Origin of the sequence: Glutamicibacter sp. (genome assembly GCF_050701915.1) — a bacterium.
In the GTDB taxonomy this organism is placed as follows: Bacteria; Actinomycetota; Actinomycetes; order Actinomycetales; family Micrococcaceae; genus Glutamicibacter.
This window is the reverse complement of sequence record NZ_JBOGEG010000009.1, coordinates 1-57671: the sequence shown is the minus strand read 5'-3', so window position 1 is coordinate 57671 and position 57671 is coordinate 1. Positions and strand designations below refer to the sequence as shown.

Below are 57671 nucleotides of genomic sequence, written 5' to 3'. Positions count from 1 at the left end.
CCCAGTTTCATTCCAATGAGCAACTCGTTGACAACGAACTGGAAAGCGTCGGGAGTCCAGATATTATCGTTGCACCTGTATGGAACGAAAATGCGACGTTACTGCCAAACCCGGTCACTCGTAAAAACGAGTTTACGCGTGCAGTAGAAAAAGCGAGATTGCCACTTTCAACGCAGATAGATTTTGAAATTGATGCCGTTTACACTTGGGTTGATGGAGCAGATAGTATTTGGCAAGCACAGAAAGCTAGTGCGCTACATGTTCTAGACGAAGAACAATTCGTTGATGATGCTGTCTCGGATGCTCGATTCGCGGATCACGACGAGCTTAGATATAGCCTTCGATCAATCGATCAGTTTGCCCCGTGGATTCGGAAGATATGGATAGTAACCGCGGGTCAGACACCGTCGTGGCTCGACACTTCCAATCCTCGCGTGGAAATTGTTTCACATCACGATATTTGGCCCGATGAAACAGGGCTACCGAACTTTAATTCTCACGCCATTGAGTCAAACTTGCATCGAATTAAGGGATTGGCAGATCACTACCTGTACTTTAATGACGATTTCTTTTTGACTCGCCCTTTGGACCCGAGTGCGTTCTTCTTTGGCAACGGTGTTTCAAAAGTGTTCTTCTCACGGGCTATGGTCGAATTCACTGATGTCTCAGTACTAGATAACGCTTCCACAGTGGCCGCTAAAAATGCGCGTACTTTGCTGGAATCAAAGGGTTATCAGTTGTTTTCAAGAAAGTTCTTCCACACGCCGAGTGCTATCAGTCGTAAAATTGTTGAAAAAGCTGAGGCGGAGTTCCCGGAGGCTTTTGAAATTACGAGGTCTGCTCAATTTAGAGACACTACTGATATCGCCGTCTCCGGCTCGTTCTACTTCAATTACTCATTGGCCAAGGGTAATGCGGTGCCAGGGCAAATTAAGTACGACTATATTGATCCCGCCACTAATGACGGTCAAAGTCGAATGAAGAGTCTAATCAGGAGACGCGACAAGGATTGTATCGTCATAAATGATGGTTCGACACCAGAAACTGATAATGAAAGGGTAAAGACGGACAGATTTATTCGAAAATCTCTTGATTTACTATTGCCAGCAAAAAGTGAATTCGAACTATAAATAGTAATAATTCCATAATATATACCTAGCCCGCGAACAAAAACATTCTTCGTGGGCTAGGGTTCTATTAACTAGACAACTAAGGAAAAATGAAAATAGTTTCTATTATGCCTGATATGGGCCCGGGTGGGCTCACAGCTGCGGTACTTAGCCGTTCTTCGTTGATGGTTGAGGCAGGGGAAGATGCATCCGTCGTTCTTTATCAGTTCATGCCATATTTTGAGGAGGCTGTTCGGGAAAGAATCAGAAATGGGCGGTTGAATAGTAAAGTGAGAGTACATAACCCCTACCAGTATTACGATTCTTTATATTCCGATAAAAGCGGCTACGTGCCTGAAATTTATCCTCAAACATATCAGCATTTAACGTTCACCAAAGAAGAAATTTGCGAGTCATATTTCGACGAAGAACTAAATCTCCTAGCACGTGTTATTAGATCAGCAGCATCCAGAAAGTTAATTAGTATTCAGTATTTCGATGAAGCGTCATTGATCAGAAAAGAGGAATTCTTTTATGGTCGTAAAACTCCACGAATTGTACGTTACTATGCGAATGGTTCGCTTGTTAACGAAAGATACTTAAGTGTCAATGGGTTTTGCTATCTGCGCCAAGATGTAAACGGGAAGACTGGGAAATTTACTGGATTCTGGTCTTGGGATTCCAAAAACAAGATTAAATTTTACAAAAGCATATGGGATTGGCGCCGAGACTTTGTGAGTAACGTCGTTTGCATAAATTCCAGTTCAAATTTGTTATTGTGTGATGGGAATAATGTACCACCGCAATTTTTGCGGCTGAAAAGTGATAGATTTAAGGTTTGTCCGGTTATTCATATGAACCATCTTGACGAGCGTGGGCGTGAACGAAAGCACTATGGAATTTACTTCAATAAATTAAGCGACTTTGACGCAGTTATCTGTTTAACCAGTGAGCAAGCAAACGATTTACGCACTTCGTATGGCGTTGAGATCCCTATTTGTGTCATTCCGAACAGAATTGCGGCCTTGCCAGTAAGTGAGATTAATAGTAATCCCCGGAACTTTGACGTGACTATGATCTCGAGGTTGGAGGAAGGCAAAGGACTGGCAGACGCAATAGAAGCGTTTCGACTTATTGCTGATAATTTGCCTGATGCAAAGTTGGAGATCTTCGGATCTGGTTCCATGGAACAGGAGATTACAAACTTAATCAAGGAGCACGGTTTAGAGAGAAACATTACTCTTCGAGGGGTAACACCTACACCTTTGAAAGAAATGGCCAAAACGAAAGTTTTTATTTTTACTTCCGAAAGCGAGGGGTTTGGATTAACAATTGCAGAGGCGTTATCTACAGGAACCCCCGTAGTTTCGTTTGATGTTAAATATGGGCCGAGTTCACTGATTGAAGATGGGGAAACGGGTTATCTAATTGATAACAGAAATTTGAAACGGCTTGCCGATAGCGTCGTTTCATTACTCACGGATGAGGACCTAAGAGCAGCTTTCTCTGAAGCTGCGCGTCGCTGGTTCGATGCAAATCTGTCCGACAAAGCGGTGCTTGCGCGCTGGATGAAGGCCATCGACCTAGTTTCTAAAAACCAATAACCTCTGGCGTTTGGGAGAATCATGATGAATCAAACTGCAATATTTATTGATGCCGGATTTCTACTCTCACTAGGCGGTCATCGTGCCGCCGGAACAACCCTACGTTCAGCCTTCACAACACATTATGAGGCGCTGGTACGCGGGATCGTGCAAACCGTAAAGAAGAACACGGGTCTGAATAATCTCCGCGTTTATTGGTATGACGCCTCGAAAGACGGGCTATTTACTGAACAGCATAAGCGGATCGGGTTGATACCCGGCGTTAAAGTCCGTTTAGGTCGTATCTCCTATAACGGCGAGCAAAAAGGTGTGGACCTGAGGCTGGCACTGGACCTTGTAGGAGTTGCCCGTAACGGTTCGGCTTCAATTGCTTACTTGGTCTCCGGCGATGACGACCTCGCCGAAGCCGTTGAAGAAGCGCAAGACTTGGGCATGAAAGTAGTGTTGCTAGGCGTAGCGAAGTCCGATAGCCGACTTGGCGTAGCCTCGGTGGCTGAGCATCTGGCGTTGACCGCTGACTACATTGAAATCGTTCCAAATCAACTATTGGATAGTGCATTCACCAAGGTTCTTGAATGGGACAAAAATCATTCTGAAAAGACGTCTCTGATTGCTGGTGCTTCTTCAGATACAGAAGCAAAACCAGCCGCCAAACCATTGGTTCCTACTCCTGCCGTCATGGCTCAGAAGCCGGTCATCAGACCAGCCGCTGAACGGGAAGCTGAACCTGTGGTGGTCTACTCCAGTGGTGGTGAAAGTTCTGGCTATCAGGGTTCCGCAGCTTACGAGCAACAAGAGTTGAAGGTTGCAGAAGAGATCGGTGCAAAGGTTGCTGAATCTTGGCTTGCCTTTACTACACAGTCTGACGTAGTAGAACTAATTGCTGACAAACCGCAGCTGCCACCCGAAATTGACAGGACTTTGCTCAAGGATTGCGCTCAAGTACTAGGGGAATGGAAAACTGATCAGCAGACCATCCGCCGTACACTTCGTGGCGCCTTCTGGGAGTATTTGGACAAGATTATGTGACGAGTCAGTAGTATCTGGAAATCCGCTTTCTGACGCTAGCTAAGGTAAATTTATATCGTGACTTCTCAGCAGAAACCTTTTTACATCACCACGGCTATTTCATACCCGAACGGTACCCCGCACATTGGGCATGCCTACGAGGTAGTGGCTACCGACGTTATGGCTCGATTCAAGCGCCTAGATGGTTTTGACGTCTTCTTCTTGACCGGCACCGACGAACATGGCCAGAAGATGATGCAGACCGCAGAGAATCTTGGAGTCACGCCGGCTCAGCTGGCTCAGCGCAACTCTGATGCATTCCAAGCCATGAATGATGAGTTGGGCACAAGCTATGACCGATTCATCCGTACCACTGATGCGGACCATCATGCGGCTGCCCAGGAGCTATGGCGCCGTATGGAAGCCAATGATGACATTTACTTGGATAAGTACGCAGGATGGTACTCGGTTCGTGATGAAGCCTTCTACACCGAAGACCAAACGGAAGTACGCGAAGATGGCATCCGTTATGCCATTGAAACTGATACCGAAGTTACCTGGACTGAAGAAGAATCCTACTTCTTCCGCTTATCCAAGTACCAGGACAAGCTGCTGGAATACTACCAGTACAACCCTGAATTCGGCGCTCCTCGTTCGCGCTTCAATGAAGTAGTACGGTTTGTCGAAGGCGGACTGACCGACCTTTCCATTTCTCGCACAACCTTTGACTGGGGCATCCCGGTACCGGGTAACGAGAAGCATGTCATGTACGTGTGGGTAGACGCCCTGACCAATTACCTGACGGGTGTTGGATTCCCAGACGTTGATTCTGCTTCCTTCCGTAAGTACTGGCCTGCTGATGTTCACGTCATTGGCAAAGACATCTCGCGATTCCACGCGATTTACTGGCCGGCATTCCTGATGTCCGCCAAGTTGCCGCTGCCTAAGCGCGTCATGATCCATGGTTTCCTGCACAATAACGGTGTGAAGATGTCTAAGTCTCTGGGCAATACGGTTTCCCCAGATGATTTTGTGAACCGTTATGGTCTGGACCAGGTACGCTATTTCTTCCTGCGTGAAGTCCCATTTGGCGCCGATGGCAGTTACAACCATGAGACCATCGTTGCCCGTATTAACGGTGACTTGGCGAATAATTTCGGTAACCTTGCACAGCGTTCTCTGTCGATGGTTGCAAAGAACTGTGGGGGAACAGTCCCAACCCCAGGCGAATTGCTGGAAGCTGATCAGAAGATTCTGGATGCAGCTGGCAAGCTGCTGGAAATCAACCGCGATGCTTTCTCACGTCAGGAATTCAGCAAGGCACTTGAAGCCGTTTGGCATGTCCTAGGTGACACCAATGCTTACTTTGCTGAGCAGGAGCCATGGAAGCTGAAGAAGACCGATCCTGAGCGTATGGCTACTGTCTTGTATGTGACCATTGAGATTGTCCGGAAGGTGGCGTTGCTGCTTCAGCCAGTATTGCCCCAGGCAATGACTTCTATGCTCAATGCGTTGGCAGTTGGCGAAGGTTCGGCGCGAACCTTTGAGTCCTTTGAGAGTGCCTTGGTTCCAGGGACTGAGCTCCCAGCTCCTTCGCCTGTATTCCCGCGCTACGAGGAAGAGAAGTAAGAATTCCTTAAAAGAAGTTGAGGTGCTCTGCTCGATTGCAAATTCGAGCGGAACACCTCAATTTTTTCATTCAGTCACGGGGTAGCGACTCCGGTTTGGTAGGCGATGACTACAGCCTGGACCCGGTCACGCGCTTCCAATTTGGCCAGAATATGGCCGACATGGGTTTTGACTGTAGCTTCTGACAGGAATAGTTTTCCTGCGATTTCCGGGTTGGAAAAACCTTCCGCGATCAAGCCAAACACTTCCCGTTCGCGAGGTGTCAGTGATTCAACAGCGGCAATCAGGTGATCATTGTGCTGTGACGAGCTCTTCTTGAGCATTGGCGCCATGTGGTCCAGCAATCGGCGAGTGGTCGAAGGTGCTATGACGGCATCTCCTCGATTGACCGTGCGCACGGATTCCAAGAGTTCTTCTGGGGGAGCATCCTTTAGAAGGAAGCCGCTGGCGCCGGCTTGAATGGCGCTTAGCGCGTATTCATCCATGTCGAAAGTCGTCAGCACGATGATCTTGGGGCCATCCGCGGCCTTCTTATCCGGATCCAGGAGGCGCTCGGTAGCTTCGATGCCGTCCATTTCCGGCATTCGCACGTCCATCAAGATGACGTCCGCCTGAGACATCAGTGGTGCAGCTAGCGCTTCACGGCCATTGCCAGCTTCAACAATGACCTCCATATCCTCTTGGGAATTAATGAGCATTCTGAAGCCACTGCGAACCAAGAGCTGATCATCGACCAAAGCGACCTTGATGGCATCTGTTTTAGGCATTTGGATATTAGTCCTCGGTGTATGGGATCGAAACATTAACGGCGAAACCGCCCCCGGTCCGGGGGAGTGCAGTACAGGTACCTTCATATAAGGCTACGCGTTCTTTCATGCCCTGCAGCCCCTGGCCCACACCTTCGAGGACGATAGAACCGGCACCTCGCCCATCGTCGCTGACGCTCAAATTCAGGCCTCGGGAAGTCCACTCAATATGGACTTGGGTCTGTGTGTCCGGCCCAGCATGCTTGATGACATTCGTGAGTGATTCTTGAATGCATCGATAAATTGTGAGCTCCGCGCCCGCCGGTAATTCTTTCCGCGGGGTTCCAGAAGTTTCGAGCTGGACGTTCAGCCCGGACACGGCAACGCTTTCTACCAGTTCAGGTACATTTGCCAGCGATGGAAGAGGGCGATTTTCCAATTCCTCATCTTTGCGTAAAACGCCCAGGAGTCTGCGCATCTCTTTCAGTGATGCGCGGCCAGTATCTGAAACCGTCTTCAGGGTCTCGATGGCAATCGCCGGGTCTTTCGCCGCCGCATACCGTGCCCCGTTGGCTTGGGTGATGATGACAGAAAGCGAATGGGCCACGATGTCATGCATCTCGCGGGCAATGTGGTTTCTCTCGTCGGAAGCTGCTAGAGCGCGCTCGATGAGACGTTCTTTCTCCAGACGCTCGGCGTGGTCCTTTAGGGACTTCATGGCCAGCCGCCTCGTGCGCGCTAAGTCACCGAAAGCCCACGAAACAGTGACGACCAACGCCAGACCTACGAAGGAGATCATCATGTCGAAGGTAAAGATAGGCGCTGGATCAGGAGCAATCCTTGAAGCGGGGAATATGCTGAACGTTGCCAGCAAGGCGCCAAGTAGACCCAGACCTAGGGTGCTGAATGACTGCCAGCGTTTCCCGTAAACGGCCATGGTGTAGACCATGATCGGAACAGAGACTTGCGAGAACATTATTAGCCCGTCAAAGGCGAGTTGCAGCAGGTGTCCGAAGGCCACGACAAGGGTAACGGACCATGGGTAACGGCGCCGTACCATCAGCGGCGCGGATTGAAGGAGTGAAAGGCTCAGTACGGCTAGAAAGGTAGCAGGAGTCGACATTGAAGAAGCAAGGCTGAGGGCTGCTGGTATGCAAAAGAGCGTGTACAGGAGCCCGTTGATGAAATCAACTCGTCCGGGATTCTCGCGGATCCAACCGTCAATCCGACGGTGGGGATTGGCAAAGATCAAGTGTTCCTGCAATTCAACGTGTTAGTAACTGTCGATCCGTAAAGCGAAGCAAAGGACCTGTTTATCCAAGGTTATCGGTAACAATGACTGCGATGCCTCATGCCCAGGGAGGAAATATCTCGCCGAAAGCTAATCAGATCTCATCATTCGAGATGAACTCTCAAATGGCGGACGCCAGTCGCTAGAATCTGTGCCATGGGAAATGTAATTGATATTGCGGTCATTCCGGGTGACGGTATTGGCCCAGAAGTTGTTGCCGAAGCGGTCAAGGTTCTGAAGTTTGTCACCAATGGTGGCAAAAACGAGATCAAGCTGACTGACTACAAGCTTGGCGCAGAGCATTGGCTGGAGACTGGGGAAACCCTTCCGGAAGAGACGCTGGATGCTATCAAGAAGCACGATGCGATTCTCTTCGGCGCTGTTGGTGCTGCCCCTGGAGATACGCGGATTCCGTCCGGAATTATCGAGCGCGAAATGCTATTGAAGCTCCGCTTCTCGCTGGATCATTTCGTGAACCTGCGCCCGGCTAAGCTCTATCCTGGAATTGAGAGCCCGCTGGCTAACCCCGGTGAAATTGACTTCGTGGTGGTTCGCGAAGGCACCGAAGGCCCGTATGTAGGCAATGGCGGTTCGGTTCGCACGGGTACCGCGCATGAAATCGCTACCGAAGTATCGGTGAATACCGCCTATGGCGTTGAACGTGTTGTCCGCGACGCATTCCGCCGTGCATCAGAGCGCGAACGCAAGCATGTCACCCTGGTTCATAAGCACAATGTGCTGGTGCACGCTGGGCATCTGTGGAAGCGCACTGTCGAAATGGTCGCGCAGGAATTCCCAGAGGTAACCCACGATTACCTGCACGTGGATGCAGCCACCATCTTCCTGACCACGGACCCATCGCGTTTCGATGTGATTGTCACTGACAATCTCTTCGGCGACATCCTCACCGACCAGGCCGGCGCCATTACCGGTGGTATCGGCCTGGCCGCAAGTGGCAACATCAACATGGACCGCACCTACCCATCGATGTTTGAACCGGTTCATGGGTCCGCTCCCGATATTGCCGGGCAGCAGAAGGCGGACCCAACCGCGGCAATCCTGTCGGTGGCACTGATGCTTGAACATCTCGGGTTGGCTGAAGAAGCACGTACAGTTGAGCAAGCTGTTGAAAAAGAGATCACTTCGCGTCAAGAATTGACCGATAATCGCACCACAAGTGAAATTGGCGATGCAATTGTCGCGTTACTGGCATAAGCTGAATGTGACGTTTCCGGTTAGCCGCTAGCCGGTAGCAAATCCACGAACGGATGTTCCGCAGAGGCGTGGAGCATCCGTTCTTTGTTTATTGAACAAGGAAGTCCAGGGTAGATGGAATTCACCGAAAATCTCTCAACGAATCGCAAGAGCGAGCAGGACCGAGCCGGCATCTTGGCCAATCCTGGGTTCGGAGACTTCTTCACTGATCACACCGCAGTTATTGACTGGTCAGCAGACGATAGCGGGCGTAACGGTGAGTGGCACGATGCTCGAATTGAGCCATACGGCCCTATCGCCATGGATCCAGCCGCTTCGGTACTGCACTATGGCCAAGAAATCTTCGAAGGGCTCAAGGCCTACCGCCATGCCGACGGTTCGGTGTGGACTTTCCGCCCGCACGCTAACGCTGCCCGCATGAACAAGTCGGCTCAGCGTCTAGCGCTTCCGCAGCTGGATGAAGACGTATTCGTCGACTCGCTGCGCAAGCTGGTAGCAACTGACATCGATTGGGTCCCCACCGGTGACGGCGAAGCCCTGTACCTGCGTCCATTCATGATTGCTACCGAAGCCTTCTTGGGCGTGCGCGCAGCGCGTGAGGTTTCCTACCGCGTCATCGCATCGCCAGCAGGCAACTACTTCGGTGGCGAGCTCAAGCCCGTTGCCATCTGGGTATCGCAGAACTACGCGCGAGCAGGCCGAGGTGGTACAGGTTCGGCCAAGTGCGGTGGCAACTACGCTGCTTCGCTCGTAGCCCAGCTGGAAGCTGAAGAAAACGGCTGCAAGCAGGTTCTGTTCCTTGACTCCTTCAATGACAATGCCGTTGAAGAGCTCGGGGGCATGAATGTCTTCTTCGTAACCAAGGACAACAAGCTGGTGACCCCAGCGTTGACCGGAACCATCCTTGAAGGCGTGACCCGTTCATCGGTCATCCAGCTCGCGAGGGACCGCGGCATGGAGGTTGAAGAACGCAAGATCACCCTGGATGAATGGCGTGAAGGCATCGCCTCTGGCAACATTGCCGAGGTTTTCGCTTGCGGCACCGCAGCTGTGATCACCCCAATCGGCTTGCTGAAGAACGGCGAAGAGCTCATCGGTGATGAAAACGCTGCAGCTGGCGAAGTGACCATGTCCATTCGCGAAGAACTGTTGGGAATCCAGCGGGGCACCGTGGGAGACCGTCATAGCTGGCTGGAACGTTTGGCGTAGAAACTTCATAAACGACTACGATGGTCTCAGGGTTCAGTGCCCTGAGACCATTGTTTTATGCAAAAAGGAATGAAATGCACGTATTGGTAACGGGTGGTGCCGGATATATCGGATCACACGCGGCTCTGCTTCTGCTGGAGGCCGGGCATAGGGTGTCCGTTTTTGATAATTTGAGCAATTCGTCGCCTGAAGCGCTGAAGCGTGTCCGTCAGATGTCAGGTTCAGCTCCGGAACTATTCGTTGGAGACCTGCTTGATGCTGACCGTGTAACCGAGGTCTTGGAAATTACGAAACCGGACGCAGTCATTCATTTTGGTGGGTTGAAGGCCGTTGGGGAATCGGTTGAAAAGCCAATTACCTATTACCAGAATAACGTCGTCGGGACGCTGAACCTGATTACAGCGATGGAATCCGCCCAAGTCAAGCGGCTGGTTTTTAGCTCTTCTGCCACCGTGTACGCAGAGTCCAAAGAGCTGCCATTGGTTGAGAACGCACAACGCGATGCCTCGAATCCGTATGGCCGTACGAAGCTGCACATCGAACAGATCCTAGAAGACCTCGCGGTGTCCGACCCGCAGTGGTCTATTGCGATATTACGATACTTCAACCCAGTAGGCGCGCACCCATCAGGCAACATCGGTGAAGACCCACAGGGTATCCCTAACAACTTGATGCCTTTTATTGCCCAGGTTGCCGTAGGACGTCGCAACGAGGTCCGCGTCTTCGGCACCGATTATCCTACATATGATGGTACCGGCGTGCGCGACTACATTCACGTTATGGACCTTGCGCAGGGCCACCTCGACGCGTTGGGGTATTTGAACCAAAACAATGGGCAATACGTATGGAATCTCGGTACTGGTAGTGGCACAAGTGTTCTTGACGTTATTGGCGCATTCTCCCGTGCCTGTGGACGTCAGCTTCCGTATGAGTTAGTTGACCGTCGTCCCGGCGACATAGCCGAATATTACGGTGATCCAACTACCGCGCGTCTTGAGCTGGGTTGGAAAGCCGAGCGTGGAATCGAAGAGATGGCTCGTGATATGTGGGAGTGGCAGTCGAATAATCCGTCTGGCTACCCAGATTACGACCTTGAAGGCATTCCCGAAGATGAGCTGAACAAATTCATCCGCGGCGCTCGCGAGTCACTTCCAGAAACAAAGTAGACGAAGGATTTATTTGTATGAAGATTGCTAGGTTTGTTGTCGACGGCGACCCTCTTTACGGAGTCGTTGACGGGAATGACATTCATGTACTTGCAGGAGACCCCTTCTTCCAGGGCATAAAGACCACTGGCGCAACCCATTCCCTGGACGATGTTCGTCTGGTTGCTCCGATTATCCCGCGTTCTAAAGTTGTTGGATTCGGACGGACTTATCGCGAGCATGCCAAAGAACTAGGTAATGAAGTACCTGATGAGCCATTGATGTTCCTGAAGCCAAACACCTCCGTAGTTGGCCACGGCGACCCTGTGACGCTACCGGCTTTTTCCAACGAGGTCTCCTTTGAAGGCGAACTCGCTGTTGTCATTGGGCGTATCTGCAAGGACGTTCCAGCCGACAAGGCGCAGGACGTAATCTTCGGCTACACCGTAGCAAACGACTTAACTGCCCGAGACGCTCAGCGCACTGACCCGCAGTGGGCGCGCGCGAAGGGCTTCGACGGTTCATGCCCGCTTGGGCCGTGGATCGAGACTGATCTTCAAGACCCTGATGATATTGGAATCGTCAGTCGCGTTAACGGTGAGGTGCGTCAGGATGGAGCCACGAATGAATTGATCTGGCCCGTCAACGAATTGGTAGCCCGCGCCTCGCAAGCATTTACTTTGCTTCCCGGTGATGTGATCATGACTGGCACACCAGCTGGCGTTGGTCTTGTAACGGCCGGCGACATCGTGGAAATCGACGTTGAAGGCATTGGAATTCTTCGCACGGTATTCCGGGGCTAGATTAGTACAACGCCACTACTTACTGCTAGAATTTTGTTCACCACCAACTTGCCATCATCAAATTGGTGGAACCGCACTGGCTCTCGATCATTAATGTGATCGGGAGCCTTGCGCTTTAACTGCACGATTCAGTGCAGAAGGCATAGAATGAAAGCATCATGACTGATCTATCGCTGATTCCCGTTGTTACCGAAGAGACCCCGGTACGCGTTCGTTTTTGCCCATCCCCAACTGGTACCCCACACGTAGGTTTGATCCGCACTGCCCTGTTCAACTGGGCCTACGCGCGTCACACCGGCGGCAAAATGGTCTTCCGCATTGAAGACACCGATGCCAAGCGTGACTCCGAAGAAAGCTACAACCAGCTTTTGGATGCCTTGGCATGGTTGGGTATCGATTGGGACGAGGGCGTCAACGCGGGCGGTCCTCATGAACCATACCGCCAGTCGCAGCGTGGTGACATCTACCAGGACGTCATTGCCAAGCTTCGTGCCGCAGGCCATGTTTACGAGTCCTACTCGACCCCAGAAGAAGTTGAAGCACGCCACAAGGCAGCCGGCCGTGATCCGAAGCTGGGCTACGACAACTTCGACCGCGAGCTGACCGAAGAGCAGAAAGCAGCATTCAAAGCTGAAGGCCGTGAACCGGTATTGCGTGTTCGCATGCCAGATCACGACATCACCTTCAACGACTTGGTACGTGGGGAGATCACCTTCAAGGCTGGATCCGTTCCCGACTATGTGGTGGTACGCGCCAACGGCAAGCCGCTGTACACCCTGGTCAACCCAATCGATGATGCGCTGATGGGGATTACCCACGTGCTTCGTGGCGAGGACCTGCTGTCATCGACTCCACGCCAAGTTGTCTTGTACGCGTTGCTGCACGACATCGGCGTTGCCCAGTACATGCCGCGCTTTGGCCACCTGCCATACGTTATGGGACAGGGCAACAAGAAGCTCTCTAAGCGTGATCCGGAATCCAGTGTATTCCTTCACCGCGACAATGGTTTCATCCCGGAAGGCCTGTTGAACTATCTCGCACTGCTTGGCTGGTCGCTGAGTGCAGATGAAGATATCTTCTCGCGCGAACAGCTGGTAGAAGCCTTTGACGTAACTGACGTGCTGTCCAATCCTGCCCGATTCGATGTGAAGAAGGCAGAAGCAATCAACGGCACCCACGTGCGCATGCTTGAGGCACAGGATTTCCGTGATCGTTTGGTTCCTTACCTGAAGGCCGCTGGTCTGGTTGGCGAAGAGCTGACTGAACGCGATAACGACATCTTGGACCAGGCTGCGCCATTGGTGCAGGAGCGTATTGCCCTCTTGGGTGAAGCGACCGACATGCTCGAATTCCTCTTCAAGTCTGATGACGAAATTGTCATCGATGAGAAAGCGCTCAAGGGAATGCCGGCGAACCTGGTTGAGGTTGTCGACGCTACTGTCCAGGGACTCGAGAGCCTTACCGATTGGAACGCTGAAACCATTCAGGCGGCCCTGCGCACGAAGCTTGTAGACGAACTGGAACTGAAGCCTCGCCAGGCATTTGGACCAGCCCGCGTTGCTATCTCCGGCAAGCGCGTATCTCCACCGCTCTTCGAGTCCATGGAAATTCTTGGACGCGAGTCGAGCCTCAAGCGTCTGCGCGCATTTGGTGAGTCCCGCTAGCGATTCGCCGATAACTCGATGAAAAGCACTTTGAACGCCTCGGATGGGTTCAGTCCTGTGACTGTTCCTGTCCGAGGCGTTCTCTTTGATATTGATGACACGCTCGTAGATTTGCGCACGGCCGCAATCCGCGGTTTCTCGTCCGTTTCCGAGCCGCACCTGGCGCATCTGCATCCTGAGCGACTAGCCGAAATTGCAGCAGATTTCGCGGATGATGGTGCTCAAGCCTATGAGAGGTACATGGCAGGCGAGCTCACGTTTATGGGCCAGCGGGAAGTGCGGTTGCAGCGTGCGTACAGGTTGGCAGGAAAAACAGCGCCCAGCGGAGAAGACTATATGCGTTGGGCCGCTGATTACGAGACGAGGGTTCGCAAGGCATGGAAGCCCTTTGGGGACGTTCGGGCGTTCTTGGGCAAGCTGGAAGAATTGGGAATCCCCTACGGTGCGGTTAGCAACAACGTTGAGGCCTATCAGCGTGACAAACTGCTAGCCGCTGGGCTACAAGGTTTCCAATGCGTCATTGGCTCCGATACCGCCGGTGCACCTAAACCTCATTCTGCCCCGTTCCTTGCCGGGTGCGCTGAATTGAAGAGCCTGCCGGCACAGACGCTTTACATAGGGGATAACCCTATTAATGACTATCAAGGTGCCATTGACGCGGGGCTCCAGTCAGTTCTCCTGGACCGTGCTTCACTTCACAAGAATTTCTCTGGTTGGTTAGTGGAAGATTTGGGATCCCTCACATCTGTTCTTTGCTGATTTTCCGCGAATTCTAGGTGGGATACCGGTCGAGGGGCTCGATTTGTGTACTGATCATTAGGCCGGTATAGTTTTATCTCGTGCTACGGCAGTGGCCGGAATGATGCTTAGCTGAATTCCTGAAACGCCAAGTCACAGTGGGATATGGTGTAATTGGCAACACAACGGTTTCTGGTTCCGTCATTCTAGGTTCGAGTCCTGGTATCCCAGCGCTTCACCAAAGGAATTTGGTGAGTTGAAGATTTATCTTCAGCGTACGGCCCCATCGTATAGCGGCCTAGTACTCCGCCCTCTCACGGCGGCAACACGGGTTCGAATCCCGTTGGGGTCACCACTGTAAAACCGCGGAGAATTCCGCGGTTTTTGCGTTTCCCGAACAAAATCTGCATCAAGCTAGCGGGTTTCCCTGTTGGCATGAGGCAAGATAGTTCTCATGGAGTCGAATTCAGATCTGGCTAAGAGCTCAGGGCAGGAAACTGCCTCGCAAACCGAAATTGGCAGTGATTCCGCGGCGCGTCTGAGCGAGCTCAAGGATCTGCTCGAAGAGCTTTCCTTTGTTAATGGTCGGCCACGAGAAGCCTCTGCATTTGAAGAACTGCGCAACAAGGCATTGCACCAAATCTCGGACTACCTGATTCCACGAGTTTCGAATCTAGGCGCACCGCTACTGGTGGTTGTCGGTGGTTCCACAGGCTCAGGCAAATCGACTCTAGTAAATTCCCTTCTGGGGGAACATGTCAGTCTTTCCGGCGCAGTACGCCCGACCACCCGAACTCCGGTCTTGGCGTTCAACCCCGTTGACCAATCATTCTTTGAATCGGAACGGATTCTTCCCGAACTTAAACGCGTAGCCGGTGGTGGGTTCAATACCGACGGCGGAGCAGCTAGTAATCACGCGCTGTTGATGACGCCCCGTGAGCAGGTTCCACGCGGGTTGGCAATTCTTGATGCACCGGATATCGACTCGGTTTCCGACGAGAACAGGGAATTGGCAGGCCAACTTCTGAACGCAGCAGATCTGTGGATTTTTGTAACCACAGCCAATAGATACGCTGACGCTCTTCCTTGGGATATGCTCACCGAAGCCGGTGCGCGGAAAATTACTGTCTGCGTCGTTTTGAACAGGGTGCCGCCTGGAGCCGAGGACGACATTGTTCCGGACTTGAAACGCCTGTTAAGCGAGAAGGAGCTGGATCCCTCGCTGTTGCATGTCCTAAACGAGACGCAACTAGATGACCAGAAATTGATTCCAAGTGAGCACGTGGAGCCCTTGCTCGCATGGCTGAATTCACTGGCAGCAGATTCCGCTAAACGGCAACAGATAGCGGCCCAAACGCTTGATGGCGCGTTGCGGCGCACTACCGCAGATGTCAGCGAGCTAATCGCTGAACTGCAAGAGCAGGAAAAACAGCTCGGTGAATTGCGAGCCCTTACCAATGAGCGCTTCACGCAATCGCTGGCCAGAATTAATGATTCGCTCAATGACGGATCGTTGCTACGTGGCGAAATCCTGGCCCGGTGGCAGGACTTCGTAGGAGCGGGCGAGCTGCTGCGCGGGATCGAAGGCGCCATTGGACGAGTGAGGGATCGTGTTGGCGCATTCCTGACTGGTAAACCGCCAGCTACCCATCGTGTTGAACAAGCCATCGAATCAGGCTTGCATATGGTCTTCATTGCGGAGGTAACCAAGGCTTGCCATGACATTGACAGGTCGTGGAAGAACACGCCATTTGGCCAAGCACTACGATCTAATCTGCAATCGCCGCGGCCGCCGCAGAACCTCAATGAGCAAGCATCAGAAAGCATCCGGCTTTGGCAAAAAGATGTCTTGGACATGATTCGCCAGGAGGGCGCCGGGAAGCGCAAGACTGCCCGCATGGCCGCATTCGGAGTAAACGGGGTAGCGGTCATCCTGATGGTCGTGGTCTTTGCGTCAACAGCGGGTCTCACCGGATTGGAAATCGGCATTGCCGGTGGCTCAGCATTGGTAGGGCAGAAACTGCTGGAAGCAATTTTTGGCGAGGACGCGGTACGTCGCATGGCCACCAAAGCCCGCAAGATGCTTGACTCCCGAGCACGTGATCTACTGGCTAGAACCTCGTCGATCTATCTGGACGAACTAGCCGCAAACTCCCAGCCGGAGCTTGCCGATCGATTGGGCAAGATTACCGCAGCCTTGAGCAGCAAGGGGGCTCACTAATGTCCGAGCGCAAGATCCTCAGAGCCGTCAGCGGTCTCAACTCGCAAATCAATAGCATCGTGGAAGCGATGCAGCTTGCAGAACCTTACCTGGAACCAGAAACCATCGATTTAGCCGCGGACGTCATCACCCGTGCTGAATCTCGGCGCCAGCTTTCAGCCGAACATGTTGTCGTAGGACTTTTCGGTGCCACCGGCAGCGGAAAATCAACGATGTTCAATGCTTTGGTAGGCCAGGAGCTGGCTGCCACTGGTGTTATCCGCCCGACTACTACTGATACTGTCGCTGCAATTTGGGAACCAGAAGGTGCTGCCGAACTACTGGACTGGTTGGAGGTGACTACTCGCCACGTCATGGGCGATCAGGACAGCCGCGCACAGCCTGCCAAGAAAAATAAACTCGACGCCGGACTCTTGCTGTTGGACCTACCCGACATGGATTCCACGGCAGTCGATCACCACAAGATTGCTGCTCGGCTGGTGGGCCAGGTGGATTATTTGGTGTGGGTGCTTGATCCACAGAAATATGCCGACGCGTCAATCCACCATGGCTATCTCAATTCCTTGCGTAGCCAGCAGGGCAACCTGCTGATCGTCTTGAACCAGATAGACAAGATTGCCGAACAGGAACGCAAGCAAGTTGTCGATTCCTTGCGCGGCATCTTGGCTACGTCCGGCTTGGAGAACCTGCCCATCGTATGTGCCTCTGCTGCCACGGGTGAAGGGGTCGCAGATGTGCATGCCAAGATTGCGGCAGCGGCGAAAAACAAGGCTCTTTCTACGCGTCGACTCCGTGCAGATGTTGATCAAGTCATTCATCGCCTGAGTGGGGAACTCCAAGTCGAGAAGGTGCGCTTGCCTAGCCAGCTGCACCAAGCGGAGCTGGAGCGTGTGATCGCAAAAGCGCACGGCGCCCATTACATTGCTGACGCAGTGGAAACCTCCTACTTGCTTCGTGGCGCTTCGCGAACGGGGTGGCCGTTGACCACGTGGCTGGTCAAGCTGCGCAACGATCCGCTTAAGCGGATGAATCTTGGGCGCCAGCATGAAGACCCAGAGCTGTCTTTGACTTCGCGTCCCGAGCTTTCTGTAGCGGAGACCTCGGCTATCGAACACGGCATCAACCAGTATGTTTCCGAGGCTTCTAGCGATCTTCCGGAAAGTTGGAAAGAGCCACTGCGTGAAAAGGTGCACGCAAATACGGAGGTACTGGATGACGGCATCGATGCGGCTATAGCCGGAACACCGTTAGGTGTTGAACGGTCATCCTGGTGGTGGCCGGTAGTCAAAGTCATCCAATGGGTTGCACTCGTTGCGGCACTGGGTGGCGCCCTGTGGCTCGCAGGCTATCCGGTTGCTGGATACTTCCAGTTCGACCTGCCGGAGGCTCCGCGAGTCGAAGGAATCGCGGTCCCAACATTGCTGGTTTTCATCGGAATACTGCTGGGTATTGTCCTTGGGTTGGCCTGCTCGTTTGTCAACCGAATAGTCGCTAAAGTTAAGCGAAGGAAAGCGTTGAAGAACATTGAACGCTCGGTATCTCATTTGGTCAGGCAGGCAGTAGTTGAGCCTGTCGACCAGCATTTGGACACCTTCAATAGTTATTCAGCATTGATCACCTCAGCAGCCAAGAAAGCCGATTAGAACTCTGTGACTACAAACCAATCAAACGTCGATGCAACGGTGGGTGACCTTGGCGAGCAAGGCATACTGGACGCGATGTTGCCGCTGCTTGATTCTGAACATGCAAGTCTCGGGCCGGGCGACGACGCAGGTGCGCTACTCGTGCGCGGAACGGAAGTTCTCGTCTCCGTGGATACCCTGGTTGAGAATCAAGATTTTCGGCTGATCTGGCCCAGCGGGCTAGAGCACAGAGCTTATGACATCGGGTGGAAATCTATTGCACAAAATGTTTCGGACATTAATGCGATGGGCGGTCACGCCACTGGCGCTGTGATTTCTTTGTCCCTGCCGAAGGAAACTTCCTTGGAATGGGTTAAAGGCTTCAGCCGCGGCGTTGCCGATGCTATCCAGGGACTTGGCGCACAGGAACTTACCATTCTCGGGGGAGACCTCGGGAAGTCCCAAGAAATATCCGTTACCACTACCGTCCTGGGCGAATGCGAGCATGGAAAGGTCTTGAGGAGCGGAGCCCAAGTTGGTGACCGCATTGCCGTGGCAGGACGTGTCGGCGCTGCAGGGGCAGGACTATCCGTGCTTGAACATGTTCACAACGAACAAGGTTGGAGCAGAGCAGTGCGCCGGCTGGTCCAGGCACAGTGCCGTCCCGTGCCGCCGTTGGAATCCGGTCCACGTGCCGCGGAAGCGGGTGCTACAGCCATGATGGACATATCTGATGGGCTGATCCGTGACGCTGGGCGCTTGGCCAAAGCCAGTCATGTGAATCTCGAGTTAGAGTCTTCCGCGCTCCAGGAATACGCTGTTCGCTTGGAAGCCGCAACAGAACTGACTGGCACCGATCCCATGGCGTGGGTACTGTATGGCGGCGAAGATTTTGGACTACTTGCTACCTTCCCCGAGCGAATCGAAATCCCAGAGGAATTCACCGTAATTGGTGCTGCCAAACCCGCAAATGGCCGTCGCGCCGTGGTGAAAGTTGATGGCCAGGTCGCAAAGCCAGAGACTGGCTTTGACCACTTCGGCTAGCTGCCCCGAACGTACTTCATGAGCTAGCTACACGCGGTCATTTTGAACGCGCAGCAGTTCGGAAAGCTCGTGGGCGGCCCTAGTCACGGCTTCATGGTGAATCTTCCCTGGCTGGCGTGTGAGCCGTTCAATCGGGCCGGACAAGGACAGGGCTGCGATAACTCGTCCGGATTGCCCGCGAACTGGTGCGGATACGGAAGCAACGCCTGGCTCGCGTTCTCCCAGCGACTGGGCCCAACCACGCCGACGGACGCCAGCCAGAATTGTCGGCGTGAAGCGCGCATGATGCAATCCTTCCACCATGCGTTCATTGTCTTCCCATGCGAGCAGGATCTGGGCTGCCGAGCCGGCTTTCATGGACAGCTGGGTTCCAACAGGGATGGTGTCGCGCAGGCCGATTGGACGCTCCGCACTAGCGATGCAAACACGGTAATCGCCCTGCTTGCGGAAAATCTGCGTGCTTTCACCAGTGAGGTCGCGAAGCTTTATGAGCACGGGGCCCGCCGCGCTGACCAATCGGTCTTCGCCGGCGGCGCTGGCGAGCTCCACCAGACGGTTTCCCAACTCAAAGCGGCCATGCATGTCGCGCCCAACCAATCCATGATGAACCAGCGATTGGGCAATGCGGTGCACCGTAGGACGCGAAATTTCGGTGAGTTCCACCAACTGAGACAGGGAAGTGGGTCCATTCTCTAATGCATTGAGAATGGCTGCTGCCTTATCTAGTACGCCTACGCCGCTGCCTATTGTCATAGTTCCAGTATCACGTCTCAGTATTTGAGATTCAAGTCCGCATACTGGAAAAGTCGATCTATGAAGTGTCAAAGTTGGAGTATCAAATGTTCGTAGCTTGAGGAGTGTGTCGCATGTCCGCCATGCAGTCGCCCCAGACATTGGCAGAAAAAGTCTGGAATGCACATGTTGTGCGCCGAGGAGAAGGCGAAGGTGAAGCCCGCCAGCCGGATTTGATCTACATTGATCTCCACCTGCTGCACGAGGTGACCTCGCCGCAGGCCTTCGAAGGCCTGCGCCTGGCTGGCCGTCCGCTGCGTCGTCCGGACCTGACGATTGCGACCGAAGATCACAACACCCCAACGCTGGAAATCGACAAGCCCATTGCTGACTTGACCAGCCGCACCCAGATCCACACCCTGCGGGAGAACTGCAAGGAATTCGGTGTTCGCCTGCACTCCTTGGGTGACAAGGAGCAGGGCATCGTCCACGTGGTGGGTCCGCAGCTAGGACTGACCCAGCCGGGCATGACTGTTGTCTGCGGTGATTCGCATACCTCGACCCATGGCGCCTTTGGCGCCCTGGCTTTGGGCATCGGCACCTCGGAAGTCGAACATGTCATGGCCACCCAGTCGCTGAGCCTGAAGCCGTTCAAGACCATGGCCATTAACGTCGAAGGCACCTTGAAGCCTGGTGTTACTTCCAAGGACATCATCTTGGCAGTGATTGCCAAGATCGGTACCGGTGGCGGCCAAGGGTACGTACTGGAGTACCGTGGCTCGGCGATTCGTTCGCTGTCCATGGATGCACGCATGACCATCTGCAACATGTCCATCGAGGCCGGTGCCCGTGCCGGCATGATCGCTCCGGACGAGACCACTTTTGAATATGTCAAGGGGCGCCCGCATGCGCCGGCGGGCGAAGACTGGGACGCCGCCGTTGAGGACTGGAAGCAGCTGCATACCGATGAAGGCGCGCGCTTCGACGCTGAAGTCTTCTTGAATGCGGATGAACTTGAACCATTTGTCACCTGGGGCACCAACCCCGGCCAGGGTGTCTCGCTGTCTGAGAATGTGCCTTCCCCGGAAGACTACGAAGACGAGAACGATCGCAAGGCCTGCGAGCGTGCCTTGAACTACATGGGTCTGACCGGCGGCACTCCGCTGAAGGACATCCGCGTGGATACCGTCTTCCTGGGGTCCTGCACCAACTCCCGCATGGAGGACCTGCGTGCAGCGGCACAGGTCATCAAGGGCAAGGAAAAAGATCCTAATGTCCGCATGATCGTGGTTCCCGGCTCGGCACGAGTTCGCCTGGAAGCAGAAGCGGAAGGCCTGGACCAGATTTTCAAGGACTTCGGTGCTGAATGGCGGTTTGCAGGTTGCTCCATGTGCCTGGGAATGAACCCGGACCAGCTGGCCGAGGGGGAGCGCTGCGCGTCCACCTCGAACCGCAACTTTGAAGGACGCCAGGGCAAGGGCGGACGTACCCACCTGGTGTCGCCACTGGTGGCTGCGGCTACCGCAATCCGTGGAACCCTCTCGTCGCCTAGCGACCTCGTCAACGCACCGGCTTCGGTCTAGGAAGGATCACCGTTATGGAGAAGATTGTCAGCCACACCGGTATTGGTGTTCCACTGCGCCAGAGCAATGTGGATACGGACCAGATTATTCCTGCCGTTTATCTTAAGCGCATCACCCGCACCGGGTTTGAGGATGCGTTGTTTGCAGGTTGGCGACGGGATGAGAACTTCATCCTGAACCAGGAACCTTTCAATACCGGCTCCGTACTGGTAGCCGGTCCCGACTTCGGCACCGGTTCCTCCCGCGAGCACGCTGTATGGGCGTTGAAGGACTACGGATTCAAGGCTGTTATCTCCGCTCGTTTTGCCGATATTTTCCGTGGCAACTCGGGCAAGCAGGGATTGGTCGCCGCTGAAGTTGCCCAGGGTGACATTGAATTGATCTGGAAGGAACTGGAGAACAATCCAGGCACCACGGTCACCGTCGACCTGGAATCGCGTACGGTTCAGTGCGGTTCCATCTCGGCACCGTTCCAGATTGACGACTACACTCGCTGGCGCTTGATGGAAGGCCTGGACGATATCGGTCTGACCTTGCAGCATGAGGAAGATATCACCGCTTACGAGGCCAAGCTTCCTGCACATAAGCCGCGGACTTTGCCGGCACGTACCGCAGACTAGGTACCGAGTTCAAAGTAATTGGAATGGTCCGCTCCTCCCTGACGTTGTTAGGGGTGAGCGGATCATTGCATTCCAAATGGAATGATTTTTGGCAGAGCATAATAGGTCTGTCTGAAAGCATGCTCACAATGTGTGCGCCACGAGATGATCTGGGCATACTGGCAGGTACAGAGGCGGTATGCTTACTTAGTCCTGCCAGTTCGAAAGCCTAGAAGCTTCGGCGGGCGATAACGACTACGCGATGAGGTAATTCATACATGGGTAAGATCCTGACGATCCATGGTGGTGTCCCGCTTAAGGGCACCGTACGAGTCGGCGGAGCAAAGAACCTAGTGCCAAAAGCCATGGTCGCGGCTCTGCTTGGCGATACCCCTTCGGTATTGCGCAACGTACCGGAGATCAAAGATGTAGCTGTCGTGCGCAGCCTTCTTGAAATCCACGGTGTCAAGGTTGATCAGGACCCTGAAACCGGCGATCTCACCATGGACCCTACCCAGGTCAAGACCGCCTCGAACCAGGCGATCGATGCCCATGCCGGTGACTCGCGTATCCCTATTCTTTTCTGCGGACCACTGATCCACGCTCTGGGCGAAGCGTTCATCCCGGACTTGGGTGGCTGCCGCATCGGCGACCGACCGATTGACTTCCATCTGGAAGTACTGCGCGACTTTGGCGCCCTCGTTGACAAGGCCGCTGATGGCATCCGCATCTCGGCCCCTAACGGACTGACCGGTGCCAAGGTTGAATTGCAGTACCCAAGCGTTGGCACCACCGAACAGGTACTGCTCTCGGCCGTTCGAGCCAAGGGAGTCACCGAAGTCAGCAATGCGGCCATTGAACCAGAAATCCTGGACCTGATCTCGCTGCTGCAGAAGATGGGTGCCATCATCTCTGTGCACCGTGACCGCGTGATCCGCATTCAGGGTGTCGATAAGCTTTCGGGCTTTGACCACTCCGCTTTGCCAGACCGCAACGAAGCCGCATCATGGGCCTCTGCCGCGCTGGTCACCAAGGGCGATATTTTTGTCCAGGATGCGACCCAGCGTGATTTGACCGCTTTCCTGCACGTCTACCGCCAGATCGGTGGCGAATTCGACGTCAAGTCCGACGGCATTCGCTTCTATCACCCAGGTGGAGACCTTAATCCGCTGATCCTGGAAACCGACGTCCACCCGGGCTTCATGACTGACTGGCAGCAGCCGCTGGTAGTTGCCCTGACCCAGGCCAAGGGCGTATCGGTCATTCACGAGACCGTGTATGAGAACCGCTTCGGATTCACTGATGCGTTGGTTCGCATGGGTTCCACCGTCCAGGTTCACACCGACTGCCTCGGGTCCACCCCCTGCCGCTTTGGACAGCGCAACTTCAAGCATTCTGCTGTTGTCGTAGGCCCAGCGAAGCTGACCGGTGCTGACATCGATGTTCCAGATCTTCGTGGCGGATTCTCCCATTTGATCGCTGCCCTGGCTGCCGAAGGCACCAGCAAAGTCACCGGCATTGAGATCATCAACCGAGGTTACGAGCACTTCATGGAGAAGCTGCAGGCCCTAGGCGCAAATGTCGAGCTGAGCAACTAAAGGGGATCAGATTCGTGGTAAAGATTCTGGCCCCTGGCGAATCTGCCAAGACTAAACGGGTCTTCTCGCTATTGGCGGGCATTGTCCGTTCTGCCATGAACGGTTTGATGGGCAAAACGTGGAAGGGCTTCGAGACCCTCCCGCCGGGCGGGTACATCCTCTGCCCCAATCATCTTACCGAGATTGATCCGCTGGTTGTCGGCCATGCTATTTACAGCAATGGCCGGCTGCCACGCTGGCTGGCCAAGGAATCCTTGTTCAAGATTCCCGTGCTCGGATGGATGCTGCGCGAGACCGGCCAGGTCCCGGTGTCGCGCAGCGCATCCAACGCTGGCGAATCACTGGCCGCCGCCCAAAAAGTACTGGACGCCGGCGGTGTCATTGTCATTTACCCGGAAGGCACGCTGACCCGCGACCCTAATCTGTGGCCAATGGTTGGACGAACTGGTGCCGCACGTTTGGCCCTGCAGACCGGCGCACCAGTGGTGCCGATGGCTCACTGGGGCGACCAGGAACTGCTGCCGCGCTATTCCAAGAAAATGTATCCGTTCCCGCGAAAGCACGTCACCGTGTCTGTAGGGCAGCCAGTGGACCTTGATGACTTGCGTGGAGGCCCGCGTACTCGTGCAGCGCTGCAAGAAGCCACCGATCGCATCATGGACGCGATCACCGCACTGACCGCAGAACTGCGCCAAGAAGAAGCACCAGCTGCTCGATGGGATCCCAGCAAGCATGGCCAGTCGAAGACTGGACGAAATTTCGATACCCCGGATAACTAATTACCTTGATCATCACCTTCCAGAGGACTGACATTGACTAAGCCGCTACCACGCAAAATCGCCGTCATGGGCGCTGGCAGCTGGGGGACAACCTTCGCCAAGGTGCTTGCCGATTCCGTTGCAGATACGGGAATCGCGGTTCAGATTTGGGCTCGTCGCGAAGACGCCGCCAATGAAATCAACGAACGCCATACCAATTCACGCTACCTGCGCGAGACAAAGCTTCCCGCCAACATCACGGCGTCATCGGATCCAAAGACTGTTCTTACCGGCGCTGGCCTTGTGGTCCTGGCAATTCCGGCACAGTCGTTGCGCCAGGAATTGGCGAAGTTCAAAGAATTCTTTGAACCCGGCGCGGTATTGCTTTCATTGATGAAGGGTCTTGAACGCGGAACAGATCTGCGCATGAGCCAGGTCATCGCTGAAGTTACCGGGCTGCCTGCAAAGCAGATCGCTGTGCTGTCCGGTCCAAACCTCGCCATGGAAATCGCACGAGAGCAGCCAACTGCTTCGGTCGTAGCCTGTACCGATCCTGATATTGCGCAGTGGATCGCTGAACTGTGTTCCGCTCCCTACTTCCGTCCCTACACCAATGACGATGTCTTGGGTGTTGAGCTTGGCGGAATCGTCAAGAACATCATTGCCCTTGCCGTTGGCATGTGCGATGGCATGGGAATGGGCGACAATACCAAGTCCACTGTCATCACGCGTGGCTTGGCTGAAACCACTCGCTTGGTCCTCGCCCTCGGCGGTCGTTTGGACACCTTGGCAGGCCTTTCTGGCCTAGGCGACCTCGTGGCTACCTGTTCTTCCTCGCTGTCCCGCAACAACACTGCAGGACGCCTGCTTGGCCAGGGGCTCTTCCTGGAAGAGGTCAATGACCGCATGTCGCAGACTGCGGAAGGCATCAAATCAGCACGTGCGGTATTCGACCTTTCCCGAGCACATAACGTGGAAATGCCAATCACCGAAGCAGTGGTCATGGTCCTGGAAGGCACCTTGAGCGTTGAAAATATGGCTGCACGCCTGTTGTCGCGTGAATTGAAATCTGAAGGAGAACGTCACTAATGACTGAACGCAAGCTACGCGTCCTCTTGCTCTTCGGTGGCCGCTCCTCAGAGCACTCGGTTTCCTGCGTTACTGCGGCCGGCGTCATGCACGCTATCGACCGCGAACGTTTTGAAATCGTTCCGGTGGGCATCACCCGCGACGGCGGTTGGACACTGCTGGATGAGGATCCAGAAGGCTGGGCACTAAATACTGGCAAGCTGCCAGAGATTTCCTCGGTGGATCATCCGGTGCACCTTTCCACCGACGCGCAGAAGACATCATTGCTGTCCTACTCGGACTCCACGGTGGCAGATCTGGGCGAGATAGACGTGGTCTTCCCGTTGCTTCATGGTCCATTTGGCGAGGATGGGTCAATCCAGGGCATGCTGGAAATGGCCGGTGTTTCCTACGTTGGCTCCGGTATCGCAGCCAGCGCGATGGGCATGGATAAGCATTTCATGAAGGTTGTCTTCGAAGGGGCAGGCTTCAAGGTAGGCCCGTACGAAGTCATCACCAACAAGCAGTGGCTGCGCAACAGCGAAGCTGCCATGAAGCGTTGCGAAGAGCTGCAGTACCCGTTGTTCGTCAAGCCGGCACGCGCAGGATCTTCGGTCGGCATCACCAAGGTAGTTGAGCTTTCTGGGCTTCGTGCAGCGATTGAGATTGCCCGTGCAGAGGATCCTAAGGTGATTATCGAGCAGGGGATCGTTGGCCGTGAAATCGAATGCGGTGTCCTTGAAGGCCGCGGTAGCGAACCTTCGCGTGCTTCATTGCCAGGCGAAATCGCGGTGGCCGATAACGAGCATACGTTCTATGATTTCGAGGCTAAGTATGTTGATGGCGCTGCGGCCGAGCTCAGCTGCCCAGCAGATTTGAGCGAAGAAGCCACGCGCGAGATCCGCGATCTGGCGGTGAAGGCCTTCGACGCTATCGATGCAGAAGGCCTATCACGCGTTGATTTCTTCTACACTCCTGAAGGGGAGTGGATCATCAATGAAATTAACACCATGCCAGGCTTCACGCCTTCAAGCATGTACCCGCAAATGTGGGCCAAAACGGGAATTGAGTACCGTGAACTTATTGATGAGCTGATTGGACTGGCTACCGATCGGAACATCGGTCTGCGCTAAGCCAAGACAAATCGAAGAAAGTTTGGGGTGTGTTGAAAATTCAACACACCCCAAAGTTTTTGTAGAAGAATTGCTTACAAGTTCACTGACTTGTCAACGCTGACGCACTTCTTGGAAGCTGGGATCTTCTGCGCAGCGTCTGAAAGCGTAGCGAGCACTGTACTAGACGGGATGACATTAGGGTCAAGGACAACTTCGGTCGCTGGCATCCGGCCATATGTAGTCAAGGTCCAAATACTTGTTGCTTCATCCTCATGAGCTACCCAATCAACTTCATTTACGGATACGCAAGGGTCAGTTGTTGGTCCTGGAACTTCGACACCGCAACGCAGGACGACTTTTGAAGGATCACCCCAGGCTGCCGTTGCCTGGGATGTCGTTGAACGGCGTTCCGCATCATCGATGGCTTCGGGCAGGACAACCATCATTTCCGCACAAAGCGGGTTTGCTGCGTCTGGGGCAGCGTCCACGGAGGCAACTGATGCGCAACCGGCGAGACCAGTTACGGAAAGCAGCCCGATTCCGGCTATTGCTGAACCACGACCCACTATTCGATTAAGTTTTGGTGACAGTCGTGCGGAGACACTGATTTTAAACACGTTATAAGCCTACATCGACAGTCTGAAAGATAAGATGTAGTCAGCTGAAACTGTGAAAGGTAGCATATGTCGTTTGAAGAGCATCCGGTGAGACCACGCCAGAAAAAGAAACACACGGGTCGAACTATTATCCTGAGCATCCTTGCTCTGGTGGTTGTCGCTGGACTAGTCGCTGGTGGTTACGCCTGGAACCTCAGTAGAACGTTCAATGACAACAGCACCAAAATTACCGATGCTTTCCCCGCGGAAGAAACGCGTCCGGAGGTGAAAGAAGAATCGAAGGATGCGGTTAACGTACTTCTGTTGGGTACTGATACTCGTGCCGTGCGTAGCGACGATGCAGCGGATGATGAGTTCGCGACGCTCCCAGGTGGTGGACGCTCCGACACCATGATGTTGGTGCATATTCCTTCGGACCGAAAAAACGTATTTGTCACCTCGATCATGCGTGATACTTGGCTAGACATCCCTGGCGTCGGTACTGCGAAGATTAACCGTGCATTCGCCAGCGGCGGTGTTCCAAAGGCCGTCGAAACTCTTGAAGGTCTCTTCGGCATCCGGATCAACCATGTAGCATCCATTGACTTTGAAGGCTTCAAGGGCCTGACCAATGCTGTCGGTGGGGTAACCGTCGATAACCCGATCGCTTTCAGTCCTGTTCATGTCAAGGGCTACTTCTTCCCACAGGGCGTGCAGACGCTTGACGGCGACGAAGCATTAGCCTTTGTCCGTGAGCGTAAGGCGTTTACCGGACCAGGTGGTAGCGACTACCGTCGTGTGAAGAACCAGCAGCTGTTTGTCAAAGCTTTGATTGGTCAAATACTTTCCAAGGAAACTCTGACCAGCCCCACGAAGATCCAGTCCGTAGTTGAAGAGATCGCCCCATATGTGGCCGTTGACGAAACTCTGGATGCTGGCAAGATTGCCTCATTAGCGTCTTCGATGATTAACATCCGTTCCGGTGATATGGAATTCTTCACCCTGCCAAATAACGGTCCAGGCCGTTCAGCCGATGGGCAGTCAATCGTCGTTCCTGACATGGATACGATTGCTAAGTTTGGCGAAGCATTGCAGAATGACACGGTTGATGATTTCGTATCATCTACCGACTTGTCGCAGTAAGACCACCTAAGGAACGACTTTCCATGACGCCCCACAAACTCGATACGTCCGTGCGTGCCATCCGAGAGTGGCTCGCCCGAAGCGTCAAGAGTCTCGGGAACCACTCTGACAGGTTGAACGCGATTAACGTGTTCCCAGTGGCAGATGGCGATACTGGTAGCAACCTGTATTTGACCGCGAGAGCGGGGCACGACGCCATTAGCAAATTGGAAAGCGACGACATTGGCGGTTTTCTTGAAGTTGCAGCGCGGGCTTCGATGGAATCAGCGCGCGGCAACTCAGGAACACTACTCGCAGTCTTCTTGAGTGGGCTTAGTGAACCGTGGAGTGGCCACGAACGACTAACTGCACCGTTGCTAGCGCTCGGTCTTGAACGAGCCAAGGTGCGTTCATGGTCGGCTCTCAGCGAACCCGTCGAAGGCACTATGCTTTCGGTGATCAACGCAATTTCTTTGGCCGCTGGCTCAACGCTCGCGCACTTGAAGACAGATCCGGATAGTCGAGCAGCACTCGATGCTGTCCTCACGCAAATGACCCAAGCAGCTCAGCTTGCCGTCAGAGGTACGGAATCTGAACTTCCGAGTCTCATTAAGGCTGGCGTTGTCGACGCTGGAGCCGTCGGCATGCTGATCATCATCGATGAGCTATGCGCCGCTATTCGCAGCGAATCTACCGACTTTGAGTCCTACGACGACTTCCACGGTTACCGATTGCAAGACCCGCACATCCACCTGACTGAAGAAACAGAATCAGGTGTTGAGGTGATGTGTACCGTTTCCTTAGACGCCTTAGGCGCCGCCATGCTGCGCGGACAACTGGATTCAATAGGCAACTCAGTGATCATGTCTCCAGTTAACCAGCTGGAGGAAGACACCTATAGATGGCGTGTCCACGTCCACGTGCCTGAAGCCGAACCGGCGTTGGAACTGATAAAGAAACATGGCGACCCAGTCAACATCAGCGTCACCGATCTGTGCACCAACAATGAGTGAAATTACATTAACGACTTTTGAGAGCACTGATCTCTCATCATTCTTAGGGCACAAGAATGCCGGTGCATTGGAAAAGGCATTTGGCTACAGCACAGTGGGGGAGTTCCTCTGGCATTTTCCGCGTCGGTATGTTGAAGTAGGCGAGCTCACTCCAATTTCCGAGCTTCCCTTTGACGAGCACGTCACCGTTGTGGCCCAGGTTATCAACGTTAGCCAGAGACAGATGCACTCGCGTCGCGGTTTCATTTTTGAAGTTACAGTAAGCGATGAGCTTAGCGCAGGTGGCCAAGAGCTGAAGATGACCTTCTTCAATGGTTATCAAGCACGAACGGATCTGCACATTGGAGCAATTGCAATGTTCAGCGGCAAGGTTGGATGGTACCATGACCACCTGCAACTGAGTCAGCCTGAATACGCGATCCTGGATGAGGCGTCGCAAGCGGATCCTCGACCTATCCCCATCTATCCCGCTTCGGCAAAGATGCCAAATAAGCGCATCAGGGATTTGATGGCGCTGTTGCTGGAACAATTCACAGACCAGAACCTTCCTGAATTTCTTCCAGCAGAACTTCTACGCACCCATCATTACCCGCTACGCCATCAAGCGTTCTTGGATCGACACTTTCCCAAAGAAATCAAGCACGCTTACATGGCTCGACAGCGCTTTGCGTTTGAAGAAGCCTTCATGCTGCAGCTGGCATTAGGGGAACGCGGCCGCCAGCTAGGAGCGCAGAAAGCTATCGCGCGCCCACAGGTGCCAGGTCGACTTGCCGATAAATTTGATGCCCAACTGCCATTTACCTTGACTGAAGACCAGGTCCTTGTAGGAGAACAAATCTCCTTGGACCTGGCACAGCCACATCCAATGCATCGATTGCTTCAGGGAGAGGTAGGCTCCGGCAAGACCATTGTCGCGTTACGTGCCATCTTGCAGGTGATCGATGCCGGAGGACAAGCAGCACTCTTAGCGCCAACAGAAGTCCTGGCCGCACAGCACTATGCGTCGATCAAGAAGATGCTTGGCAACCTTGCAGAACCCGGATTGTTCGGTGAAGGTGAAGGTACCGGAGTCGCGCTCCTAACAGGTTCGGCAAAAACTGCGCAGCGTCGTGAAGCTTTATTAGGTATTGCCAGCGGTGAGACCGGACTGATTATTGGCACGCATGCCCTACTGGGCGATCATGTGCAGTTTACCGATCTCGGCCTTGTAGTCGTGGACGAGCAGCATCGTTTTGGCGTTGAACAGCGCGATGCCTTGCGAGCTAAGGCGGGAGGCTCGGTTCCGCACACCCTGGTCATGACTGCTACGCCAATACCGAGAACAGTCGCTATGACCGTGTTCGGTGATTTGGACACGTCGACTATCAAACGCCTGCCTGCCGGTCGCGCGCCGATCCAAACGCATATTGTGCCAATGCAGCTGACTGGTTTCCGCGGCAGGCTATTCTCAAGAATCATTGAAGAAGTGGAGAAGGGCCACCAAGTCTACGTGGTGTGTCCAAGAATTTCGGACACGTCAGCGGAACAAGGCGTTCTCGTGGCGTCCTATGAAGATTCTGCCGGACAAACCATGAGCGTAGAAGCCATGCAAGAGATGCTGGCTGGTATGCCTGAATTTGTTGGGATACGTACCGAAGCGTTGCACTCCCAACTGGATGCAGCAGAGAAGCAAGAAACCATGGAATCCTTTGCACGTGGCGAAATTGACGTGCTGATTTCTACGACAGTCATTGAAGTCGGTGTTGACGTTCATAATGCGACGTTGATGGTGATCATGGATGCTGAGCGTTTTGGCATCTCGCAGCTCCACCAGCTACGTGGCCGCGTAGGCCGTGGCGGATTTCCTGGGACGTGCCTCATGACCACATGGTTGGATGCGGACCATCCGTCAGTTGGACGATTGAAGACGATCGAGTCAACAATCGATGGTTTTGAGCTAGCCGAGGCCGACCTGGCAGAACGCAAAGAAGGAAATATCTTGGGCGTTCAGCAATCGGGCAGCCGCTCGTCGTTGCGGGAACTGAGCATCATCAAGGATCGCTCGCTCATTGAGCAGGCTAGAACCGATGTGGGGATTCTCCTTGCCGATGGCAGCTGGGGACGTCATCAGCCCGGGCTCCTGGTTGCGGCCGGGAATTGGCTTGATGAATCCACCAAAGAATTTTTGAATAAGAACTGATTGAAGGAAGACCTAGGCAATGAGCCGTATTATCGCTGGAGCCGCCGGCGGGCATCCACTGAAGTCCGTACCTGGTGACGCAACACGCCCGACAACGGACCGAGTCAAAGAGGCCCTCTTCTCTCGTTTGGAAAGCTGGGATATTCTCTCTGGCGCACGAGTGCTGGATCTCTTTGCAGGTTCCGGGTCGCTAGGAATCGAGACAGCCAGTCGCGGTGCGCGGCAGGTTGTTCTTGTAGAAAAGGCGCCCAAAGCGGTCTCTGTTTGCCAGCAGAATGCGGCACTGGTGAACAAGGTTTTGAAGACCGATACCGTGACGGTTCAACGCGGGACTGTTGATAGCATCCTCGATGGTTATTACAACGCCGTTTCGGGAGTGCCCAGCAAGACCTTTGACGTCGTCTTGCTGGATCCTCCCTACCCGCTGACTGAAGAAGAACTGGCTGCTACGCTCGAGAAAATATCCAGAATCCTAGCTGAAGATGCCACGGTCATAGTGGAGCGTTCAGGGCGTTCACCGGAACCAACATGGCCGAGCACCATGGAGAAGTTCGCCGACAAGAAATACGGCGAAACGCACCTATGGTTTGCAGAACCCATCTAGATCCATCGAATGGCGAACTTCTGACGGGAATGGCCCCGCCGCCTGGCACTGGTGTATTTGATCTTCCCGGAATCGTTGGGGTGATGCTGTGAGAACCAGGTTCCCGGGGAAGCGCTTGGTAAACATTTCCGGACTAGAACTTAGCATCACGAATTCAAAGCTGGAACTCGCTGCCTCAATTTGAGAACACGTGAAATCCAGTGGAGGATCATCGCCAATGTTCACGAAGAGCAATCCGTCTTGGGACAAGGAATTCTTGAGTTCTGCGTAGTAGCCGTCAGTGGTCAGGTGTTCTGGTGCTTCCGGGCCAGAGAAGATATCCAGAACGATGACGTCAAACTTTTCATCGACCAATTGTTCAGCAAGCACGCTCCTTGCATCTGCAACAATTGGTGACAAATCGCAGCCTTGAGGCAATGGCAGATGCGTGAGGACGAAATCAAGAAGTTCCCGCTCAATGTCTACAGCTATGTGTGAACTTGATGGATAAACCACACTCGCCCAGCGAGCCAAGGTCAAGGCTCCTGCACCGAGATGCAGCATCTTCATTGGACGCTCTTCTGGGCGCAGGACCTTCAGATGATTGGCAATGCGTGCGAGATATTCGTAGAAGACTTCTTCGGGATGCGAAAGATTAACATGCGACTGGGGTGCGTCGCCGATGGCGAGGATTTTTGACCCGGGGATCAAGTCATCGTCGTAAATCGTGGCGTGTTCCTGGACGAAACCAAGCCACCGTTTTGCCGGCTTTCGCGTCATTTGGAGAGCACCTCTGGCAGGAGCTGCAATCGCTGAACTGCATCGGAAATCACGTCAGGCTTTTTGCAGAAGGCGAAGCGCAACAGGCCTTGGTAGTCTTTGTGATTTTCGGGATGAACAAAGGCGGACATCGGTATCGCCGCAACGCCGATGCGCTCGGGCATCATTCGTGCCACTTCAGCAGCGTCATTCAATCTAAAGCTGCGTACATCAGCAACCAAGAAGTAGGTACCCTTTGGGCGAATAACCTGGATGCCAGCTGTTTCCAGGCCTGATGCGAGAATTTCTCCCGCCTGTCCTAGATCTGCAGCGAAGCGCTCGAAAAAGGCATCTGGAAGTTGTAGCGCTTGCGCTACAGCAGGTTGGAAAGCTGGGCCTGAGGAGTAGGTAAGGAACTGTTTCACAGTACGGACGGCGGTGATCAGTTCGCGTGGGCCGGTTGCCCAGCCTACTTTCCAGCCGGTAAAGGAGAAGGATTTGCCCGCTGACGAAATGGTGATGGTTCGTTCCAAGCCACCGGGCAGGCGCGCGATTGGAACATGTCGCACACCGAAAGTCAGATGTTCATAGACCTCATCGGCAATGATGATGCAGTTGTGCTGATGTGCCAGGGCAATGATTTCTTGGAGCACTGAAACATCTAATATGGTGCCAGTAGGATTATGAGGATTGTTCACGAGGATTAATCGCGTCTTGTCGGTGACCGCGCGTCGAAGGTCATCCAAATCTGGCTCGAAATTCGGAGCCTTGAGCTGAACGACCTTATGTACTGCATTGGTCAATCCGATCATGGCGGCATAGGAATCGTAATAAGGCTCAAAGGTCACAACCTCATCGCCGGGTTCCAGGAAAGCCAGCAGAGAAGCAGCGATAGCTTCTGTCGCTCCTGTGGAAATGACGACCTCGGACTCGGCATCAAGCTCCAAAGAATAAAATCGTTCCTGATGAGCAACGATGGCTTCGCGAAGTAGCGGAGTCCCTGAACCTGGCGCGTACTGGTTAGCGCCATTTTGGATCGCATCTACAGCAATCTGCTTGATCTCTTCTGGACCCTCGGAATCTGGGAATCCTTGCCCAAGATTAATTGCCTTATGACGGTTAGCCAATTCCGTGATTTCTTCGAAGATCGTCACTCCAGGCTGGCCAATGGAATCTAGTAGGTTGGCACCGTGGGCAGTTCTCTGCCACGGAGTGAATTCAATGCTCATGTTTTCATTATCGTCCTGTGTACAGAGGATCAAGGGTATTAAGTCATTGAATCTTTACGAGACATTCACACCAGATCGCCTAATCGGCAAGAGTTCTTGATAGATTCAGATCATGCGAAGAGCGGTATGCCCGGGTTCTTTTGACCCAATTCATAATGGACACGTCGAAATCATTGCGCGTGCAGCGAGCCTTTTTGATGAGGTGATCGTGGCCGTGTCCACTAATTACTCCAAAAAGTACCGCTTCAGTGAAGAGGAGCGCGTCGCTATGGTTGAGGAAACCGTTGGTGGGCTGCGTGGGGTTTCCGCTGTGCCGATGGGCCAAGGCCTGCTAGCTGATTTCTGCAAGGAGCAGGGAGCCGAAGCAATTGTCAAGGGATTGCGTAGCACTGTTGACTACGCCTATGAGATTCCGATGGCAACGATGAATCGTCATCTCACTGGAGTTGAGACTGTTTTCTTGCAGGCTGATACGCGCTACACGCATCTCTCTTCGTCTTTGCTCAAGGAAGTGCAGGCTCTTGGCGGAGACGTTGATGAATACTTCCCCCGGGCTGTAATTAGGCGGCTTACTAAGCAGTAGCATTCGAAATTGGTTTTTCCATATTCTAGAGATAAAATGGACTACTTGTAGTACCACTCGCACCAACTGGACAGGTTTCAAAGATGTCACATTCGGCCATTAAAAAAGCAGTCATTCCCGCAGCAGGGCTGGGGACGCGATTCTTGCCGGCAACAAAGGCAATGCCCAAGGAAATGTTGCCAGTCGTCGACAAACCCGCAATTCAGTACGTAGTTGCGGAAGCAGTAAAGGCGGGGTTTACTGATCTTTTGATGGTTACCGGACGAAGCAAGCGCGCCTTGGAAGACCACTTTGACCGCGTCCCATCCTTGGAGTACTCGCTTGAGGCCAAGGGCGACAAAAAGAAACTAGACGCCATCCATGAGGCGACCCATCTGGGAGACATTCATTATGTTCGACAGGGGGATCCTAAAGGCCTCGGTCACGCAGTACTCTGCGCCAAGCAGCACGTGGGCAACGAACCATTCGCGGTTTTGCTTGGAGACGATCTAATCGACGAGCGCGATGAACTTCTTTCGGTTATGGCTGAAGTACAGGGCAAAACCGGAGGATCGGTTATTGCCTTGATGGAAGTTGATCCAGAAAAGATCAGTGCATATGGTTGCGCTGATGTAAGCCCTGTAGATGGCGAAGAATATGTCAAGGTCAACGGACTGGTTGAAAAGCCAGCAATCGATCAGGCGCCGAGCAACCTTGCAGTAATTGGCAGGTATCTGTTGCATCCTCGAGTCTTCGAGGTGTTGGAGCACACTGCTCCTGGTCGTGGCAACGAGATCCAGCTTACCGATGCTCTTCAGGTACTCGCATCTGCTGAAGGTGAAGGTTCCGGCGTGCATGCTGTCATCTTCCGCGGTCGACGTTACGATACCGGAGACAAACTCAGCTACCTGCAAGCGAATATTACCCTCGCTGTTGATCACGACTCAGTTGGTCCTGGTCTGAAAACCTGGTTGAAAGACTTCGTAGCGAAGATGGATGACTAGTATCTGACTAAGGCTACTCAGGATAATCACAATTATCTTGGGTAGTCTTTTTCATTGCGCAAAGCCGCCTGGTGTCCTCGTTGGCTTGGGGGTGCGCAGTTCAGTTGGAGTAGGAATGAAAATCGAAGAAGCAGATAGCGCAGTATTTCTATCGCGAAGCGCTAGAAGCAGAGCAGAACGACAGAAGAAAAAACGGACGCAAGGAATTATTGCGTCGATCGTCGCCGTATTGCTCGTTGCGGTTTTGGGTGCGGGGTACGTCTTGTTTGATCTGCAACGTCAGTTCAACACAAAATCCAACACGGTTTCTTTGGGCTTTTCTGAGGCTGAGCAACAAGCCCGCCCGGTTAAGTCTCCAGAAGATACGTCGATAAATATATTATTGTTAGGTGTAGACCATGCAGATGGGGGCACCGGAGAATCCGCCGCACTAAGCGGTGCAGTGTCTCAACGTAGCGATTCAATGATGCTTGTTCACATCCCAGAGGATCGTTCGCAAGTCTATGTAATGTCAATGGTCAGAGACATGTATATAGATATCCCCGGGCATGGAAGAAATAAGTTGAACGCGGCGATTTCGCTCGGCGGGGTTCCGCTGCTCTTGCAAACGGTTGAAGGTCTATTCGATAACAAGATTGATCATATTGCCATGGTGGACTTCGAAGGGTTCAAAGAACTCTCTACTGCCTTGGGCGGTGTCACTGTCAATAACGAAATTCCGTTTACAGCCCATGACACTGATTACTTCTTCCCCGCCGGAGATATAACTTTGGAAGGAGACCGGGCGCTACGTTTCGTCCGCGAACGCAAATCCTTCACTAACGGTGACTATCAACGCGTGGCCAACCAGCGGAAATTTATTGCGTCAGCAGCTAATCAAGTTTTATCCTCTGAGACGCTCACGAATCCGGTCAAGCTTTACAACATCGTTGACAAAGTCTCCCCTTATCTGACATTCGATGAAAGCTTCGACGCAGCAACGCTCGTCGGGTTGGGGATGCAGCTCAAGAACGTAGACACCAATAACATGGCCATGTTTACGATGCCTACCGCTGGGTCGGCAACCAGCCCGGACGGTCAGTCAATCGAGCTACCAAGCGAGCTTGCGATTGAACAAATCGGCGAGGCCCTGCTGAATGACACCATGGCTGAATATCTAAGGGACAACCCTCCCGAAGCTCCATAACATTGGATGTGGGATGAACTACACTCGACGGAATGGCGAAAGCCTGAAGAAGGTCAAACAATCCACTAGACTTTGAACATCTATGCTTAGCCGTTAATGCAATGAAGACGCATTCGAACAAGAGGACATATTCAGCATGACAGTTGCGGAGGAGGCCGAGAAGTACGGCTTGCACCGAGTTGGCGCAAGACCTACTCTGGTCAACTATCTGAAGCAGACATGGCAGCGTCGTGAGTTCATTTACGAACTTGCGAAGGCTCGTGTCCAGTCGCAAAACCAGAAGAACCGTTTGGGAATGATTTGGGTCGTCCTGAAGCCAACGTTCAATGCGATTATGTACGGTGCAATCTTCGGGGTTCTCATGGGCGGCAAGAAAGGTCCAGATTTTCCGGTCTTTGTGATTATTGGAGTGTTCTTGTTTGAATTCTTCACGACATCGATGAATGGTGGCGCAAAGTCGATTACAGGTAACAAGGCACTGGTGCAGTCACTGGCTTTTCCTCGTTTGTCGCTACCCGTAGCCCAAGTAACTCAGAACTTCCTGATGCTCATGCCAATGCTTGCGGTAATGTTCGTTTATGCCATGATTCTGGGCACCACTCCGAAATGGTCCTGGTTCGGAATTATCCCGTTGCTTGCACTGTTCACTGTTTTCAACATGGGCATTGCACTGATTTGTGCCAGAATTACAGTCCACGTCCGGGATTTTACCCAGATTTTGCCAATTCTGACGCGTGTGCTCTTCTACACCTCTGGCGTACTGTTCAGCGCTGACCGTTTATTGAACCAATGGCCTTGGATGATTGCAGTCTTCGATATCCATCCCTTGTACCAGACCCTGCAGATTGCTCGAGGCATGATCATGAATGATGCCGTCTATGATGCTTGGGCTTGGCCGCTAGTTGCTGCTTGGTCAGTTGTTACCTTGCTGGTTGGTTTGATTTACTTCTGGAAAGCGGAGGAGCGTTACGGCCGTGCGAATTAGTTTTGATGATCTAATCAATCCGGATCTCCATCCAGAATACGAGCCGGCACCGATATTTTCTGACGATACCTCCTTCATCGATGTCGTCAAACCTGAGCAAATTGAGAATTCGCAACTCAAGATTGACGGGTCCCGCAATCCGGTCGTATTTGTGGATAACCTCCATGTTAAATACGAGGTTTTCTCCAGTGGCAAAGCCGTCGGTAACGCTGGTGCGAGACGGCTTCTGCAGCCTAGGCTTAAAGGCGTCAGAACCGTACACGCGCTCAAGGGCATAACTTTTGTCGCATATGAGAATGAATCAATAGGTGTCATTGGATCCAACGGTTCAGGTAAGTCAACCTTGCTTAAAGCCATCACAGGATTGACGCCTCCATCGAGTGGCTCTGTGTTCGCGCGTTCGCGTCCAAGCTTGCTTGGCGTTGGCGCTGCGCTCATCCCTGACCTCTCGGGTGATAAGAACATCACCCTTGGTGGCTTGGCCCTCGGGTACGACCGGGAACAGGTCGAATTGATGCGTGAAGACATAACCAAGTTCGCTGAGCTTGAAGAGTTTATCGATCTTCCCATGAATACTTATTCTTCTGGTATGAGCGCCCGTTTGAAGTTCGCAATTGCCGCATCCAAGAAGCACGACATCTTAATTATTGACGAAGCCTTGGCTGTGGGTGACGCTAAGTTCCGTAAGCGAAGTGAAGCGAAAATCCGCGAGATCCGAGATAGTGCTGGGACAATTTTCAACGTTTCCCACTCGATGAATTCCATCAAGGAAACCTGCAATCGGTGTATCTGGATTGAAAAAGGTGTGCAGATGATGGACGGTTCTCCTGAAGAAGTAATCAAGGAATACCAAAAGCATCAGAATGCGAAGAAGTAAATAACGAATGACTGAAACCCCTGGCGTATCCTACATCATGCCTGTACTTAACGAAGCCGAATATCTTAAAGAGGCCGTTCGTTCGATCCTTACTCAAGACTATGAAGGTGAAAAAGAGCTAGTCATTGCCTTAGGGCCAAGTAGCGACGACACTAACGTAGTTGCTGCGCGCTTGGCTGAATCCGACTCGCGAATCGTCTTGGTGGATAACCCTAAAGGACGTACTCCAATTGCCCTAAATTTGGCGGTCAAAAAGTCATCGCATCCAATCGTTATGCGTGTGGACGCGCATAGCGAGCTACCTGCAAACTACACTCGCCGTGGCGTGGAAACGCTTTACCGAGTTGGCGCCCATGACGTGGGTGGGTTGATGGATGCGCGGGGACGTACTCCGAAACAACGCGCAATCGCCGCTGCGTACCACTCAAAATTTGGTTTTGGTGGTCCGGCTTATCACTCGGGCGCTCCAGAAGGCGAGGCTGAGTCCGCGTACTTGGGTATTTTCCGCCGCGAGGTGTTCGATGAAGTCGGTTTCTACGATGAAGAAATGTGGCGTGCCCAAGATTGGGAACTTTGCTTGCGGATTCGTCAGGCTGGCCACAAGGTCTGGTTCGACCCAGAATTGAAGGTTGGTTACTACCCGCGTGATAATTTTAAGGCATTAGTTCGTCAGTCTTATGCTTCCGGAACTTGGCGGGGAGAAATTGCCCGACGTTTCCCGGAGGGCAAATCGATACGCCACGACATGCCGCCTGTTCTGCTGGCTGGGGTAGTGTCAGGCATCCTTGCAACGTTTGCAGCTCCGCTGATTCGAGGACATGTATCTCGACAAGTCCAGTTCTTGGTCGATTCGGCTCGACTAGCCCCGGTTGTCTATACCGCAGCGACTCTCGCCGCAGGAATTAATTCCAACGCGCAGGGCATGAAGGAAAAGGTTCTGACTGCCGGAGCGTTCCAAGCAATCCACCTGCCATGGGCAGCAGGATACCTTAAGGGACGCATATTCGGTGCCGCTGGAACTGTGGACAAAGGACGCGTTAAGTGAAGATAGAACGACCCAGAAATCCTACACTGGATCAGCTACGCGCCGTATGTCAGCCACCAGAAGTAAAGGCGCGCAAGAATGCTGAACACTGGACAGCTGAACTCTACTTACGCCACATCTCTATTTATCTGACGGCAGTATTGGTCCGTACTAGGATCAGTGCGAACGGCGTTACCGGTTTGATGATTTTATCGGGTTGGTGCATGTCATTGGCCCTGCTTATCCCCGGCATTTGGGGGCCGGTCTTGGCCGTGGTGTTGTCGCAGGTCCAGCTGTATTTCGATTGCTCGGATGGGGAAGTCGCACGTTGGCGCGCTTCCCAATCCCCGCGTGGCATTTTCATCGATATGGTTGGGCACCACACAACAGAGGCTTTGATCCCGATAGCCCTTGGCTATCGTGTGTTTAAGGAACTCTCAACAGATGGTGCAACAACAACCCTGGCCTGGCCTACGCTATTCATGGGCGCCTGTTTGGCTGTGCTCCTGGTGCTAAACCGTTCACAATCACTTATGGTCCATGCCGCCCGCGGTATGGCGGGGCTGCCTAAACTGCCGGATACGGCAGCCGCACGTGCGGTTCCCACCACGACGGTTATCGGCAGGTTGCGTTCCTTGTCGAAGTTCCTCCCCTTCCACAAGCTGTTGCATGCAGTGGAACTGAGTCTGATCATTTTGGCTTGTTCCATCATTTCTGCCGTTAGCGGTTCCCCTGGGCTTGCAGAGAAATGGTTAATCTGGATTCTCCTACCAGCGTGCCTACTAGTTAATGTTGGTCATTTTCTCTCGAATATGGTTTCTGCGCGGCTGAAGGTTTAGAACCGATGAACCGTTGAATTTGAATTGAAGGGGTAGCGCATGAGTCAGCAGCTAACACCGCGGATCGGCGTGGTTGTCCTAACGATGGGCAACCGTCCCGTTGAGCTTCGTCGCGCCTTGGACTCATTGCTGTCCCAACGAGGTGTAGAAATAGATGCCGTCGTCGTTGGCAACGGTTGGGACCCAACAGGGATTCCTGAAACCATAAAAACGCACCACCTGCCGGAGAATCTTGGGATCCCTGCTGGACGAAATGCTGGAGTGTCCCAAGTTTCGGGTGAGTATCTTTGTTTCCTAGATGATGATTCCTGGTTCCTTGACGATGATTTCTTAGTTACCGCAATAGCGCGTTTTAGACAACATCCAAAGCTCGGCTTACTGCAGCCGCGGATCACCGATCCTGAACATAGTGATCTGGATCCTACTCGTTGGATCCCACGCTTGAAGAAACGAACTGCTGTAGAGCCAAGCAAGGTTTTCCATGTGGGGGAGACTTGCCTAGTTACTACTCGGGAGCTCTTCGACGCCACTGGTGGCTGGGCGGGCGGCTTCTGGTATGCCCATGAAGGTATTGAGCTTGCCTGGCGGATCTGGGATACCGGTACTTACGTTTGGTATGCAGGCGACATGCGCATCGGACATCCCGTGGTTGATCCTCGTCGTCATGATGAGTTCTACCGTTTGAATGCACGCAATCGTGTTTGGCTCGCTCGTCGTAACCTGCCGGCTCCATTCTTGTGGATCTATCCAACTTCATGGGCCCTAATCGAGTGCTTGCGATTGCGGAAGAATTCGTCTGCGGTTAAGCAGTACCTAGCGGGCTGGAAAGCTGGTTGGAAGGGCAGTCCTTGGTATCGGGAACCGCGCGCAAAGCTACGTTGGAATACGTTGTTGCGAATGACGCTTTCCGGACGTCCGCCCATTATTTAGGTTTTGGAGTTGTGGACACCGCTCTGAGGTGTGGTAGTCAGCTGTGCTAGCAAATGTGGTTGCATCGTGTAACAGATTAACCGATTTAGACTAATATGGGATTTTGGTCGTTCAAATTTAAAGTGAACAACCTGTAAAATGTTCCTGAATATAGCGAAGCGAATTTGCTTGTCGCGATTTACCAACGAGTGCTGGATGGTGTGAGATTTGAGTTTCCGTGGATGGAGGGGCCAGCTTGGTCGTAAGCTGCCCGATGCCTTCTGGGAGAAAATCCTCACGTGCTCTACGAGTGGCCAAAGTTCACTAGATCTTGATATCGAACAAATCAGATCGATTAACGTTGATGCTACGCGCGCCCTGGCAGACTCGTTAGGGATCAAGTATCTTGATGACCGGCTACGTGGCGTTTCGACGGTTTCGAAGTCTGGATGGCAAAAGCTTGCTACAGCACTTCAAGAGGCTGGCTACAAGCTGACAAAAGTGAGCTCGGATGCAGCGAGCTATGGCGCGTTGAGCGTTTGGACGGTCCATAGCCAGACACCCGAGCGCGGAAAATCATTTAGACGCCACTCCGGTGTGGGGTCAGTATGGGCTGTTTACTCCGACGGCAAATCTATAATGCCAGATATTCAAGATTTCACAGAGCCAGTCGATGCCGTATACACGTGGGTCGATTCGGCAGATCCAGTATGGCAAGAAGCGTATCGGGAATTTAAGCAGTCAATTCCTGCCGGTGCATCCCATCCAAGCAGCCGAGATTTGGCGCGATATACCTCTCGCGACGAATTGAAGTACTCGTTGCGTTCTCTGGAAATGAATATGCCATGGATCCGCAATATCTACCTGGTGACTGCAGGTCAAGCACCGACTTGGCTCAACACGGAAAATTCCAAAATTAAGCTGGTGAGTCACAGCGAGATATTTGATTCTCCCGAAGAATGCCTACCAACGTTCAACTCACATGCGATTGAAACGCAGCTTTCCAATATCGGAGGCTTGTCGGAGCATTTCATTTATGTGAATGACGACATCTTCTTTGGGCGGCCGATGTCACCAAACGTGTTCTACACCGGCAGTGGTGCAGTCAAGTACTCTTTGGCCAAGGCGCATTATGCTGAGGCGACGAACCCTAGACTCGCGGTAAATCTAGCAGCTCAGCTCAATGCAGACCTGATCCAGGATAAGTATGGGAAGACAACAGCGCTAAAATTCCGCCATGTAGCGCACCCGCAGCGGAAGAGCATCCACGAAATAATCCGACGTTCTTTTATCGAAGAAGTCAATGCCACCGCAAAGCACAAGTTCAGGCACGTTGACGATATTTCCTTACCGTCCTCGCTGGCACACTACGTAGCAGCAGCTGAAGGTATTGGCGTTCCTGTGGATATCGATTATTCCTACGTTGATCTTGGTAGCGAACACTTGGCGATGAAGCTTTATCGACTTGTACGCGGACGCAGCATGCAAATGTTCTGCTTCAATGAAGTGTCGAGTGTCAGTGGTACGGAAAAACGTGGGCAGCTGGCCAAGAGGGTTCTCGACACGCTATTCCCGTACAAGTCATCATTCGAAAAGTAATCCGGAAGCATTCAGGTTTCATCAAGTTAGCCATGAAAAACTTGTGAAGCATTATTTATCGTTCAACTAAGAAAAGCACCAGATGCTGCAGAGCAGCGACAGGTGAGGTAGCTCTACGGAATTGGGGGCTACCGTTCAAAAACAGCAGGAGGCAACCAATGTCCAAGACGGTACTGACCTATGGAACGTTTGACCTTTTCCATATTGGTCACCTCAACATCCTGAAGCGTCTGAAGGAAAAGGGCGACCGCTTGGTAGTTGGCGTATCCACCGATGAGTTCAACGCAATCAAGGGTAAGAAGCCCGTTGTACCGTTTGAACAGCGCCGCGAAATCGTGCAGGCCATAAAGTACGTTGATCTTGCCATCCCGGAAGAGAATTGGGAACAGAAGCGCCTGGATATCAAGAAGTACGATGCCAAGGTTTTTGGCATTGGTGAAGACTGGAAAGGCAAGTTCGACGATCTTGGTGACGAAGTCGAAGTAATCTACCTGCCACGTACCTCGGGAATCTCGACGACCGAGATGAAACGCGTCCTCAGCCAATTTGATGAACGCCATGTGGACTCCTTGAAGGATACGCTAGACACGCTCAGCCAGATCGTTAAAGAACTGAGCTAGTTAGTCCGTTTGCACTTTAGCTTTTCTAGATTTTGAAAGTTCCTATGTCTAGCGACCATATTTCAGCAACCATTAAGTCCAGCGTCAAAAATGCACTACGGAGAGTCGGACGCCGTCCAGGGGCAAAGCGACTATCGCGGGTAATGGGCCTGAACTCGCGCCCTGGCAGCCTTAACGTTGGCGTTTCCGGTATTCCTGTTCCTGGTGCCGTCGCGGTGTACTTCGGCGATGGCGCTGACAAAATCTACCAAGTAACTCAGTGGCTGCCAGTGCTTGAAGAACTTCATGTGAAACAAGAGGTTCTGCTAGTCTTCCGAACCCTGAGCGCTTTCAAAGCAGCCGAGAAGTTCACTGATCTTCCGCGGATTTACATCCGCCGCTTCTCAGATCTCATGGATTTGTATGACGACAACGAGCTTAAGCTGGTCATCTATACGAATAACTCGCGTAGCAACTTCCAGTCTCTTGACCATCCTCGTTTGGTGCATGTTCATGTGAACCATGGTGAGAGCGACAAGCTGTCGATGGTTTCAAATAAGGCAAAGGCTTATGACAAGGTCTTTGTCGCCGGCCCCGCCGCGATCAAGCGTCATGAGGCAATGCTGATCGACTTCGACCACACCAAGCTTGAGGTCACCGGTCGTCCGCAGCTGGACATAGATTTTGAGCCGGAGCTGGATCCGAGTGACAAGCTGGATGTAATGTACGCGCCAACTTGGGAAGGCGAGAACGAGGATAACAACTACACCTCGTTGGATAAATATGGCGTAGCCATCGTTGAAGCGTTATTGGCGAATCCATCTTGGCGGATCATTTATAAGCCCCATCCTCGTATCCAGGCAAGCAAGAATCATGGTGTTGCGCAGGCTCATTCCCGCATTATGGATCTCATTAGTATCGCCAATGAATCCGGTGCGAAGCACGTTATTTCTGAACAGGGCAATATTTTGGCGATGTTTGAATCCACCGATGCACTGATAACAGACGTATCAAGCGTAGGGTTGGACTATTTGTACCTTCAGCCTGGCAATCCATTGGTGATTTCAGATCGTCGTACTAATCGCGAAATCTTGCACAGGGATGCTCCAATTGCTAAAGCATGTCACGTCATTGATCGTGACACTGTGGTAAACGTGAGCGAAGTTCTTAATGACGCGCTGGTGCATGACCGGCATAAAGAGCAACGACATGAAATGCGAAAGTTCTACTTCGGCGAATTAAGCCGTGGGGACTCCACTAAGCGCTTCCAAGATGTAATCGAAAAGCTCATCGGTGAACGCGAGAGCAAGCTGCAAAACTTCCGCGGTTGGCACAGCTGATCAGCAGAACACTTGATTACGACCCCAAATCCCTATCACCGTATGGATCTGGGGTCGTCTTAATTGTCGTTGTGTTTTCAAACTAACAACACTCGGCCTTTAATTAGGCAATTCTTCCGCGGCGTGCGAGAGAATCGGAAGGTACATAGGCGCTGTTCCGACAGTGCCTATTGGTAAGACCCCCTTCTGAAGGACCCCGGTGGATATTTTTCGTACGCGTATAGCTCTCGGCGTAGGCCGTCGAATCGAACGACTAGGTAGATACCGTATCGCGGCTATCTACTACGGTCAGACACTAAGCAAAGGCCTGACCAAGTCTGCAGAAGTGCAATTCCGCTACGGATTCAGTTTGTACAAGTGCAAGCAATATCAAGCGGCCATGAACGAGCTTGAATCTGCCATTGCCCGTCAGCCTCACCGTCATGGGTGGATTCAAACGCTTGCTATGAACATGCAGCGAATGAAAAAATATGAACGTTCCCTTGAACTATTTGCAGCTGCCTGTGATGGCGACCCGAGCAAAATTACTTGGCGGATACGTTGGGCACGTTGCGCTCGCTTGGCCCGAAAATCAGATCTCGCATCAGCTATCCTCGACGGGTTGGTGGCAGATTTCCCCAACGATCCATCGGCTTCCGCAGCTATCGCAAAGTTTCTTTTAGAGACTGGTCAACGCTGGCGCGAACTAGACGTTCGACTTCAATACGAAAATCAGCATGTAGACGACGCAAATTGGATGTTTCTGACTGCCCAAGCGGCATCCTTCATGTCTCGTTTTGAGCAAGCTGAGGAGTACTTGCAAAAGGCTTTGAGCTTGGATGACCAACAGCCTAAGTACTGGTACGGTCTTGGTCGTTGTTTAGAAGAACTGGGTGAAACCGCTGAAGCCCAAAACGCGTACTCTAACGCTGTGCTTCGCTCCACAGATAAGATGGTTCTGAACGTCGGGGTAGGCAAAATCCATGAAAATGAAGAAGACTGGAATCGAGCGCTGGATGCCTACGAATTTGAACTGCAGAATATTTCAAGCGCTTCCAACCTATACCTACTGAATTACCGTGCTGGCGAAACAGCTGCAAGACTTTTCGAGTTCCGCCAGGCAAACGAATACTTCCAGCGCGCGGAGAATTTTGCTGACACCGCTGAAGAACGAGTATTAGCTGGTTATGCTCGTGGGCGACTACTCGCTCGCGCGGGAGAACACGCAGAATCGGTAGCATGTATCTCTGAATTTGTTGACCTGCTATCAGAACAGAAAAGAATTGAACCAGCGGTTGCGTTGTTCCGTTATGCGTATGGGCTTAAGCAACTTGGCCGGTTCGAGGAAGCCAGTGCTCGATTCAGTGAGGCGGCAGATGCCTGGGGATATTTGAGCGGTACCTTTAAGGGGTCTAAGTCCGCGGGAGCACGTGCAAACTACCATCGCCAGCGTGGTGCTATTGCAGCGGCTGGTGGAGACTGGGAGACGGCTGCATCTGCATACGCGTCAGCTTTATGGCATTCTTCCTCTACCGAGCGTCAGTGGCAGGCAAAGGCTGGACACGCTTTCGCAGAGCTAGGACTGTTCGAATCAGCTTGCGAATACTATGTCGGCATGTTGCTTTTCACAGAGATCTCCGTGGCGGGCTTGGGAAGCGCATTAAAGGGAGTGGGACGTCGACGCGGAGCCTTGGCTATTCACGCGCGAGAAGTAGAGCCACTGGATGAGAAATTAGTAGTTTTCGAATCGTCACATGGAAAAAATGTCCATTGCCATCCGCTGGCGATCTTCCGAGAGATGCGTAAGGATCCACGCTTTGAAGACTTCCGATTCGCGTGGGTCTATAACGAATATTCAGAGATTCCCGCTCAGCTGAGTGACGAACCGGAAGTCGCGATCATAAAACAGCATTCGGACAAATATATCCGGTTGCTGGGAACCGCTAAGTACCTCGTGAACAATGCGACATTCCCAACATACTTTGCCCGTCGGGAGGGGCAACGAGTCCTGAACACCTGGCACGGTACGCCACTGAAGTTTATGGGTAAGCTAGTTAAGGACGGCGTCGCAGAGCACCGTAACGTTCAGCGCAACTTCCTTCAAACCACTCATATGATGGTTCCAAATGCGCACACGCTTAAAACCCTCAGCACTGACCATGACCTTGACGGGTTGTTCCCAGCGAAGGTGGCGCTGACCGGCAGTCCTCGAATTGATCAGATGATCAATATGAGTGAAGAGCGACGGCGGGAAATCCTGGAGATTCTGGGTATTGATCCCAACAGCACCAAGAAGATTGTCTTGTTCGCGCCAACCTGGCGTGGCCAGCTCAAGGATCGGTCTTATGACGTCACCGGTCTTGTCGAGGATCTGGCCGCGATGGCGCAAGGGGAGCACCACATGCTTTTCCGCGCACATCGTTTCGCTGAACAGCTTATTGGCGATGCCTCATTGGACGCTACCGTCGTGCCTGCAGCGATCGATACCAATGAGCTTTTGGCGGTAGTCGATGTACTGATCACTGACTATTCCTCGATCTTCTATGATTTCTTGCCAACCAAGAAGCCAGTCATTTTCTACACACCTGACTTTGAAGCTTATGAGGCGGAACGTGGCCTGTACTTCGAGCGCTCTACCTGGCCTGGCAACGTCTTGGACTCAATTGACGAAGTCTGCGTTGAACTTAATCGCCAACTTAGCAGCGGAGATATAGTCCCACACGAAAACTTAGAGAAGAACGTGGCTGAATTTGCTTCCATGGAAGACGGGAAAGCCACCCAGCGGGTTATTGATTTCTTCTTCTTAGACGACGAGAGCTACCTGCTTGAACCACCACAAGATGAGCGGATCAAGCTGTTGTTCTATCAGGGTCCGTTCAAGCCCAATGGCATTGCGACGGCATTCACCAATTTGATCGGCTCGCTGGATGCAGAAAAATACTTGGTGTCGGTTGCTGTTGACATGGGCGCTGTTGGGAGTAACCCCGAATCGTTGGAGATCCTCGATGCGCTGCCTGATCATGTGAAGATTCTTCCGCGCGCAGGTGCAACTATCATGTCGGCCGAAGAGCGCTGGGTTTCCGATAGCTACCACGCGCATCGTGGCTTCGACTCTCCGGTAGCCGAGCAAATCCATCTCAATACGATGGAACGCGAAATGCAGCGTTCCTTCGGAGATGCACGCTTTGATGTTGCCATCGATTTCGAAGGTTACTCGCGATTCTGGGCCATGCTGTTTGCTGCGTCCCATACTCATGCGAAGCGCAACTACATTTACCTACACAACGACATGGTAGGGGAGTGGAAACTGCGTTTCGGTACTATGCCGGGCTTATTTGCCACCTATCGTCACTATGACCGGCTGGTTTCTGTTACGGCGAGCGTTGGCCAGCAGAACAAGCAAGAATTAACTGAGCTACTCGGGCTTCATCCTGACCAGTTCACCGTCTCAGAGAACTTGTTGGATCTGCATAAGCCATTAGAATGGTCCGAAGCAGCGGAGCCAGTGCATCGCTTCGAAGGTGATGATCTAACGGTATTTGCAAATATGGCACGCTTGTCTCCTGAAAAGGGGCAACTGAAGCTGCTGGAAGCGTTCGCAAAGATCAACGTGGAACATCCGGAAACTCGATTGTTGATGATCGGAGATGGTCCACTGCGTAGTGACTTGGAAACGGAAATTAATGCTCGTGGGCTCACCGGGCGCGTTGTAATTACCGGCTTGCTGGCCAATCCGTTCCCAACATTGAAGACGGCTGACTGCTTTGTCTTTTCTTCTGACTACGAAGGCCAGGGACTGGCGATGATTGAAGCAATGATGCTTGGTCTACCAGCAATTTCCACTGACGTTGTCGGTTCACATAGTGTGCTCGTCGGCGGGTACGGGCAACTTGTAGAAAATTCGGCCGAGGGATTGATCGACGGAATGCAAGCATACCTAGATGGCTATCAGGCAGAGAAGGTATTTGACGCAGAGCTGTACCAGGTTAGTGCGCTCGCGCAGTTTGAGGAGCTTCTTAACTTGGTGAGATCCTAGGCGACGGAACCTAGCCAAACCGAGAAGAGGTGTGTTGAAGAATCTCAGATTCTTCAACACACCTCTTCTTTGAATTCAATTACCTAGGCTGCGCGCCTGCCGGGCAGGTTGGAAATCGCTGCATCGCCAGTAATCAGGTTCAGTGATTCATCGATAAAGCGCTGCATGCTGGCACCCTTGGTGACATCACCAAAGTAGTACTCGACAACTTCTTTGAATCCAGCGTTTTCTTCCATAAGTGCCGAACGAATTAACCCTGGGCTTTCAGCTGACTGAGAGGCTGATAAGGCGGGTACCCTGCTTAGGGCGGGGGAATCTGAAATGGCCGCCTCCACAGAAACTGGAGTGGTAACGAACATAGGCTTACCAGTTGCAAGAAAATCGTAGGCCACTGCTGAAATATCCGTAATGCAAATATCCGATTGGGCCCACTGCCAGCCCCAATGGGTGGTGTCGTCAAATAAGAGGCGACCAATAGAGGTCGAATTTGCCGAATTCAACTTATTCCGAACCCGTTCTACGGCTTGTCCATATTGCGCGGAATTGATACCCGAACGTGGGTGTGGGCGGAATATTATGTTGAATCCGCCGTCCTTAATCAGTGAATCAACAAGTTGTTCGCCATGCGAAAGAAGGGAACCGTAATTCATAGAAGGACGGTCGCCTTCCCAAGTAGGAGCATAAAGTACCGTGGGCAGCGAATGGTTGATTGAATATGGTGCCAAATAATCAACGTCTATCTGCGGTCGACCGATCAGACGCGTGCGATGCTCGGCATCGAAATTGTGCAGATGGTCGCCCAAGCGATCACGGGCAGCCTGCCCGGCGGAAAAGACATAGTCGTAGGCTTTGAGCTGGTTTGACCACATGTAGGCTTTTTCGCTCTCGCCATGGCTGATGAATACATGTTCCGGACTGTTAAAGCGCATCATCTGGAAGTTGCGAATATTTTGGTTGACGTAAAACACGAGACGTAAGTCTTGGGAATTCACCAGGTTTTCAACATCTTCGATGGTCGGCGCGTAGTGGACCGGCAGGGCACACTCCTCGCGCAGTGCCAAAGCTGAGTCAGGAAGTCGCGCAATGATGACAACGGGTACGTGTTTGGCCAGTTGTTTCATTGGTTCGTACCACTGGCGGATTTGATAGGCGTTAACCATAGGATCCGCGAAGTAGAGGGCAACCTTGTACCGGTCGTCGCCGGTAGGCTCGTGAAAGAGTTCAGTGGCATGACGGCTAATGAACTTGCGGTGCTGTCTCGCAACAAGGCGTTGACCAGCATACGCCGCCGCATTGTTCAAGGTCTTGAGTACCTTCATGGAAGTTCCTTTGCCACTGATTTTTATACCTAGGAATAAGCATATGGCTTGGAATTCGTAGGATCCTGTCGACATGCTTAATGAAGCCTTGGAACCTAGGAAACTTTAGGTTAACGATCTAAATACGTTCAGGTAAGGTACGAGTCGATGTTGGCAATAGGTGCAGAAGTAACTGTTTGTACTGTTATTACGAGCACAGTTCCCAATGCGATATGATGTGACGAGTGCAACTTACAAATCAAGGTCCGAAAACTGGTTTCAGTTTGGGAACTTGGCTCGCGGCAAGCTAAGATGAAATGTCGGACTATGTTTCTATAGGAGTCATCATTAGCGAAAAGCGTTCTGATCGATCGTCACACGGCGAACTCGATCGCAACTCGCCTCTGGTTTTTTCAACCAGGGAGCTCGGCCGTTCGCCTGGCTCAATGAAAACTCTCAATGAGCAGGTTTCGGCGCCCGCAGATGTGGGAAATGCACTCATCGGTATTCGTGGAGGATCTGAGCTTGACTTAGATCTTCGCTTGGAAGCCGTGCATGAAGGAATCCTGGTATCGGGTACCGCTACAGCGCAAATCGCTGGGGAATGTGGACGATGCTTGGAACCCATCGAGTACGACTTCGAGGCTGATATTCAAGAGCTCTTCTACTATGAAGAGAGCGAAGAATTCGAAGACGATGATGATGTGGATCAGTATTGGGTTGTCGGTGACTTGATTGACATCGATCCGGTAGTACGGAGCGCAGTGGTTACCGCCCTGCCGTTCCAGCCGGTTTGCCGGGAAGATTGCTTGGGGCTCTGCAGTGAATGCGGAATCAGCCTCAACGACGACCCTCAGCATGATCATCAGATCCTGGATCCACGTTGGGCAGCGCTAGCGCGGCTGTCCGACAATGTCGCAGAGGATGCGACAAACGATAAAACGTCAGACAAGAGAGAAGAGAAGTAGTCGTGGCTGTTCCAAAGCGGAAGATGTCCCGTGCGAATACTCGTGCCCGCCGTTCTCAGTGGAAGGCTACCGCACCGAACCTGGTGAAGACCGTTGAAAACGGTCGCGTAACCTACAGCCTGCCTCACCAGGCTAAGGTTGTCACCGACTCGGCTGGTACCGAATTGTTCCTTGAGTACAAGGGTCGCAAGGTCGCAGACGTCTAAGACATGTCTTCAAAAGAAGAACTTATGAAGCGTCTCGGAATCAACATTGATTCCGAGACGTTTCGTCTTGCATTTACCCACCGCTCATATTCCTATGAGAACGGTGGCATTCCAACGAATGAACGTCTTGAATTCTTAGGCGATTCAATTCTTGGCTTCTGCGTTGCAGAATACCTATACGCAACTTTCCCGCATCTGCCAGAAGGCGATCTCGCGAAGCGACGAGCAGCTATCGTCAGCACCCGCGCCTTGGCGATGATTGCCCGTGATCTGGAAGTGGGGGAGCACTTGCTCCTAGGACGTGGCGAAGCCCAGTCCAACGGCGCAAACAAATCCTCCATTCTGGCAGACACCATGGAAGCTATCCTTGGAGCCACATACCTGGTTCAGGGCATGGAAGCGGCACGCTCGTTCGTGCTCCGCTTCGTCACGCCACTGCTGGAAGATCCTCGACTGCTGGGTGCGACGACTGACTGGAAAACTGTAATCCAGGAAGAAGTAGCATCCCAAAAGCTGGGCGAGATGCACTACCAAGTTACTGGTTCCGGTCCTGACCATGCACGTACCTACCTTGCGGAACTCCGTATCGGCGACAAGGGGTACGGCGAGGGGCATGGGCCGTCCAAAAAAGAAGCTGAGCAGGAAGCGGCACACAAGACATGGCTATTGCTGCATCCAGGTGAGCAGCTACCCAAGGGATAGCATTTAGCTCATGCCAGAACTGCCAGAAGTTGAAGTGGTCCGCGAGGGCTTGGACAAGTGGGTTCGCACTCGAACGGTACAAACTGCTCAAGTGCTGGACCCACGTTCCGTCCGCCGTCATACCGACGGCGTTGAAGATTTCGAACAGACCCTGGGCGGTTGCACTATCGCTTCCGTGGTTCGCAGGGGCAAATTCCTCTGGATGGACCTAGAAGGTCTTTCAGCCCCAGCAGCACTGGTTGCCCATCTAGGCATGAGCGGTCAACTTCTTGTCGAAGAACCTGATGCTCCCGATGAGAAACATCTGAAAGTCAGGATCTCACTTAGCAATAGATCTGACCTTCCCAGTGAACTGCGCTTCGTTGACCAGCGAATCTTTGGGGGAATGTTCCTCTCTCCACTGGTTGCGACAAGCGATGGGTTGCCCGGGGGTGCTGGATCGCTAAAAGCATCGATCCCACAAGCGGCTGCACACATCGCCAGAGACGTGATGGATCCTCACCGCAAGGTCGAAGACCTGTACGTCGCGCTTCGCAAAAAGACTACAGAACTCAAGAGAGCAATTCTGGACCAGGGGATCGTTTCCGGAGTCGGCAACATCTACGCGGATGAAGCTCTCTGGCAGGCAGGTCTTTCAGGTTTGCGAAGTACAGCAACTATTAGACGTCCAGAGGTCCAACGCCTCAACAATGCCCTGGTTGATGTGATGACACGCGCCCTCGCCGCTGGTGGTACGAGCTTCGATTCTCTGTACGTAAATGTGAACGGCGCTAGCGGTTATTTTGCCAGGTCTTTGAATGCCTATGGGCGCGAAGGCAAGGCCTGCTTGCGCTGCAAGGAGAGCGGACGAGCCTCGTTGATTCGGCGTGATCCATTTATGGGCCGCTCATCCTACAGTTGTCCCGTGTGCCAGCCGCGTCCACGCCGTGCGCGACGCTAGCTGGCACATCAGGAACTTATCTCAAGCTATGCAATCTGCGAATTGAGCACCTGTTCATTGAACGGTGCCCAGGCGTCAACAGCCCACTGGCCAAAGCCCTTATCGGTGAGCGTCACACAGGCCAAGCGATGCTCCGGATCCACCCAGAGGAATGTGCCGGACTGCCCAAAATGCCCAAAAGTGGTTGCCGGGTGGTTTGCACCTGTCCAGTGCGGCGCTTTGGACGAACGGATTTCGAACCCGAGTCCCCAATCATTCGGGTTCTGCCGACCATAGCCGGGTAGAATTCCAGCGAGGTTTTCGAAATGCACACGCGTTGCGTCACGCATTGTTTCTTGCGCCACGATAGTTGGGTTCAGCAGCTCGGCAGCGAATTTTGCTAGATCTGCGGCGGTGGAGCGTCCGTCCTTTGCGCAGCTGCCGGCAATTTCAGTATCAGACATGCCCAGGGGAGCGAAGACAGCCTCTTGGGCATACTGGGCCATGCTGATTCCGGTCTGTTGTTCCAGATGCTCGGCGAGTTTCTCGAATCCGTAATTCGAGTAGCCGCGTTTGCTGCCAACAGCAAAGCGGATTGTTTCGGAATCAAAGTCATAGCCGGCTGTGTGCGCCAATAGGTGGTGCACCGTTGACCCTTCTGGCCCTGCTGGGTCTTCGAGGGTGATGGCTTCTTCTTCCAGGGCTACCAAGAAAGTGTAGGCACTGAGCAATTTGGTCACCGAAGCCAAGGGATAAACACGTGCAGTATCGCCGTGCTGGTCAATGATTGCACCATTGCCGTTCACTACCACGGAAACTGCGTTGTCACTTGGCCACTGGTCAATCTGCGTCAGAATGCTCATAGAATGATCTATCCCTCGATTTTCTTCCTTGGATTTTGCGAGCACAACCAGATAATCCCCACTGCGCTTCGCTAGAATTGCCACAAGGATTGGGTTTGGATGCCCAACCTAACTTTAGCGATTTGGCCCAAACATAGGAACTTCACGCCGTGCATCTCAAGACTCTCACCGTTCGCGGATTCAAGTCTTTCGCATCGGCGACCACTTTTGAGTTTGAACCGGGCGTCACCGCTGTTGTGGGACCTAACGGTTCCGGCAAGTCCAACGTGGTTGACGCGCTGTCCTGGGTCATGGGTGAACAGGGTGCCAAGACGCTTCGCGGCGGCAAGATGGAAGACGTGATCTTTGCTGGCACGTCTGGCCGTCCACCACTGGGCCGGGCCCATGTGTCCCTGACAATCGATAACTCTGATGGCCAGCTGCCAATCGACTATGCAGAAGTCACAATCTCACGCACACTGTTCCGTACCGGCGGATCAGAATACGCCATTAATGGAAGTTCATGCCGCCTTCTTGACATTCAAGAGCTGCTTTCGGACTCCGGCCTGGGCCGAGAAATGCATGTGATAGTCGGACAGGGGCAGCTGGACCGCATCCTGCACGCCACCGCTGAAGACCGGCGTGGATTCATTGAGGAAGCAGCCGGCGTGCTCAAGCACCGTCGGCGCAAAGAGAAGACCCTGCGCAAGCTGCAAGCGATGCAGGGAAATCTGGATCGTCTTGAAGATTTGAGCGCCGAGGTACGCCGCCAATTGGCCCCGTTGGGACGGCAAGCGAAAATCGCACGCCGTGCGCAGACGGTGCAGCTCGACGTCAGGGATGCAAAGTCTCGACTGCTGGCCGATGATTTGGTAACGCTGAACAATAGGCTTGCACAGGATATTGATGACGAATCCAAGATCCAAGCTCAGCAAGAAGACGCTGCAGCGCGCCTGGAACGAATCAAGAAGCACCTCGCTGAACTCACCTCCCAGATGGAGACCATCACTCCACGACTTGGGCAGATGCAGGAAACATGGGTATCGCTGAGTACACAGGCAGAGCGATACCGATCGCTTGCCGCATTGGCTCGTGAACGAGGGAAGTTGCTGGAAAGCAATGAAACCCACTTCGATTCCAGCAGAGATCCTGAGCGATTGGAAGCTCAAGCTGAGCGAATGAGTGCAGAACTTGAAGAGCTGGAAGAAGCTCTTGAAGACCGCCATGAGATTCTGGCTGAAGCTGTAGAGGCTAAAGAGCAGGCCGAGGAAGCATCACGCGCCGAACAACAGCGGATGGCAGCCATGCTCCGTGCCGCGGCGGACCGTCGAGAAGGCATGTCGCGGCTGGCCTCGCAGGTGGCTTCCGCACGCAGCCGTGTCGATGTGACCCGGGCCGAAATTTCTCGCCTCCAGGAAAGCGTCCGGTCCTTCGACTCGGATCTTGGACTGGATTTGCGCTCTCACGCAGAAGTTGCCGCTGATCTTGAAAAACAATTGGCTGGTGAAGCCCAGCTTAATATCGATTTTGAGAGTGCAGATCGGGAACACTCTGCGTTATCAGAAGAGCACAATGCCGATAGTCAGCGTGAACGCGAGCTATCAGTGCGTGTTTCCGGATTGCGTGCACGCTTTGAAGCACTGAAACTGAACTCCAAACCGGATGATCAGTCTTCCCAGCTTCTTGGATCGGCTTCTGGCAAGCTCCTCGGGCGTTTGGGGGAGCTGATTACGGTGAATCCCGGATACGAACAGGCCATCGCCGCGATATTGCGTGAGAATGCTGAAGCCTTGGTAGCCAAGAACCTTGGTAATGCGTTGGACCTCATCGAAGACCTGCAACAGCAACAGGCCAGCCAAGTATTCCTGCACGCCGAGGTTTCTTCAAGTCAAGCTCAGGCTACTGCAGTGCCAAGCGCTGTCAACGCCCGTGAAGTTGTGGCTGCCGATAGCACGCTGGACAGCTTGCTTGATCAGCTTCTTGGCGGCCACTACATCATTGAAGAAATGAGCCAAGCACCTGCGGACTTGGCGCAGAACCCATCTGCGTTGCTCACCACCTTGGACGGCATAACTGTTTCCGCTAGTCGCAGTTCCGTGGGGGACTCAGCGGGCGCTTCCCTGATCGCGCAGCAGGCATTAGTGGAACAGACGGAAACAGAACTATCCCAGTGCCAGGAAGAACTTTCCACTGTTGAACAAAGATTGGCTCAGCGGGGACCGGAGCTCTCCATCGCTCAGCAACAGCGCGATGAAGCCCTGTCGGCGTTGGCTGAATCTGACGCCACCATTGATGAATTATCGTCGTATCTGGCACGTCTTGGACAGAAACTTCGCAGCGCGCGATCGGATAAAGCCAAGCTGGAAGAAAAGCTCGAAGCAACGCTGGAGAAGCTGGAAATCGAGCAGGAATCTCTCGAAGAGATTACCGAGCGCATGGAGCTAGCTTCATCAGATCAAGATGAAGAAACCGTTGATGACGCGGCACGAGCAGCTCTTGCCGATGCTGCAGCCGCTGCACGGCAGCAGGAATTAGAAGCCCGTCTTGCCTTGCGCAGTAGTGAAGAGCGCGTTTCTGCGTTGCGTTCGCGCATTGAGGGGCTGCGCCGCACTGCGGTCGCTGAGCGCAATCACCGTGAAGTTGCGGCTCGTCGAGCTGAACAGCGCAAGGCGCAAGCAGCCAACGCGATTCGTATTGAGCAAGCTGCTGAGCGCGTCCTGCGTTTCATTGAAGTATCGGTATCCATGGCTGGCCAAGAACGCGAAGAGCTGGCCGGCAAGAAATCCGAACTCGAATCCATGCTGGGCAGCCAACGCAGGGAAGCGGAGCAGCTCTCCGCCGAGCTGGCCCGTCTTGCCGATGCTGTGCATCGTGATGAGATGGCCCGCGCGGAACTGCGTATGCGGATTGAAAATCTTGAGACCAAGGCACTGGAAGAACTGGGATACACCCCGGATCACCTCATCGCCAACTATGGTCCAGACCAGCTGATTCCGGAGGCCCTCGACGAAGATGACAAGTGGGGCGCACTGCGGCAAAACGTTGACGAAGAAGGCAATCCTGTTGGCACCCGAGCATATGATCGCGTCGAGCAGGAAAAGCGACTGAAGAAAGCGGAACGGGACCTAGCGGCCTTGGGCAAGGTCAACCCGCTGGCGCTTGAAGAGTTCGCCGCCTTGGAAGAGCGCCATAAGTTCCTTTCCGGCCAGCTCGAGGACTTGAAGAAGTCCCGAGGGGATTTGCAGCAGATTATTGCTGACGTTGATTCCCACGTCGAGCGGGTGTTCACCGAGGCCTACAACGACACCGCCGTGCAGTTCAGGCGGATCTTCGATCGCCTCTTCCCAGGCGGTGAAGGCCAGCTGGTGCTCACTGATCCCGAGAATATGCTCACCACGGGCATCGAGGTGGAAGCACGTCCGGCCGGCAAGAAAATCAAGCGGCTCTCTCTGCTCTCCGGTGGCGAGCGTTCGCTGACGGCTGTCGCGTTGCTGGTCGCCATATTCAAGGCTCGCCCATCGCCATTCTACGTGATGGACGAGGTGGAGGCAGCCTTGGACGATATGAACTTGGGGCGCCTGATCACGATCTTTGAAGAGCTGCGTGAGTCCTCCCAGCTGATCGTGATTACCCACCAGAAAAAGACCATGGAAGTGGCCGATGCGCTGTACGGCGTCACTATGCGTGGAGATGGGGTTTCTACAGTGATTAGCCAGAAAATGGAACGCGCCAAGTCGGTCTAGAGCTTGGCTACGGAGAATAAGCAAGAAGAGAATGGCTTGTTAAACCCGGGAGGGCAGTTATCGAATGATAAC

48 protein-coding genes and 2 tRNA genes (1 of these 50 running past the window's edge) are annotated in these 57671 nt (G+C 53.1%); 42 read left to right on the top strand and 8 right to left on the bottom strand.

Annotation, left to right across the window (positions count from 1 at the left end; all coding sequences use genetic code 11):
* The 4 genes from ACRDT3_RS08050 to metG form a co-directional block, all read left to right on the top strand.
* Positions 1-1130 carry the 3' portion of a Stealth CR1 domain-containing protein gene (locus ACRDT3_RS08050; RefSeq protein WP_431492475.1) on the top strand. Its footprint begins 556 nt before the window's first position, so 1130 of the gene's 1686 nt are visible here — the last part of the coding sequence; its start codon lies off the left edge, out of view; it ends in the stop codon at positions 1128-1130.
* A gap of 89 nt (positions 1131-1219) precedes the next feature.
* The gene (locus ACRDT3_RS08045) at positions 1220-2713 is read left to right on the top strand and encodes a glycosyltransferase (protein WP_431492474.1); all 1494 of its coding nucleotides are present in this window, start codon (positions 1220-1222) and stop codon (positions 2711-2713) included.
* 21 nt (positions 2714-2734) lie between these two features.
* Positions 2735-3742 carry an NYN domain-containing protein gene (locus tag ACRDT3_RS08040; protein ID WP_431492473.1) on the top strand — a complete coding sequence of 336 codons (1008 nt, stop codon included), beginning with the start codon at positions 2735-2737 and terminating at the stop codon, positions 3740-3742.
* A 57-nt stretch (positions 3743-3799) separates the two neighbouring features.
* Positions 3800-5350 carry a methionine--tRNA ligase gene (gene metG, locus ACRDT3_RS08035; RefSeq protein ID WP_431492472.1) on the top strand — a complete coding sequence of 517 codons (1551 nt, stop codon included), beginning with the start codon at positions 3800-3802 and terminating at the stop codon, positions 5348-5350.
* A gap of 74 nt (positions 5351-5424) precedes the next feature.
* Here metG and ACRDT3_RS08030 read toward each other — a convergent pair whose 3' ends face one another.
* Positions 5425-6117: a response regulator gene (locus tag ACRDT3_RS08030; RefSeq protein WP_431492471.1), complete on the bottom strand. Its 693-nt coding sequence runs from the start codon at positions 6115-6117 to the stop codon at positions 5425-5427.
* 7 nt (positions 6118-6124) lie between these two features.
* Positions 6125-7348, bottom strand: a complete 1224-nt coding sequence (locus tag ACRDT3_RS08025) for a sensor histidine kinase (protein WP_431492470.1) — start codon at positions 7346-7348, stop codon at positions 6125-6127.
* Between the two features lie 195 nt (positions 7349-7543).
* On the opposite strand from ACRDT3_RS08025, the gene ACRDT3_RS08020 reads away from it, so the two are divergent.
* From ACRDT3_RS08020 to thiL, 11 genes are all read left to right on the top strand, one after another.
* Positions 7544-8602: a 3-isopropylmalate dehydrogenase gene (locus tag ACRDT3_RS08020; RefSeq protein WP_431492469.1), complete on the top strand. Its 1059-nt coding sequence runs from the start codon at positions 7544-7546 to the stop codon at positions 8600-8602.
* A gap of 114 nt (positions 8603-8716) precedes the next feature.
* Positions 8717-9811, top strand: coding sequence for a branched-chain amino acid aminotransferase (locus ACRDT3_RS08015; RefSeq protein WP_431492468.1), 1095 nt, complete (start codon positions 8717-8719; stop codon positions 9809-9811).
* Positions 9812-9885: 74 nt separating this feature from the next.
* Positions 9886-10977, top strand: coding sequence for a UDP-glucose 4-epimerase GalE (gene galE / locus ACRDT3_RS08010; RefSeq protein ID WP_431492467.1), 1092 nt, complete (start codon positions 9886-9888; stop codon positions 10975-10977).
* Positions 10978-10994: 17 nt separating this feature from the next.
* Positions 10995-11759, top strand: coding sequence for a fumarylacetoacetate hydrolase family protein (locus ACRDT3_RS08005; protein WP_431492466.1), 765 nt, complete (start codon positions 10995-10997; stop codon positions 11757-11759).
* Between the two features lie 158 nt (positions 11760-11917).
* On the top strand, positions 11918-13423 hold the full coding sequence (gene gltX / locus ACRDT3_RS08000; RefSeq protein WP_431492465.1) for a glutamate--tRNA ligase: 1506 nt from the start codon (positions 11918-11920) through the stop codon (positions 13421-13423).
* Between the two features lie 30 nt (positions 13424-13453).
* A complete protein-coding gene (locus ACRDT3_RS07995) occupies positions 13454-14182 on the top strand; it encodes an HAD family hydrolase (RefSeq protein WP_431492464.1) in 729 nt (242 codons plus the stop codon).
* A 138-nt stretch (positions 14183-14320) separates the two neighbouring features.
* A tRNA-Gln gene (locus ACRDT3_RS07990) sits at positions 14321-14392 on the top strand.
* A gap of 48 nt (positions 14393-14440) precedes the next feature.
* Positions 14441-14516 (top strand) — tRNA-Glu (locus ACRDT3_RS07985).
* Positions 14517-14615: 99 nt separating this feature from the next.
* Positions 14616-16382, top strand: coding sequence for an ABC transporter (locus ACRDT3_RS07980; protein WP_431492463.1), 1767 nt, complete (start codon positions 14616-14618; stop codon positions 16380-16382).
* Positions 16382-18025 (top strand): GTPase, encoded by a 1644-nt coding sequence (locus ACRDT3_RS07975; RefSeq protein ID WP_431492462.1) that lies wholly within the window; start codon positions 16382-16384, stop codon positions 18023-18025. Before ACRDT3_RS07980 ends, ACRDT3_RS07975 begins: the two co-directional genes overlap by 1 nt.
* Positions 18026-18031: 6 nt before the next feature.
* Complete coding sequence (thiL, locus tag ACRDT3_RS07970) at positions 18032-19048, top strand: thiamine-phosphate kinase (RefSeq protein ID WP_431492461.1); 1017 nt, start codon at positions 18032-18034, stop codon at positions 19046-19048.
* A 27-nt stretch (positions 19049-19075) separates the two neighbouring features.
* On the opposite strand, the gene ACRDT3_RS07965 is transcribed toward thiL, so the two are convergent.
* On the bottom strand, positions 19076-19801 hold the full coding sequence (locus tag ACRDT3_RS07965) for an IclR family transcriptional regulator (protein WP_431492460.1): 726 nt from the start codon (positions 19799-19801) through the stop codon (positions 19076-19078).
* A 122-nt stretch (positions 19802-19923) separates the two neighbouring features.
* On the opposite strand from ACRDT3_RS07965, the gene leuC reads away from it, so the two are divergent.
* The 6 genes from leuC (at position 19924) to ACRDT3_RS07935 (ending at position 26519) form a co-directional block, all read left to right on the top strand.
* Positions 19924-21363, top strand: a complete 1440-nt coding sequence (gene leuC, locus ACRDT3_RS07960; protein WP_431492515.1) for a 3-isopropylmalate dehydratase large subunit — start codon at positions 19924-19926, stop codon at positions 21361-21363.
* Between the two features lie 14 nt (positions 21364-21377).
* Positions 21378-21983, top strand: coding sequence for a 3-isopropylmalate dehydratase small subunit (gene leuD, locus ACRDT3_RS07955; protein ID WP_431492459.1), 606 nt, complete (start codon positions 21378-21380; stop codon positions 21981-21983).
* Between the two features lie 257 nt (positions 21984-22240).
* Positions 22241-23560, top strand: a complete 1320-nt coding sequence (murA, locus tag ACRDT3_RS07950; RefSeq protein WP_431492458.1) for a UDP-N-acetylglucosamine 1-carboxyvinyltransferase — start codon at positions 22241-22243, stop codon at positions 23558-23560.
* A gap of 14 nt (positions 23561-23574) precedes the next feature.
* Positions 23575-24339: a lysophospholipid acyltransferase family protein gene (locus ACRDT3_RS07945; protein ID WP_431492457.1), complete on the top strand. Its 765-nt coding sequence runs from the start codon at positions 23575-23577 to the stop codon at positions 24337-24339.
* Positions 24340-24366: 27 nt separating this feature from the next.
* Entirely contained in the window at positions 24367-25407 is a 1041-nt protein-coding gene (locus ACRDT3_RS07940; protein ID WP_431492514.1) for an NAD(P)H-dependent glycerol-3-phosphate dehydrogenase, read from the top strand.
* On the top strand, positions 25407-26519 hold the full coding sequence (locus ACRDT3_RS07935) for a D-alanine--D-alanine ligase family protein (protein WP_431492456.1): 1113 nt from the start codon (positions 25407-25409) through the stop codon (positions 26517-26519). Before ACRDT3_RS07940 ends, ACRDT3_RS07935 begins: the two co-directional genes overlap by 1 nt.
* A gap of 74 nt (positions 26520-26593) precedes the next feature.
* Here the strand turns inward: ACRDT3_RS07935 and ACRDT3_RS07930 are convergent, their stop codons facing one another.
* The gene (locus ACRDT3_RS07930; RefSeq protein WP_431492513.1) at positions 26594-27070 is read right to left on the bottom strand and encodes a DUF3515 domain-containing protein; all 477 of its coding nucleotides are present in this window, start codon (positions 27068-27070) and stop codon (positions 26594-26596) included.
* Positions 27071-27184: 114 nt separating this feature from the next.
* Here ACRDT3_RS07930 and ACRDT3_RS07925 point away from each other — a divergent pair, with 114 nt between their 5' ends.
* From ACRDT3_RS07925 to rsmD, 4 genes are read left to right on the top strand one after another with little or no spacing between them, the layout of a single operon-like run.
* On the top strand, positions 27185-28240 hold the full coding sequence (locus ACRDT3_RS07925) for an LCP family protein (RefSeq protein WP_431492455.1): 1056 nt from the start codon (positions 27185-27187) through the stop codon (positions 28238-28240).
* A gap of 23 nt (positions 28241-28263) precedes the next feature.
* Positions 28264-29232 carry a DAK2 domain-containing protein gene (locus ACRDT3_RS07920; protein WP_431492454.1) on the top strand — a complete coding sequence of 323 codons (969 nt, stop codon included), beginning with the start codon at positions 28264-28266 and terminating at the stop codon, positions 29230-29232.
* Positions 29225-31411: an ATP-dependent DNA helicase RecG gene (locus ACRDT3_RS07915; protein ID WP_431492453.1), complete on the top strand. Its 2187-nt coding sequence runs from the start codon at positions 29225-29227 to the stop codon at positions 31409-31411. Before ACRDT3_RS07920 ends, ACRDT3_RS07915 begins: the two co-directional genes overlap by 8 nt.
* 19 nt (positions 31412-31430) lie before the next feature.
* On the top strand, positions 31431-32015 hold the full coding sequence (rsmD, locus tag ACRDT3_RS07910; protein ID WP_431492452.1) for a 16S rRNA (guanine(966)-N(2))-methyltransferase RsmD: 585 nt from the start codon (positions 31431-31433) through the stop codon (positions 32013-32015).
* Here rsmD and ACRDT3_RS07905 read toward each other — a convergent pair.
* Together ACRDT3_RS07905 and ACRDT3_RS07900 are read right to left on the bottom strand one after the other, a co-directional pair.
* Positions 31992-32774 (bottom strand): spermidine synthase, encoded by a 783-nt coding sequence (locus tag ACRDT3_RS07905; RefSeq protein ID WP_431492451.1) that lies wholly within the window; start codon positions 32772-32774, stop codon positions 31992-31994. The genes rsmD and ACRDT3_RS07905 overlap by 24 nt on opposite strands.
* Positions 32771-33982 carry an aminotransferase class I/II-fold pyridoxal phosphate-dependent enzyme gene (locus ACRDT3_RS07900; protein WP_431492450.1) on the bottom strand — a complete coding sequence of 404 codons (1212 nt, stop codon included), beginning with the start codon at positions 33980-33982 and terminating at the stop codon, positions 32771-32773. Before ACRDT3_RS07900 ends, ACRDT3_RS07905 begins: the two co-directional genes overlap by 4 nt.
* Positions 33983-34094: 112 nt before the next feature.
* Here ACRDT3_RS07900 and coaD point away from each other — a divergent pair, with 112 nt between their 5' ends.
* The 12 genes from coaD to ACRDT3_RS07840 all read left to right on the top strand — a co-directional run bounded on the left by coaD (position 34095) and on the right by ACRDT3_RS07840 (position 48921).
* A complete protein-coding gene (gene coaD, locus ACRDT3_RS07895; RefSeq protein ID WP_431492449.1) occupies positions 34095-34565 on the top strand; it encodes a pantetheine-phosphate adenylyltransferase in 471 nt (156 codons plus the stop codon).
* Between the two features lie 83 nt (positions 34566-34648).
* The gene (gene galU / locus ACRDT3_RS07890) at positions 34649-35548 is read left to right on the top strand and encodes a UTP--glucose-1-phosphate uridylyltransferase GalU (RefSeq protein WP_431492448.1); all 900 of its coding nucleotides are present in this window, start codon (positions 34649-34651) and stop codon (positions 35546-35548) included.
* Positions 35549-35663: 115 nt separating this feature from the next.
* Positions 35664-36734: an LCP family protein gene (locus tag ACRDT3_RS07885; RefSeq protein ID WP_431492447.1), complete on the top strand. Its 1071-nt coding sequence runs from the start codon at positions 35664-35666 to the stop codon at positions 36732-36734.
* Positions 36735-36870: 136 nt separating this feature from the next.
* On the top strand, positions 36871-37719 hold the full coding sequence (locus ACRDT3_RS07880; protein ID WP_431492446.1) for an ABC transporter permease: 849 nt from the start codon (positions 36871-36873) through the stop codon (positions 37717-37719).
* Positions 37709-38596, top strand: coding sequence for an ABC transporter ATP-binding protein (locus ACRDT3_RS07875; RefSeq protein WP_431492445.1), 888 nt, complete (start codon positions 37709-37711; stop codon positions 38594-38596). The genes ACRDT3_RS07880 and ACRDT3_RS07875 overlap by 11 nt, the downstream gene beginning before the upstream one ends.
* 7 nt (positions 38597-38603) lie before the next feature.
* Positions 38604-39641 (top strand): glycosyltransferase family 2 protein, encoded by a 1038-nt coding sequence (locus ACRDT3_RS07870; protein ID WP_431492444.1) that lies wholly within the window; start codon positions 38604-38606, stop codon positions 39639-39641.
* Positions 39638-40459, top strand: coding sequence for a CDP-alcohol phosphatidyltransferase family protein (locus ACRDT3_RS07865; protein ID WP_431492443.1), 822 nt, complete (start codon positions 39638-39640; stop codon positions 40457-40459). Before ACRDT3_RS07870 ends, ACRDT3_RS07865 begins: the two co-directional genes overlap by 4 nt.
* A 39-nt stretch (positions 40460-40498) precedes the next feature.
* Entirely contained in the window at positions 40499-41389 is an 891-nt protein-coding gene (locus ACRDT3_RS07860; protein ID WP_431492442.1) for a glycosyltransferase family 2 protein, read from the top strand.
* Positions 41390-41596: 207 nt separating this feature from the next.
* Positions 41597-42967: a stealth conserved region 3 domain-containing protein gene (locus tag ACRDT3_RS07855; RefSeq protein WP_431492441.1), complete on the top strand. Its 1371-nt coding sequence runs from the start codon at positions 41597-41599 to the stop codon at positions 42965-42967.
* Between the two features lie 158 nt (positions 42968-43125).
* Positions 43126-43587, top strand: a complete 462-nt coding sequence (locus ACRDT3_RS07850; protein WP_431492440.1) for an adenylyltransferase/cytidyltransferase family protein — start codon at positions 43126-43128, stop codon at positions 43585-43587.
* Between the two features lie 44 nt (positions 43588-43631).
* Entirely contained in the window at positions 43632-44906 is a 1275-nt protein-coding gene (locus ACRDT3_RS07845) for a CDP-glycerol glycerophosphotransferase family protein (protein ID WP_431492439.1), read from the top strand.
* A 379-nt stretch (positions 44907-45285) separates the two neighbouring features.
* Entirely contained in the window at positions 45286-48921 is a 3636-nt protein-coding gene (locus ACRDT3_RS07840) for a CDP-glycerol glycerophosphotransferase family protein (protein WP_431492438.1), read from the top strand.
* Positions 48922-49004: 83 nt separating this feature from the next.
* Here the strand turns inward: ACRDT3_RS07840 and ACRDT3_RS07835 are convergent, their stop codons facing one another.
* A complete protein-coding gene (locus ACRDT3_RS07835; RefSeq protein ID WP_431492437.1) occupies positions 49005-50240 on the bottom strand; it encodes a CDP-glycerol glycerophosphotransferase family protein in 1236 nt (411 codons plus the stop codon).
* 383 nt (positions 50241-50623) lie between these two features.
* Between ACRDT3_RS07835 and ACRDT3_RS07830 the strand changes: the two genes are divergently transcribed.
* From ACRDT3_RS07830 to mutM, 4 genes are read left to right on the top strand one after another with little or no spacing between them, the layout of a single operon-like run.
* The gene (locus ACRDT3_RS07830; protein ID WP_431492512.1) at positions 50624-51187 is read left to right on the top strand and encodes a YceD family protein; all 564 of its coding nucleotides are present in this window, start codon (positions 50624-50626) and stop codon (positions 51185-51187) included.
* 2 nt (positions 51188-51189) lie between these two features.
* Entirely contained in the window at positions 51190-51393 is a 204-nt protein-coding gene (rpmF, locus tag ACRDT3_RS07825) for a 50S ribosomal protein L32 (protein WP_013348816.1), read from the top strand.
* Between the two features lie 3 nt (positions 51394-51396).
* Positions 51397-52095 (top strand): ribonuclease III, encoded by a 699-nt coding sequence (rnc, locus tag ACRDT3_RS07820; protein ID WP_431492436.1) that lies wholly within the window; start codon positions 51397-51399, stop codon positions 52093-52095.
* 10 nt (positions 52096-52105) lie between these two features.
* A complete protein-coding gene (gene mutM / locus ACRDT3_RS07815; protein WP_431492435.1) occupies positions 52106-53035 on the top strand; it encodes a bifunctional DNA-formamidopyrimidine glycosylase/DNA-(apurinic or apyrimidinic site) lyase in 930 nt (309 codons plus the stop codon).
* Between the two features lie 26 nt (positions 53036-53061).
* On the opposite strand, the gene ACRDT3_RS07810 is transcribed toward mutM, so the two are convergent.
* Entirely contained in the window at positions 53062-53877 is an 816-nt protein-coding gene (locus ACRDT3_RS07810) for a serine hydrolase domain-containing protein (RefSeq protein WP_431492434.1), read from the bottom strand.
* A 149-nt stretch (positions 53878-54026) separates the two neighbouring features.
* Between ACRDT3_RS07810 and smc the strand changes: the two genes are divergently transcribed.
* The gene (smc, locus tag ACRDT3_RS07805) at positions 54027-57599 is read left to right on the top strand and encodes a chromosome segregation protein SMC (protein WP_431492433.1); all 3573 of its coding nucleotides are present in this window, start codon (positions 54027-54029) and stop codon (positions 57597-57599) included.
* The last annotated feature ends 72 nt before the right edge of the window (positions 57600-57671 follow it).

Bases quoted from the DNA above. Each gene is read 5' to 3' on its own strand.
- ACRDT3_RS08020 (WP_431492469.1), top strand. From the start codon at position 7,544: ATGGGAAATGTAATTGATATTGCGGTCATTCCGGGTGACGGTATTGGC.
- ACRDT3_RS07835 (WP_431492437.1), bottom strand. From the start codon at position 50,240: ATGAAGGTACTCAAGACCTTGAACAATGCGGCGGCGTATGCTGGTCAA.
- ACRDT3_RS07925 (WP_431492455.1), top strand. From the start codon at position 27,185: ATGTCGTTTGAAGAGCATCCGGTGAGACCACGCCAGAAAAAGAAACAC.
- ACRDT3_RS07920 (WP_431492454.1), top strand. From the start codon at position 28,264: ATGACGCCCCACAAACTCGATACGTCCGTGCGTGCCATCCGAGAGTGG.
- murA (WP_431492458.1), top strand. From the start codon at position 22,241: ATGGGTAAGATCCTGACGATCCATGGTGGTGTCCCGCTTAAGGGCACC.
- coaD (WP_431492449.1), top strand. From the start codon at position 34,095: ATGCGAAGAGCGGTATGCCCGGGTTCTTTTGACCCAATTCATAATGGA.
- ACRDT3_RS07975 (WP_431492462.1), top strand. From the start codon at position 16,382: ATGTCCGAGCGCAAGATCCTCAGAGCCGTCAGCGGTCTCAACTCGCAA.
- ACRDT3_RS08045 (WP_431492474.1), top strand. From the start codon at position 1,220: ATGAAAATAGTTTCTATTATGCCTGATATGGGCCCGGGTGGGCTCACA.
- ACRDT3_RS08040 (WP_431492473.1), top strand. From the start codon at position 2,735: ATGATGAATCAAACTGCAATATTTATTGATGCCGGATTTCTACTCTCA.
- ACRDT3_RS07870 (WP_431492444.1), top strand. From the start codon at position 38,604: ATGACTGAAACCCCTGGCGTATCCTACATCATGCCTGTACTTAACGAA.
- rnc (WP_431492436.1), top strand. From the start codon at position 51,397: ATGTCTTCAAAAGAAGAACTTATGAAGCGTCTCGGAATCAACATTGAT.
- ACRDT3_RS07860 (WP_431492442.1), top strand. From the start codon at position 40,499: ATGAGTCAGCAGCTAACACCGCGGATCGGCGTGGTTGTCCTAACGATG.
- gltX (WP_431492465.1), top strand. From the start codon at position 11,918: ATGACTGATCTATCGCTGATTCCCGTTGTTACCGAAGAGACCCCGGTA.
- ACRDT3_RS08005 (WP_431492466.1), top strand. From the start codon at position 10,995: ATGAAGATTGCTAGGTTTGTTGTCGACGGCGACCCTCTTTACGGAGTC.
- ACRDT3_RS07880 (WP_431492446.1), top strand. From the start codon at position 36,871: ATGACAGTTGCGGAGGAGGCCGAGAAGTACGGCTTGCACCGAGTTGGC.
- ACRDT3_RS07840 (WP_431492438.1), top strand. From the start codon at position 45,286: ATGAACGAGCTTGAATCTGCCATTGCCCGTCAGCCTCACCGTCATGGG.
- leuD (WP_431492459.1), top strand. From the start codon at position 21,378: ATGGAGAAGATTGTCAGCCACACCGGTATTGGTGTTCCACTGCGCCAG.
- ACRDT3_RS07885 (WP_431492447.1), top strand. From the start codon at position 35,664: ATGAAAATCGAAGAAGCAGATAGCGCAGTATTTCTATCGCGAAGCGCT.
- rsmD (WP_431492452.1), top strand. From the start codon at position 31,431: ATGAGCCGTATTATCGCTGGAGCCGCCGGCGGGCATCCACTGAAGTCC.
- ACRDT3_RS07935 (WP_431492456.1), top strand. From the start codon at position 25,407: ATGACTGAACGCAAGCTACGCGTCCTCTTGCTCTTCGGTGGCCGCTCC.
- galE (WP_431492467.1), top strand. From the start codon at position 9,886: ATGCACGTATTGGTAACGGGTGGTGCCGGATATATCGGATCACACGCG.
- galU (WP_431492448.1), top strand. From the start codon at position 34,649: ATGTCACATTCGGCCATTAAAAAAGCAGTCATTCCCGCAGCAGGGCTG.
- ACRDT3_RS07980 (WP_431492463.1), top strand. From the start codon at position 14,616: ATGGAGTCGAATTCAGATCTGGCTAAGAGCTCAGGGCAGGAAACTGCC.
- ACRDT3_RS07905 (WP_431492451.1), bottom strand. From the start codon at position 32,774: ATGACGCGAAAGCCGGCAAAACGGTGGCTTGGTTTCGTCCAGGAACAC.
- ACRDT3_RS07850 (WP_431492440.1), top strand. From the start codon at position 43,126: ATGTCCAAGACGGTACTGACCTATGGAACGTTTGACCTTTTCCATATT.
- ACRDT3_RS07915 (WP_431492453.1), top strand. From the start codon at position 29,225: ATGAGTGAAATTACATTAACGACTTTTGAGAGCACTGATCTCTCATCA.
- ACRDT3_RS08015 (WP_431492468.1), top strand. From the start codon at position 8,717: ATGGAATTCACCGAAAATCTCTCAACGAATCGCAAGAGCGAGCAGGAC.
- mutM (WP_431492435.1), top strand. From the start codon at position 52,106: ATGCCAGAACTGCCAGAAGTTGAAGTGGTCCGCGAGGGCTTGGACAAG.
- ACRDT3_RS08030 (WP_431492471.1), bottom strand. From the start codon at position 6,117: ATGCCTAAAACAGATGCCATCAAGGTCGCTTTGGTCGATGATCAGCTC.
- ACRDT3_RS07900 (WP_431492450.1), bottom strand. From the start codon at position 33,982: ATGAGCATTGAATTCACTCCGTGGCAGAGAACTGCCCACGGTGCCAAC.
- ACRDT3_RS07965 (WP_431492460.1), bottom strand. From the start codon at position 19,801: ATGACAATAGGCAGCGGCGTAGGCGTACTAGATAAGGCAGCAGCCATT.
- leuC (WP_431492515.1), top strand. From the start codon at position 19,924: ATGCAGTCGCCCCAGACATTGGCAGAAAAAGTCTGGAATGCACATGTT.
- ACRDT3_RS07810 (WP_431492434.1), bottom strand. From the start codon at position 53,877: ATGAGCATTCTGACGCAGATTGACCAGTGGCCAAGTGACAACGCAGTT.
- ACRDT3_RS07845 (WP_431492439.1), top strand. From the start codon at position 43,632: ATGTCTAGCGACCATATTTCAGCAACCATTAAGTCCAGCGTCAAAAAT.